We start from the raw sequence: 57,671 nt of genomic DNA on the forward strand, positions 1-57,671 counted from the left end.
GCCCCGAAGCATCCGTGGTCCATTCGGCATATGACCCGTTGGTGTTCTGCCACAGAACCTTGTAGCCACCGCCCGACGCTTCGGCCTGAAGTGCCTGCCAGCCCGGCAGGCTGTCTGGCCCAATTGCATTACCATTATACGACAAGCCGATGGTACCGTTGATCAGATACTCGCCGCGGGTTGACGACGCGAGTGTTACCGATCCGCTGCTCTCGATGTTGGTTGTGACGTGGCCGGTGTGGCCGTCATTGTTCAGATCAACACCATAGAAAACTTCGACATCGACAACATTGGCGATGGTAACGCCGCTTTGGTATTGCCCCGAAGCATCCGTGGTCCATTCGGCATATGACCCGTTGGTGTTCTGCCACAGAACCTTGTAGCCACCGCCCGACGCTTCGGCCTGAAGTGCCTGCCAGCCTGCAAGCGAGTTTTGCCCAATAGACTGGCCACCGTAAATCAAAGCAATGTTCGCACTGCCGCCATCCAGCACATAAAGCCCTTGGCTGGCATGTTGTAGCGTTGTTCCCTGAGTATCGATATCTGAAAGCTGCATTGCAGACTTGATATTCGACCGGGCATACTGCTGTAGCCCGTCAAGAAACTGGACCAACTCTACGTCGTCTGCAATCGTGAATGTTGTGCGTGTGACTACATCCAGAAATTCGTACAAGACACCGTTTTCAAAGAATAAAAAGTTGCTTATCGCGCTAACGAATCTGACAGTGTCGGTGCCGGTTCCACCCGAAAACGTACCTGCGTTGCTCCGCACAACAGCCAGATCATTGCCCTGGTCCCCAAAGACCTGGTCAGCACCAGTACCTTGGGCCACAAAGATGATATCGTCGCCTTGGCCGCCATAGATGGTGTTGTTGTTGCTTCCGTTGGACAGCGAGTGAATGGTGTCGTTTCCGTCGTTCCCGCGCAAAACATTTTGAGCGGTATTGCCGACAATAGTATCGGCACCAGATCCGCCAGACGCGTTTTCAATCACGACGCCATACGCAATTGTGAAACCACCCTTTATGCCCGCTGCATGTGAAACCAACCCACCACCAGAAACGGAATAATCCAAAGTTGCCGCCCGGAGATCTATATATGCGTTCGAGCCACCGTTATGCTGGATCGTGTCAATTCCACCAGTATCCCAAATGGCTTGGTACCCAGTTCCTGCGACGTTTTCAGAGGGGAGTGTGTAGGTGTTGCCCCCGGAGTTGTGCGATGTATTCGCCCCATACATGGCCTGCAACGCGGCGACATCCAAAGCCCCAAGCCCTGTTGAACCACCATATGTGGCATCAGAACGCAGCCACCCGTTTTGTGAAGTCCATCCATCGTTATAGGACATCACGGTGTAAACGCCCTGATTGAGGCTCGCCGCCCCAAACGAGTCGAATGGCGAGGTTACACCGCTCAACACGGTTGTACCCAAACCCGTGTCATGAGGATGGCCCAAACCAAGAGCGTGACCTAATTCATGAACTAGAGTGGTAAAGAAATACCCGCCCGGATCACCGTTTCCGTTGAAAGAAGCAGTCCAGTATGACGTGTTGAATGCACCATAGGACGTCCCGTTCGATGGCGAATAATGAAATCCCAAAGTCCGAGGGTCTCCAAAGAATGAAGAAGGCGCAATAACCTCAACCAAGTCAGCAAAACCGGATGTGACTTCGACAAAATTAATGTTTGCAACGGCTTCTATTGCGGCCAGCGCCGCACGGAACTCCGCCTTATACTCCGATGACCAAGCCTGTGTATCAGAGAAGTGCCCGAAACTGTAGGAAATCACCGTCGTGGTCGACGGATTCCCGTCACCATATGCATAGGTGCCCTGGATAGAGCTGAGCGGAGAACTTACGGACGGTCTGGGGATTGTTGTAACGGTGGCCATTATTCTGTCTTAGAAATTAGGTGTTATTGATTGCGCTGAAACTGCTCGAACAAAGTGTTCTTTTTGGGGCAAACGCGTACTGGAGTGTCTCCTGCAAACTACATTATCAACGGCTATTCAAGAGTTACATTCTAGAGGAACAGACCCATTTTTATTAAGCGCATACATGAATAAGAATATTTCCAAAAAACCGGTCGGATAGCGTGCATAGGCCGACTTAATACACGCAAAATTGATTTTCCTGGCGGTCCATACCAACGACAGTTTTGAGCACCTGTAGTGACAGAAGCAAAGGCGCGCGGATCTTTTCTTTAGTCCCGAGTCGTAATTCTTCTCAGATCCCAAAAGTTTGGTTCGAACAAGGTGCCTTTCGTTCGGGGTTTCGAACCCAAGCGCGCGCCTGCAGAAAGGGCCCAAATACCCGGAGCGTAAGGGACCTTAGCTGTGACGCCCAATACCGCTGCTCATGTGCGAAGCAAAGCCTTACCATGGGTCAGACCATTCACCTTCTCCAGGATAGCGTACGCGTCAATGCAATGGCGCCGATAGAGGTCGCCGATTGTCCCTGTCTGACCAAAATGTTCGACCCCCAATGGGATGGTCTGATGTCCCTGTACGGCACCCAGCCAAGACAATGTCGCGGGGTGTCCGTCAATCACGGTAACCAGCTTGCAGTGGCGCGGCAGACCGGTCATCAAAGTTTCGATGTGGGACCGAGCCTCCTGATTGCCGCGCGATCGCGCCCGTTGCGCTGCCGTCCACCCGGCGTTTAGCCGGTCTGCCGAAGTCACCGCCAACACGCCAATGTCTTTGCGTCCTTCGCCCATTACGCCAGCGGCTTTGATCGCTTCGGGTGCAACGGCCCCCTGATAGGCGATTACGAGCTCGCAATTCGGGCCCGGCTTCCGCAACCAGTATGCGCCATCAATAGCACCTTGACGGAACTCATCGTCCACACGCTTTCCAGGTTGTTCAATCGGGTTTGTCGTCAGGCGCAGATAGACCGAACCGCCTGTTTCGTCCCGCAGCCAGGTGCGTTCGTCCGGTTGTCCTTCGCCGTCACGCTGAAGGTAATCAAAGGCCCATTCCATGATCACTGCCAGTTCATCGGCAAAGGCTGGCTCAAAGGCTGCCAGACCGTCCTGACTCATCCCGATCAACGGTGTGCCAATGGATTGATGCGCGCCGCCTTCCGGGGCCAGAGTTATGCCCGAAGGCGTGCCGACCAGCATAAAGCGCGCATCCTGATAACAAGCGTAATTGAGCGCATCGAGGCCGCGGCTGACAAAGGGGTCATACACCGTACCGATCGGGATGAGCCGCTTGCCAAACAGGGAATGCGAAAGGCCCGCAGCGCCCAATAGCAACATGAGGTTCATCTCGGCGATACCAAGTTCGATATGTTGCCCTTCGGGAGTAAATTCCCATTTTGCCGTCGAAGGGATACGGTGTTCAATGAAAGCGTCGGCTTGCTCGGATCGGGCAAACAGTTTGCGCCGGTTTACCCAAGGGCCAAGGTTTGTTGTGCCTGTGACATCAGGGGACGTCGTCAGGATACGCTCGGCCAATTGGCTGTCGCCCTTCGACAAGTCATCCAAAATCTTGCCGAAAGCCATTTGGGTCGAGATTTCGCGGCTTGTGTCGATGTCAATTGATGGAACATCCAGCTTGCCATCGAAATAGCGTCGCGGACCTTTGGCAAAGAAGGGAACTTTCGACAGAAAGTCTTTCAGCGCCTCCGGGTCCTGCACTGCCGCAAGCGGTTCCCATTCCTCGCCGGCGGGCACGCCCATATGTTCTTGCCACGCGGCGAACTGGCTGTTGTTCATCAGCCCGCCGTGGTTGTCCTTGTGGCCCGCAATTGGCGTGCCCCATCCCTTTACGGTATAGGCAAGGAAACAGGTTGGGCGGTCATGTTCGATGGCGGCAAAAGTTTGGGCCATGGTCTCAACGCAGTTGCCGCCGAGGTTTTCCATCAATGCAGCGAGTTCGGCATCTGTGCGCCGTTCGATCAGCGCCGTCACATCACCCTGATCGCCAAGATCGTCCATGAGGCGCTTTCGCCAAACCTCGCCACCCATGAACGTCAGGGCCGAGTATTCCTGGTTCGAGCAGGCATCAATCCAGTCTCGCAGCCGATCGCCGCCAGGTTCTTTGAAGGCCGCGCGCTGCAACACGCCGTGCTTCACGCGCACAACATCCCATCCGAAGGCATCAAAGATTTTTTCGATCCGTTCGAACAATCCTTCACGAACGATGCCGTCAAGCGACTGCCGATTGTAGTCGATAATCCACCACGTGTTGCGCAGGCCGTTTTTCCAGCCTTCCTGCAATGCTTCGTATACGTTGCCTTCATCCAGTTCAGCGTCGCCTACAAGCGCCACCATGCGCCCCATCGGGGCATCTGCCCCCCAGTTTTTGGCCTTGACATAGTCCTGAATGATCGAAGCAAACGAGGTGATCGCGACACCCAAACCTACCGAACCTGTCGAGAAGTCGACATCATCGATATCCTTTGTCCGGCTGGGATAACTTTGCACGCCGCCAAACCCGCGAAAGTTTACCATCTTTTCGCGGGTCTGGTTGCCCATGAGGTACTGCATCGCGTGGAAAACCGGTGACGCATGCGGTTTGACCGCAACCCGATCTTCCGGACGCAAAGCCGAAAAGTATAGCGCAGTCATGATCGAAACCATCGACGCGGACGACGCTTGGTGACCACCGACCTTTATCCCATCAACCTTGGGCCGGATATGATTGGCATGGTGGATCATCCAATGCGACAACCACAGCAGACGCTGTTCAACGGTTTTCAACTGGTTGGGATCATATGGCATGGTGGTCTCCGAGACTCAGGCGGCACTGCGGGCAGGGTAGGGCAAAGCTTGCTCTAAATCTGCAAGGATATCATCAACGTCTTCCAGCCCGACGGAAAGACGGATCAGACCGTCGCTGATCCCATGTTCTGCCCGTTCTTCCGCAGTATAAGTCGAATGAGTCATAGATGCCGGGTGCTGGATCAGGGTTTCTGCATCTCCCAAGGACACGGCGCGTTGGATCATGTTCAGGTGGTTCATGAACTCGATGCCACCGGACAGGCCAGACTTGATTTCAAAGGCGATCATGGCCCCCGGCTGCGACATCTGGCGTTGTGCGACATCGTGCTGGGCAAAACTCTCAAGCCCCGGGAAATAAACCTCACTGACGGCGGGGTGTGCCTGAAGGTAATCGGCAACCACCTTGGCGGACGCACAGTGACGATCCAATCGCAGGTTCAGTGTCTTCAACCCACGCAGGATCAGCATTGCGTTAAAAGGTGCCATCACTGCGCCTGTCATGTCCTTCATGCCGACCAGCCGGATCTCAGAAATCTGCTCGGCGGTTCCGACCACAAGACCCGCGACCACATCGCCATGCCCGCCCAGATACTTGGTGGCGGAGTGCAGGACGATATCCGCGCCGTGCTCGATCGGGCGGGTCAGATAGGGGCTGGCATATGTATTGTCGACCACAACATGCGCTCCAACAGAATGCGCAATTTCTGAACTGGCAGCGATATCCACCAAGCGCATGTTTGGATTGGCTGGGGTTTCAAAATAGACGACGCGGGTTTTTTCGGAAACAGCGGCTTTCAGGTTTGCAGGGTCCGTCATGTCGACATGGGTAATAATGACACCCCATTTTGCCAGCCCGTGGCGCATGAAAGCGAAAGTGCACCCGTATAGCGTTTTGTCGACAATGACTTCGTCACCTGGTGACAGCAGGGTCCAAAGTACGGCGGTAATTGCGCCCATCCCGCTGGAGAGGGCGAGCCCGGCCTCGGCACCTTCCAGCACGGCAATGCGCTTTTCAAGAAGGTCACATGTCGGGTTCGATATTCGGCTATAGATATGGCCTGCGCGCTCACCGGCAAACATTTCCCCGCCAGCCTCTGCGGATTCGAAGGAGAAAGTTGAGGTCAAGTGGAGGGGCGGGGTCAGCGCACCATCGTTTTCAAACGAGTTGTAGGCATGATGAATGGCGCGAGTGGCAAATCCGGTTGTGCGGGTCACGGTGGGCTCCTGAGCTAAGTTGTTATCACTTTGCGCCTTTACTTTGAGCAATGGGTTGCGAAGAATGCCAAGTTGAGGGCAAATATTGGCATAATATGCTAAGAATGGAGAGAAGATGGACGCCAAAGACAGGCAGATCATTCGAGCGTTGCAACGGGACGGGCGTATGACGAACCAAGATCTTGCTGATGAGGTCAACCTGTCTCCTTCACCGTGTCTGCGGCGGGTCAAAAACCTTGAGGCCAGCGGTGTCATCAAAGGATACAGCGCCGATGTGGACGCTGCCGCATACGGGATGGCGATTACCGTCTTTGTCCGCATCCGGCTTGAGCGGCACAATGAAACAGATGTGCAGAAATTCGAAAAACGCGTTCGGATGATCGATGAAGTTCTAGAATGCCACGTGCTGACCGGCGCAATGGATTACCAGTTGCGGGTATTGGTATCAGACCTCGAAGCATACGAGGACTTTATTCGAAACCGAATTCACCCGATCGGCGGAATAGCTTCGATCGACACCAGTTTTGTCTATGGAACAGTCAAGAAAACAGCGGTGTTTCCAGCCTGAGATGGCTTGAGTTCTCGAAAGTGACCCTTAGCATTGAGTTCCAGATTGTTAGGATGCAAAATAACCGGTTTCGAGGTTCTGAGACTATGGGTATTTGCCGTTAGAAAATTCACCTACTGGATACACCTCCACAAAAGCAACATAATCATCATTACACGCATCTTCTGCAAGGCAACCTGCCCGTACACTCTTCCTAAAATACGCCTTAGTTCGAAATCTCAGGGTCGGGTCACGACAAAATCCGGCACAATCGCTGCTTGTTTGATAGCTTCCTCAACATCATGCCCGGCGAAGAATCCAAAATCCGAGACAAGTGCCGAAGCCACTCCGGCATGACGCGCGCCCAGAATGTCAGTATGCAGACTATCACCCACCATCAGAACGCGGGATTTGTCGACAGGCCCAAGTCGCTTAAAAGCAAGATCATAGATATTGCCGAAAGGCTTTCCATAAAACTGCGGGGTTACGCCCGTCCGGTCGGCCAAACGGTGCGCGAAAAGACCGGGTTCTTTGGAAAAGCCGTACTCGCGTGGGGCAACGATGTCCGGGTTGCCCACCAATACTGGACGGGGTCGGCTTAACAATGCCGCCTCCAACATCGCTTGTCGGGCTTCAGTCCAGGCGGCTGACCCGATCATCAGAAAACCATTAACGGTTTCGTAGGGCTGCGGGTCATCTTCCAGATAGGTTAATTTCAAACGTTCCAAGTCGCGAAGACCGGCGCTGGGTGTCGCCATCAAACCCCAGTGCAGCCCACGTCGGCCATTCAGCCCGGACAGCAACGTAGCCCGACTGGTAATCACATCCTGCGGCGCGAAGTCATATCCCAGCCTGGTGTATTTCTCCAACAGCGTGGCATGAGGAAACCCTGCGGCATTCGAAACCACCAGGACACGTTTGCCCGCATCCGTCAGTGACTTGATCCGTTCAGGCGTTTCGGGGATTGCTGTTTCTCCGATATTGAGAACCCCGAACGCATCCAGAAGAAATACGTCAAACTCATCCATAATTTCGGAAAGGGTCTCGATACGACGATAGCTCACGTCGTTCGGTTCAATATCTGGAAGGCGGTGCCGGACGGCTTCGTATGCCTTAAAAGCCTCCTGCGCTGAGAATCCGGTCAAATGATCGCTCCTCGTACTTTTGCCGAAACCCATTCGCTGATCATGACCGCAAAAAGAATTACAATCAGGATGAGGCTGACTTGCGGCCACGCCAGAACATTAAGCGAGGCCGAGAGCTGCAACCCGATGCCACCGGCACCAACCAGACCAAGCACTGTAGACTCGCGAATATTGATATCCCAACGAAAGACCGCAATTCCGGCAAAAGCTGGCAGGATTTGCGGAACGATCCCATATGCCATGACTTGCCACCGCGAAGCACCGGTGGCTGTGATCGCCTCGACCTGACCGTGATCAATCTCTTCAATCGCTTCATAAAGAAGTTTAGCGCAGAACCCGATTGAACGGATGGCGATTGCTATGACACCGGCGAACACGCCCGGTCCGATGATAGCGATCAATAGCAGCGCCCAGATCAGCGAGTTGATTGAGCGGGTCGAGACAATGACCAACAAGGCAATGGGGCGGATGAACAACGCCGACGGGGTAGTATTGCGGGCCGCCAAAAAGGCAACCGGCACGGCCATGCACAGAGCGATGATCGTCCCCAGTGTAGCGATGTTCAGTGTATCCCAGATCGGGCGACCCAGCTGGGTAATATAATCCCATTTCGGAGGTGTTGCGCGGGTCCAGATATCGTTGGCGATACGGGGTGCGTCCCAGACGAAAAACCAGGTTGTCGATTCCGAAATGAGCTGCCAACAGTAGACAAAAACCGCTACTCCCAGAAGCCATCCAAACCAGCGAACCAGGCTTTGGCCGGTCGTCCGCCTGCGCCAGATTTGTGTATCGTCGCGTTCAAGAACCGGCATTACTGAACCCTCGCTCGGATTATTCCGGAAAGGTATTCAAGGGCCATGACGATCCCGATAATAAGGATCAGAATGGCGGCTGCCGTATCATATTCATATCGATCAAACGCGGTGTTGAGTGTCGCGCCAATGCCGCCTGCCCCCACCAGCCCGAGAATAGCGCTTTCCCGGAAATTGATGTCGATCCGGTACATGGAAAGACCCACAAGCCTAGGCATGATCTGAGGCTGAACCCCGTAGTTGATCCATTGCAGCCATCGTGCACCAGAGGCCTGAATCGCCTCAGCCTGAACTTTGTCCATCGCCTCGATATCTTCGGCCAAAAGCTTGGAAAGAAACCCAATGGTTGCGAAAGACAGCGTCAAAAATCCTGCCAGCGGGCCAAAGCCAAAGATGGCCACAAGCAAAATGGCAACGATAATTTCCTGCAATGCCCGGCTTAACGCGACAATGCCGCGGCACATTATGTAAATTGGCAACGGGGCGATATTACGTGCAGCCCCCAATCCTATCGGGATCGAAATCAGGATACCGACAACCGAAGCGGCCACGGTCATCACAATGCTTTCCAGAAGACCGGCCCAGATATCCGACCACCGTGAAATGAAATCCGGGCTGGTAAAGGCAAGGACGAACGCCCATCCCCTGTCCAGTCCCTCATAGACCCTGCCCCAATCAACATCGATGGTCATGAAAGCCGCAATCAGGTAGGCGAAGAACCCAAGTATCAATGCCCTGCGCAGCAACGTGTTTTTGATAAAGGCCGGTTTGCGCCAACCTTTTCCCAGCATGTCGTCAAGTTCTCGATGGCTCATTCTGCGGCCTCGACATCTTCGTCCTCATCCACTTTTTCGATGGTCGCTTCCCAGTCTTCCTCACCGTAAATCTCGGTCAGCTTTTCCGGGGTAAGCCCTGTTGGAAGGCCATCAAACACGATTTCTCCAAAGCGGAGGCCCACGACACGCGGAACGAACATCTGGGCTAGTGCCACGTCATGGATGTTGATGATAGCCGCCAGCCCGCGCTCCTGACACAGCTCGGTGATCAGCCGCATGATCTGACGACTGGTCTTCGGATCCAGCGACGCGGTCGGTTCATCGACCAGCAACAACTTTGGGTCCTGGATCAGGGCGCGGCAGATGCCGACCCTTTGGCGTTGACCACCCGACAACTCGTCCGCGCGTTTGTCAGCCATATGCAACAGCCCCACCCGGTCCAGCAGGCGGAAAGCCTCGTCCACATCCGACTGCGGATACCGCCGTAGAAAACTGCGCCAGAATCCGACATACCCCAACCGACCGGACAATACGTTTTCCATCACGGTGAGGCGTTCGACCAGAGCATATTCCTGAAAGATCATACCCATTTCGCGGCGTGCTTTCCGCAACGCACCCGACCCGAGTTTGGTCAGGTCCATGTCATCCAGAAGAACACCGCCGCTTGTAGGCTCAACCAAACGGTTGATGCAGCGGATCATCGTCGATTTTCCCGCACCCGAGGGCCCGATCAGTGCAAGCACCTGCCCTTTGGGCACCTCAAGATCGATGGCCTTCAGTGCCTGATCTCCGGTCTTGTAGGTTTTCGTCAGCTTTTGAAGACGCAGCATAAAATGCCCCCGATTAGGGTGGATAGCGGGCCTTCTCAGGCCCGCCTGATTAAGCAAGGCTTATTGGCAGGCGTAGGAGACGCCGTTTGCCGCATCAATTTTCCGAATGACGTCCCAGAATTCCTGGTAAGTCATCTCCAGAAATTGGCCTTCGTTCGACTTGGAAAACTCTGCTTCAAGCGTCGTCCCTTCCCACTCGAAGTTGAAGAAAGCATTGCGAATTTTCTCCTGCAATTCGGGCGTCAGGTTGTAGACAGTGCCAAATCCGGTGGTTGGGAAGGTCTGCGATTTGTAAATCGTAACAACATCTTCCTCCTTGATCACATCCCGCAAAATCATCCGTGCCTTTACCGAATTTGCAATCGATGCCGCTGGATAGTCCTTGTTCGCCACACCAAGGATCGAGTTGTCGTGCTTTCCCGAATAGACGGGTTCGAAGTCGCGATCGGGCAGAAGATCAAAGTCACTTTTCAGGATCGCCGACGGTGCTTTGAAGCCCGAGTTGGACGTGGGTGACGTGAACGCAAGTTGCTTACCTTTGATATCTTCAACCTTTTCGATGCCCGAGCCTGGGTAGGTGATGATCTCCATTTCATAACCGAAGTTACCGTCTTTTGAGGCCATAATCGTAAACGGTCGGAACCCGGCACAGTTTACTGCCAGTGGGTTGGACCCGGTGTTGAAGCCCGCAATATGCAGACGTCCCGACCGCATCGCCTCAATCTGGGCGGCATTGTTTTGGACCGGAAAAAAGACCACGTCCTTGCCTGTCTCAGCCTTCAGATGCTCTAGAAAGTCTGACCACGCGGTTTTGTATACGGCCGGGTCTTCGACCGGTGTATAGGCAAAAATCAGGGTGTCAGGATCAATTAGCTGGGAAGAATCTGTGGGGATATCCGCAATCAAATCCCCATCGACGTCGCAAAACCGCTCGTCCAGATCACCCCTCGGGCAATCTTGCGCCGAAGCTGTCCCGGAAAGCGACATGAGCGCAATTGCCGATGCCCCAACCAATAATCTGATGTCTATCTTCATGTTTTCCTCCCAGTCATGCGCGGTCTTTTTGCAGTCCGCTGTTCGTCATTCATTTCAGTGTTTACGGGGCGACAAGAACATCAACCTCGGCACCGTTGATCGCGTTAAGCAACTCTCCTGTTGGTTTCGTGTCGGAAACTATGGAATCCAGTTTGGTCAGGTCTCCGACCTGAGACAGGCCTTTACGACCAAATTTCCCTGAATCGATTAAAAGATGTCGATTTGCTGCGCGCGTCAGCATCATTCTTTTGACAGCCGCAAAGCCGCGCACGGTTTCTGAAGGGCCTTCGACCGAAAAACCTGACGAGCCGATCATGCATCTGTCGACATTGAACCGAGACAGGAATTCCAGCGTTTCGGTTCCAATCGTCGCAGATTCGGTTGCCAGATATTCTCCTGGACAAAGCAGAACCTCGGCAGCCCCATGGCCGAGGGTCATTGCCACCGGGATTGAATTCGTAATCACTGTGCAAGGAGTGCCGAGATAGGCCAATGCACGGGCCATTTCGATTGTGGTCGAACCGGAATCGATCATGACCGTTTCACCATCACGAACCAGTCCCGCCGCGCTGATACCTATGCGTTCGCGCTCCTCAATCCGCGCGTTGGCTCGCTCGTCCAGACCTGGATAATGCCCTTGTGCCGGGGCAGATGCCCCTCCGTGCGCGCGTGCGATCAGGCCGTCATTCGACAGGGCGTCAAAATCCCTGCGCACCGTCTCGTTGGAGACGTTGAAACGCTGGGCCAATTCATTGATGCGAACGTGCGGGCGAAGCTTCAACTCCAGCAGTATTTGCTGGCGCCGGTCGGATTTTTTTACCCTACCCCGTCCCTTCTCAATCGTTTTGGCACGTATCTTCGTTTTGGACATCCAACAACCCAATCAGGTTTCAAACCCCACTTTTGTGGGATTTCGGGCATAATGCAATAATTTTTGTTGCATAACCCTCAGTAGGTTGTGACAATTCGGAAGAGTCCAAAGCGCAAAGCAAGAATGTGTGAATTGAACCGTTTCATAGTGAAAACCCAAGAACCACCGTTAACGACTGAAGGTTATTCTGGGTGCGCTATTGATACCGTGTCATTGAGGGCAGCATGAGCGACGGCAACATAACAGACCAGATTGCAGCACTTCCGATGCGCTGGGACAGGGATGGAAAACTACGCGTTCTGATGGTGACTTCGCGCGATACTGGGCGGTGGGTCATCCCAAAAGGTTGGTTGATGGAAGGAAAGAAACCTTGGCATGCCGCCGAAATTGAAGCTCTGGAAGAAGCAGGTGCAGTCGGGGCAATCTCGAAACAGCCGATTGGCCAATTTTTCTACGACAAGCGCTTTGAGGGCGCGAATAGCGTTCGCTGCCGCGTTACCCTCTATCCCATGGTCGTTGAAAAACTGAAGCGGCGTTGGAAAGAACGGGAAGAACGGACGCGTCACTGGTTTTCACCGGGGAAAGCGGCAAAGCTGGTGGAAGAAAGAGATCTGTCAAGTTTTCTGAGAAATCTGACGGGCAATCAGAACGCCCAGTCTGTCATTAACAAGCTACGAAAAGCTGGATGAGAAAGCGCCTGACAAAACAAAAGATACTGGTGCACGATAACCAAAGGGAGGAATGATAATGAAAAAACTTACATCCACGGCCGTCGGGTCGCTGATTGCAATAGCCGCATCTGTGTCGGCAGCGCAGGCAGACAAGCTGACACTCTATTGCTCGGCGCAGGAAGACTGGTGCCAACTCATGGCGCGCAGTTTCGAAGATGCAACGGGCATCGACGTCAACATGACGCGTAAGTCGTCAGGCGAAACCTTTGCCCAGATTCGTGCCGAAAGCTCGAACCCGAAAGGAGACGTTTGGTGGGGCGGCACGGGTGATCCGCATTTGCAGGCCGCCGAAGAGGGCCTGACAATGGAATACATGTCGCAAATGCGCGACCAGCTTCATGATTGGGCAATTTCCCAAGCCGAAAGTGCCGGAAACAGAACGATCGGCATTTATTCCGGCGCACTTGGGTATGGCTATAACGCAGACCTGCTGGCGGCCAATAACCTACCCGAACCCGCCTGTTGGAAAGACCTGCTAAAGCCTGAATACAAGGGTCACGTTCAGATGGCCAACCCGAACTCGTCTGGTACGGCCTATACAACGCTGGCCTCGATGGTGCAGATCTTTGGCGAGGATGAAGGTTTTGAGTTCATGAAAGGCCTGCATTCGAATATCAACCAGTATACAAAATCCGGATCTGCACCAATCAAAGCAGCCGGTCGAGGCGAGAACACGATTGGCATCGTCTTCATGCATGATGCGGTAAAGCAGGCTGTATCGGGTTTCCCGATCAAGGTAGTCGCGCCTTGTGAGGGTACGGGATACGAAATTGGCTCGATGTCCATTATTGAAGGCGCCCGCAACGAGGAAGAGGCGAAGAAGTTCTATGACTGGGCGCTGTCGCCCGAGGCGCAGAACCTTGCTCTTCAGGTCAGCGCGTTTCAGGTGCCATCGAACAAGAGCGCAGAAACGTCGGAAAGCGCGCCTGACATGAGTCAGATCAAGCTGATCGACTATGACTTCAAAAAGTATGGTTCCTCAGACGAACGAAAGCGTCTGTTGCAGAAATGGGACGAAGAGGTTTCGGTTCTGCCGCAGTAAATGGCCAACCATATTACAAAAAAGACCCGTCCGGTTCTGATCTTTTGGGTCATCGCCGGGTGGGTCGGGTTTTGCCTGCTGCCGTGGTATATGGTCGACGGCGGCCTGTGGTCATTCGAATGGCTTTTTGACGGTTACCCGTTTGACGAAGATTATGCCCCCGCTGCATTCCTGATCGCACAGGGTGAGAAGCTTTGGCTTGCCCCACTATTGATCGCTCTGACCTTACCCCTTCTGGTGCTGAAGCGAGCCAAGTCTGACCCGCTCTATGCCCGGGTTCTGATCCTTTCCGGTGCGCTCGGCTTCGGCTGGTTGATCGCACAGGGATTCGGGATTGGCATCAGGGGTTTCAATTTCAATTGGTTGGAAGCCTATTTTGGCGAACTTGGTGATCGCCAATTCGGTATGGGCTATGGCGCAATGATTTGCGCTTCAAGCTTTCTGTTCCTGTTGACCCAAGGCATTGCGGCAAGAGGTGCCATCAACGGTGACGTCTTTGTTGTTAGTGCGATTGGCGGTGTGATTACCATCGTCACCGTCTTTGTTTTTTTTCCGATCGCCAAGATGCTGTTCGCTGCCTTCGTCACTGAAGATGGCGCATATTCCATTGCTGTCTTCTTTTCAAAGTTCTTTGATGCCCGGCTTTGGGGGTTGGGGTGTTTTTTTGGTGCCAGGTGTGGCGCGGCATGGAACTCGCTGTTTCTTGCCATCCTGGTTGGCTTCGTCACGACTGCCCTGGGTTTGTGCTTTGCACTGGTCGTGACCCGCTCGGGCTTTCGCTACAAACGCGTGCTGCGGGCTTTGACTGTTCTTCCGATCATTACCCCGCCATTTGTGATTGGCCTCGCGCTGATCCTGCTTTTTGGTCTGTCAGGCTCGGTCACACGGTTCGTCGCCGAGCTGTTCGGCACGCAGCCAACGCGCTGGCTGTACGGAATGCCAGGCATATTCATCGCACAGGCCCTTGCGTTCACACCCATTGCATTCCTCGTTCTTATCGGCGTGGTGGAAGGCGTCTCGCCATCTATGGAGGAAGCGGCCCAGACTCTCCGCGCCAGCAGATGGCAAACGTTCAGGACAGTGTCCCTGCCCCTGATGCGCCCCGGTCTTGCCAATGCATTTCTTTTGGGCTTCATCGAAAGCATGGCAGACTTCGGAAACCCGCTTGTTCTGGGTGGGAATTTCGACGTTCTATCGACCGAGATTTTCTTTGCCATCGTCGGGGCGCAATATGACCAAGGACGGGCCGCCGTTCTGGCCATGGTATTGCTGTTTTTTACTCTTTCGGCCTTTTACGCACAGCGTGTTTGGCTGGGCAAGAAAAGCTATACCACCGTAACAGGCAAAGGCGACGCAGGCGTGCACCCTTTGATGCCTACGGGTCTTACTGTTCCCGTGCTGGTAATCGCTCTTGGCTGGGCGGTGTTCACGATCATTGTCTATGCAATGATCATCTACGGCAGTGTGGTCGAGCTTTGGGGTGTCAATAACTCCCTGACCCTAAAACACTACGTCACGGCATTCTCTGTTCGATTTGAAGAAGAGGGCATTCGTTGGACCGGCGCCGCGTGGGACAGCTTCTGGACCACCATAACCATTGCGGCAATTGCTGCACCTCTGACGGCAGCGGTTGGGTTGGTCACGGCTTACCTGTTGACCCGGCAGAGCTTTGCAGGAAAGAACGCTTTCGAGTTTGGGACCATGCTGTCCTTTGCAATCCCCGGTACGGTGATCGGTGTCAGCTATATTCTTGCCTTCAACGTTCCGCCGATCGAAATAACCGGCACAGGCGTTATCCTTGTTATCAGCTTCATATTCCGCAACATGCCGGTTGGGGTCCGTGCGGGCATCGCCAGCATGTCGCAACTTGACCGCAGTCTCGATGAATCCTCGCTGACCCTTGGTGCAAACTCGTGGCAGACATTTCGTCGTGTCATTCTGCCGCTGCTACGCCCCGCGATACTGGCCGCGCTTGTTTACAGTTTTGTCCGCGCGATGACGGCAATCTCGGCTGTGATTTTTCTGGTCAGTGCCGAATACGACATGGCAACCAGCTATATCATCGGGCGGGTCGAGAATAACGACTATGGTCTCGCCATTGCTTATTCGACGACGCTGATCTTCGTGATGCTGGCAGCGGTCGGTTTATTGCAAATTCTCGTCGGTCGGGTCCAGATCGGTCGGCGCACACAGAACACAACGGAGACACCCTCATGACCGACAACAAAATCGGTTCCAAGGCCGCCCCGGTATTATTTGAGAAAGTGTCGAAAGTGTTCGGCAAAAACGTTGTGGCTGTTGATAACATTAACCTTCATGTCGAAGCGGGAAAACTGGTCACGCTGCTTGGTCCGTCAGGCTGTGGGAAAACAACGACGTTGCGCATGATCGCCGGGTTAGAGATGGCAAGCTCTGGCAAGATTATGATTGGCAACCGGGACGTCACCAAACTGCCCGCAACAGACCGCGACGTATCAATGGTGTTTCAATCATACGCGCTGTTTCCCCACATGAGCGTGCTGGAGAACGTGATGTACGGCCTCACATTCTCGGGCTTTGCCAAGGATGAGGCTCGCAGCCGCGCCTTGCATGGCTTGCAATTGGTAGGGCTCAAGGGGTTCGACAATCGCCTTCCCTCCGAACTCTCGGGTGGTCAGCAACAACGTGTCGCCGTCGCGCGAGCGCTGGTTCTAGAACCACAGGTTCTGCTGTTTGACGAGCCGCTATCCAACCTTGATGCCAAGCTGCGACGCCAGGTGCGCGAGGATATCCGGGCCATTCAGCAAGACCTTGGATTGACGGTTGTCTATGTCACCCACGATCAGGAAGAGGCCCTGGCCGTCTCGGACGAGATCGTTGTGATGCGGAACGCCGCGATCGCTCAGATGGGTACACCTCGCGAGCTTTATGATGCCCCGAATGACCGGTTTGTTGCCGATTTCATAGGCGAGGCAAACCTGCTCAACTGTCAGATCGTTGCAACCGACGGTGATACTGCAACAATCGAGATCGAAGGTTACCGTCACACTCTGCCGCGTCGGGGTTTGACCAATGGGCCCGCGACCATCGCTGTACGACCCTCGCGCCTTGTGATTGGTTCTGATGACGGCATCGCCGCTACAGTGGCCAAGGCAACCTATGTTGGCGTGCGGATGGAATACACACTGACCGGCGCATTTGGTCAGGTTTTTGCGGTCCACGATGATGTTGATGCACCGCTTGCACCGGGTACCGAAATCAGGATGGGGTTTGCGGGCAAAGGGCCGGTACTTCTGCCCAACTAGATGCCGAATTTACTGATCATCACTCACCCCGAGGTCGTTATTGATCCGGATACCCCCATTACGGAATGGGGTCTGAACGCGACAGGTCGCCGGCGCGCCGCATCCTTTGCCGCCAGTGAAGCTATGGCCAATGTCAGCCATATCTGGGCCAGCGGCGAACGAAAGGCTCGTGACACTGGTGAGATTCTGGCCACGCCCTTGGGGTTGCCTCTAAGTATCCACCCGGAACTTGGCGAGAATGATCGGAGTACCACTGGTTTCCTTCCACGGGAAAAGTTCGAGGCGGCCGCGGACGCATTCTTTGCCCAGCCGGATATTAGCTTTCGCGGTTGGGAAACTGCGGCCGACGCGCAGAGGCGCATTCACCGGGCAGTCTTGGAAATCACTCGTGCCCATGGCACCGGAGACCTCGCCATCGTTACACATGGTGCGGTCGGGACATTGTTGTGGTGTGAGCTTTCCGGGATTCCGATTGACCGCCAGTACGATCAACCGTCACAAGGCCATTATTGGCAGACAAGTCTGACAACTTTGCAACCTAATTCCACATGGTTGCCAATGGCCTAGACGTTAAGCCCCCCAAGCGTTCTCTGCGATTTCCAACAAACTTTCAAATACATCTGGTGTACCGACGATCACGCGCCCACCGTCGCGGATCATCGCGTCGGCGTCTTGATCTTCGACAACACCGCCCGCTTCTGTAACCAACAATTGCCCAGCCAGACAATCCCAGGCGTTCATGTGTTCTTCCACATAACCCAGAAGTCGCCCGGCTGCGACATAGGCCAATGACAATGCACCGCTGGCGTTTCTGTGAAACATGGAACCGCGCTCGATCAGTTCTGCAACCACCGGCACGACGTGGCGAGTTTCGATCCGGTTCGAATACCCCACAGAAACCGTCCCATCCCGAAGAGCAACCCCAGAGGCCACGTGTATCGGTGAACCGTTCAGTGTCGCGCCCTCTCCGCGTGTTGCCACAAAGGTTTCATCCATACTCGGATCCCGGATCACACCCACCGCAGTGTGCCCTTCGGTGACACCGGCCAGAACAATCGTCCATACGGGTATGCCATTGACGAAATTCGTAGTTCCATCAATTGGATCAATCACCCAGTCAAAACCGCTCTTGCCTGTGGCAGCGCCGTGTTCTTCGCCAAATATCCCATCCTGCGGCCAAGCATCCATGATCTTTTGGCGAATGAAGGTTTCGACGTTTTTGTCCGCGTCGCTCACCCAGTCCTGAGCACCTTTTTGATCGATAACCAGATTACTCCTGTCCAAGAAGTATTTCTCGGCTATCACCCCAGCTTCTTCACAGACCGCGATGGCAAAATCTCTGCGTTCCGAAAGACGATTCATGGCCTGTCCTTTTGTGTTTGTGTATCTAAGGCCAACATTGCGGTCCAAGCGGAAGGCTTGCAATGACTGAGTTGCAGCACCGTTCAATTCAATTCATGCCGCCTCGAGGTTGCCGAGCAAAATGGACGTCATATCGGCGGTTATCACCCCGTCTATGGCTACAACATCCATTCCAGTCTGATAATCAACGTTGCTTTTTGTAACTCCCGACAAATCCGCATCTGAATCCAAGAAGACCCATTGAGGTTCATGCGCAGTGGTTTTCCCAACAGCCACCTGCAAAATCGCCAGTGCATCCAGGGCATTGATGGTTCCATCTTGATTGATATCCGCTGCGATTAGGTTTTCCGCATCGGCGGGCCCCCATGTCGGATCGAGGCCAACCGAAATGCGCAACACTTGTAAAGCGTCCATTGCGTCGATCTCTTTGCTTGCCGTCGAATAGTGCTTGATGATGTCCAGTCTTCCGGGGAACGTGCCATCCGGAAGGTCCAAGTCAAATTGTCCCTGATCGTCAGCCGTGACAGATACCGTGCCACCGCCGATCGGAGTGAATCTAATCTCCGCATCCGACAATCCGGGATTTACAGATCGGCTGTCCACTGTGATTGGCCCAAGCACGCCATCCGAACTGTCCGGCTTCAAACCGCCGAAATCACCGAATTCAACCGGAATGTGATCGGGGCCTTCAAACCCGGCCCCGAAAATATCGGTACTGGTCAGCGTTCCGCCCGAAGCGGACTGAACCTGCACCACCTCGCCCCGATACTCTATCCGCGCCCCTTGGGTGGTGCTGGTGAATGTCAGTTGCTGAGGGGACCGCAACAGCAGGTAGTCGAACATGTCCAGACGGTCCACACCCGGTTGAAAATCCGTGATCGTGGTCAGACCGCTGCCCGACTGCATCACGAAAATGTCGGCCCCTGCCCCACCTGACATGGTCGTAGCACCTGTTCCTGCTATCAGTATGTCATCGCCATCGCCACCCATCAGGGTGGTATCCAGAATACTGCCGCTCAGCATGTCGTCTAAGGCCGTCCCCGATACTGTTCCAAACCCTTTGTCCACGACCCCAAGATCATCGACAGGAACCGAAATTACAGTGACTCCAGCGTCTTGTTGCGACGTAACCAGAATCTGCAACTCATTGCCGACGTGAGCAAGGCTCAGCGATTCGACATTCTGCAATCCACTACTCAAAGTGTCGGCGAAACTGTCCAGATAGACCAACTGGCCTTCCGGTGTCAGCGTGAACAATGTAAGCCCATCGTCGCCGCCACCCGCCACGACGAATACGCGCCCGTTGATGTTCACGACCTCAAGGTCTTGCACGGATTCAAAGCGGGTCGTGTGCGAATCCAGAATATGGTCTGTGGCGCTCAGGCTGCCGTCAGCTTTCAATTGAAGCACACTGAGCGAGTTGCTGCCTGCGCCCGCCACGATCACCCAGGGCTTGCCATAGGCATCGATCGTTTCGACGGCTGTCGGAGTCGAGATTCCAAGGGTTCCCATGGCTGAACTGTTGTCAATCTCGGTCAACTGACCGGAAATGCTGTCGATCCGATAAGTTGAGACTGTATTGCTGGCCGCATCACTTGAGATCAGGAAGTGGTCTGTTCCTGCGCGCAGCGTCTGCATCGCGTCTCCAGAGCCAGCAACAAGACCAGCAAGGCTCAGCGTTCCATCTGGATTAACAAGATATGTCCCGATTTGACCCGTTTCTTCATGAGCCATTGCCAGAACATCCATGGGTCCGATCGACACTTGAACAATCGCCGAGATATCTCCTCCTCCTGCCAGAGATCCGGTTTCCGTAAGGCTGTCCAGGGTGCCATCCACGTTCAGGTCATATCCGACCAACCCGACCGCCATATTCACATCCAGTACAAGTTGTTCGGATCCCGCCAGCGTTATCGGTGTGCCACTGCGACCAACGTGAAACGTGATTGTGCCGCTGTAATATTCCGTGTCGACCAGTTGCGGTAACGCGCCCTCGACCAGCCTCCAGACCGCGACGCCGCCACCCGGTCCGGTGACGGTATAAAGATACGTGGTTCCGTTAAACGTTTTTAAAGCCGTATCGCCGATACCTGAATCGAGCGCCGCGCTCCCCGTTGCCACCACACCTTCGAATTGAAGCATCACAGCCACACCTCCATCGCCACCCCTGGCCTTGACCAAAAGATGACCTGATGCACGGACCGAAACAAAAGCGGAATTGTGGTGAAAACGAGAAGTTCGGTTTCAGATTAACTCAATTTTTCACTTTCGATCGCAACAGTAACCAGTGGGAAAGACAGATGAGCCAGCCGTTATCAGCGCGATCTGTCTTCCATTTCGGTGATCGCGGAAACCACATGTGAGGGTAAGATGACCAAAGCACCAGAGTTCAACAACCGTCCGGCGGCTGAACCTTCGGAAACGGACCGCAAGCAACACATTCGCCAGTGGATCGATGGAAAACTTGGCCGCTGGGCAGGGCGCGGCGCGGCCGGCGGGTTGATTTCAACTTTGATGGCCTTGCCCGCGTTATCACAAGCCACAATCGAAGAACTGTATGCTTTCCAGTTCGCGGATACCATTCCAGGCGTTCGCTCGGTCAAGTTGATGAAGAATGGCGATGTTCTTCTAAAAATGGCCGATGGCCGGACAATGATCGTGGCAGCTGAAAACGTCCAGATCCTGGACAGCGGTGCCATCATGATCGCTGAGAACGCGGTTCAGGAGATTGCCCAGTTCAGCGCCGTGGAAGCAGGTGTTTCCGCGGGTGCGTCCGCAGGCGGCATCAGTGGTGCCGGCGCGGCGTTGGGCGGATTGGGCCTGGCAGGGGCGGCTGCGGCCGCAGGAGGTGGCGGCGGTGGCGGTGAAGACAGCCCCGTCGTATCCGAACCCACCCCGACTTACACAAGCCTCAACCTCGCCGAGCTGCAATCCACAGCACTGAACAACGTCAGCACCAACGCCATCGCTCCCGAAGGGACTGCGACCATCGAAGTCACAATAGGGTCACTGGTGAAAACCGTGACACCCAACCCCGATGGCAGCTGGAGCATCTCTCTGACAGCAGCCGAAGCCAGCGGGCTTCCACAGGGTGTGTCGACGGTGACCATCAGGAACCTGGATGGGTCGGGGGCCGAGCTGTCGACACAATCCGTTCAGTTTGACATCGATACGGTCCCGCCAAGCCTGTCGATCACCGGGTTTTCTGACGGGCCGGTACTCAACCTGACAGAGCAGGCCACCGATCTGACGGTCACCGGTGTAACTGATGCTGAAGACGGGCAAATCGTAACGGTTTCACTGAACGGGCAAAGCTATTCCGGTACGGTTTCCGGAGGACAGTGGAGCGTAACCGTCCCGGCGGCTGACCTTAGCGCCTTGCCTGACGGCGCAATCGTAAATGTCACCGCAGACGTGACTGACGCGGCTGGAAACCCGGCCGCACAGGCCAGCGGAAGCTTTGATACGGATTTCACCGCGCCAAGTGTTTCTCTGGATCCTGTTGCGGGTGGATCAATTGACCTGATTGATGTGGCTGGTGACTTAACCTTAACGGGTTCCACCACGGCCGAGGACGGGCAAACCATCATCGTCACGTTCGACGGGCAGGTGTACACCGGCACTGCGACAGGCGGAAACTGGACTGTCACGATCCCCAATTCTGACCTCAGCGGTCTGTCCACCGGAACACCTGCTGCAATTGTTGTGGCGGTCGAGGATATCGCAGGCAACCCGGCCGTGCCGATTCTTGTTACTGTACCAGTAGACCTGACCGGCCCCTCAATTTCGATATCTCCGCTTTCCGTCGGCGCAGTTCTCAACGCCGCTGAAGCTGCGGCAAGCTTGGCTATAAGCGGGACAACCGCCAATGTCGAAGATGGCCAGCAAGTCACCATCACACTGGATGGTCAAACATATACCTCGACAGTGACGGGCGGAACATGGACTGTAACTGTCCCAGCCGGTGATCTGGCATCTTTGGCCGACGGAGGCAGCTTTCAGATCACCGCAGATGTCAGCGACGCAAACGGGCTGACAGCCCCTCAGGCTGATGTGACACTTTCGAAAGATGTCACAGGACCGACCCTCAGCATCGACACGTTCTCGACCGGCGCATTCATGAATGCTGCCGAACAAGCGGTGGACCTGACAATATCGGGCGCAACGTCGGCCGAAGATGGCCAAGTTGTGACCGTCACTTTGAGCGGTCAAATTTACACTGCTACAGCCACCGGAGGGTCTTGGAGCACAGTTGTCCCCGCTGCCGACCTTGCGGCCCTCTCTGATGCTGCCACCGTGGCGGTAACGGCGGATGTCTCTGACGCCGCAGGAAATCCGGCGTCACAGGCCAGCAACAGTTTCACGACCGATTTCACACCCCCTACCCTGGGAATAACCAGTATTTCTGACGGCACTGTCATGAACGCTGCTGAGCAAGGTACCGACCTGATTGTCTCGGGAACCTCTGACGCTCAGGATGGAACGGTCATTACTGTGGAGATCGCGCGCGCAGACGGAACTGTAGATGTAAGCGGTACAGCAACGGTAACCGGTGGTGTCTGGACCTACACCGCAACAGTTGCCGAACTTTCAGGCCTCCAGGACGCAAGTACCTATAATGTCACGGCTTCTGTTTCAGACACTGCTGGGAATGGCAACCAAATCTCGACGAGTTTCACAACCGATTTTACAGCGCCAGCAATCACGATCGACAGTTTGCCGGTTGGCTCCGTATTGGATGTAATGGAACAAGCTACAGACCTGACAATTTCAGGCACGACGACCTCGGAAGATGGTCAAATAGTCTCTGTCACGTTTGGCGGGCAAACCTATACAGGTGTTGCATCGGGTGGAACCTGGGCGATAACTGTGCCAGCCAGCGACCTGGGTGCGCTTTCCGATGGAACAAACTACACCATCACCGCAACAGTAGACGATATCGCTGGCAACAGCGCAGTAGCGGCAAGCAGTTCGGTAACAACGGACTTTCGGCCAGTTCTGATGCTGGACGATGTCGGCGTGAACAACGCAGTGGCCCTTGCTGATACCAAGGCGTCAGGCATTACTGTCAGCGGTTCCTCTGCCGGGCTTTCAAACGGCCAGATTGTAGATGTTTTGCTGAACGGCAGTTCCATCGGCAGCGCGATAGTAACCGCGGACGGATCCTGGACACTGGCTGTTGCGTCGTCAGATTTCGCCGCCATAGAAGCTGGGGATGCCTTGACTATATCAGCCCAGGCAACCGTTGCAGGGGGACCAGATCCCTTACCTGTATCGGATCAGGCGGTTGCTCATGAACCAGCTGCCTACGTGGTCTCAGAGGTCGGGCGCAGTGGATCAACCGTTACATTTGCCATTTATGCCGATGCAAATCGTGACATCTCTGGTGGCTTGGCTTTTACAGCGGAGCTTGAGTTCGACTCATCTGTCGCCACATTCGACACCGGGTCTGACTCGGAAAACAGCGCGTTCGATTTGTTCCTTGCAAACCCAGGTACAGGAGACATCATCAACTTCGCTGGGGCGGCGACTGTTTTTTCTGATTTGTCCCAACCTCTTGTCACCTTCACAATGACAATACAGGATGCTGCCCAACCCATTGAGTTGACGATAAAATCACCTGAAGGTGGCCCTGTTGCAGTTCAGTTTGGCACCAATGGCAATGACATCCTCACCGCGGCAAACACGGATACAATCATTCGTGGCGGTGGCGGAGATGACAGCATTGACATCACCGAAGCCGGGCGGGACGTCGTTGTCTTTGAAGCCGACCCGAACAACAATGGCGTAGACAGCATAACCGGTTTCACAATTGGGCCCGCCGCAGATGTGACCGACGCTCTGATGTTCAGCGGACTGAATGTCGCTTCACTTCGCGGTGATGGCACCGGTTTCGAGCTGCTTTCCGTCGGCGGCACATTGGGCACTGACACTGGATTTGTAGGCCTCGATACCGTTCTTGCAGACCTCACTGCCGCGACACTCGAGACGGCTGTTGAGAGCCTTGCCGGAGCATTTGCAGGTGACGAGCTCTATGTGATGGCAACGGACGGAACAGACAGTGTTCTGATCAAAGCTGATTTCTTGACACCTGGCGATGCCAACGTCGAAACCCTCGCCACTTTCCATGGCCTGACCGATCTTAGCGGCTTGACTGCGGACAACATCATACACACCGACCCAACCGGTGCGACGGCTTGACCCAACTCAGGAACAAATTGGCGATCATCAGAAACACGAGGCAGTTATGGCGCAGAATGGCTTAACCCCGGTCACACGATTACGACATGGTCATCGGTTCTGGAAACGTTACACGTCGTTCGAATTCGCGCGCGACATGGTCGACTGCCCGATGGCAGAGGCAGAGGTCCTACAGGCAGCAGCCACTTTTCCGATCGCGTTCCGGAAATCCGAACGGGGATTTTACCCCGTGGCAATCTTATCGATGACACCAGACAAACCGACGCCATTCGTGTCAGCTACAGGGGAATGGCGCGCAAGCTACGTTCCCTCGGCACTACGGTGTGTGCCATTTCAGTTCCGATCACCTGAGCTTCAGGACAAAACCGGAGAGGGGGAGTTTGGTTTGCTTGTCAACGAAAGCTTGGACCTGGTTACCGACAACCCCGAAGATGAGCCGTTCTTTGATAAAACCGGAGAGCTGGGGCCGGAACTGAAAAAAGTCCAAGCGTTCTTTCGCACTCTTACAGCATCACTGGAGAACACATATCAGTTGTGCCGTACGATAGGCGGTATGGGGCTTTTTTCCCCACTCGCCTGCGCACACATGGACGAATGTCTCGGCGGTTACTTCGGCGTCGATCTGGCTGTTTTGCGGCAAGTTCCTTCAGCGCATCTGTCATTGCTCGCCATGAACGGAGGCCTGCGCCTCATACATGCCCACCAAGTTTCCTTGAGCCATTTTTCGTGGCTAACGACAGCGCAATTGCGTGCCGAACAATTGGCTAAAAGGTCGTCGCCAAGCGTACGAGCTGATGCTTCAGGTTTTCTAGAAGCGCTGGCTGCTGCCCAACAAAACGAAAGCCTACTGGACCATCGGTGGCAGGAGGGTTAGTATGCCATTTAATAAGTATTCTCCGCATCTTGCCACGCTCAGTCTGCTTCTGGTTTCGGTTTCCGCCTGCACGCGTCCACCCGATTTGACGCCTGTGACGATGTCCTTCGCAGCCCAAACAGCCGGTGCTGGGGCAACTAAACCATCAAAAACACTCAGTCACAGCGCCTTCGGGCAGCGGGTAAAAAAGGCGGTTGAGAACAGCCCAAACCTGGCGCAAGTCAAATCCAGAATGGGCATCGCGAAGGCCAAACAAGACGCGGCTGAAGGCGCTTTTCTCCCGGAGATTTCGCTGGGGCTAAACGCGCGATCTGAAAGGATTGCATCAGATATTGCGGATGTATCGCCGTATCTGAGGGTCTCACAATTGGTCTATGACGGCGGGGCGGCTTCAGGGGATCTGACCGCTGCGCGGGCACGTGTCTTGGAAAGCAGAGGCGATCAAATTCAAACGGCCTCATCCACTGCGCTCGCAGCTATCGAGACCTATGTACTTGTCCTCGATCAACGAAAGATTCAAAGCATCGCAGCACAGAATGTTTTGACCCATGAAGAGCTTGTTCGCCAGATAACCGACCGAACAGAAAACGGCGTCGGTTCAAGTGCCGACGTCCTGGCAGCCCGGTCACGCATGTCCGATGCACGCACAAAACTGGCTGATGCGTATGCGCGCACAGACCGTGCCGAAGCGCGGTTCCGCGAAGTATTTGGGGATGAACCTGGCACTCTTTCTGCACCAGTTCCGGCACCTGGGCTGGAAAGAAGTGACATGCAGATCATAATGAACAGTCCTCAGGTTCGGCGGTCCGATGCAAGCCTTCTGGCCGCCAAGGCGGAATGGTCCGCAGCGAAAGCGCGCCGCAGCCCTGATGTCAGGGTCGCCGCATTCGCAAACCAGGATAACAATCGTGACGCGAATTTTGGAGTGGATCTTTCTTTCAATTACGAGTTGGACAGCACCGGCCAACGCCGCGCCGCAATAGCAGCGGCGGAATCGTTGGTCAAAGAGACAGAGTTTGCGCGCGAGCAGCTTATCCGAGAAATTACGCGAGAATTGGGTTTTATCCGTTCGGATCAAAAAGCGGGTGCCGATCGGTTACGCGAAGCCCGAATTGCCGTAGAGGCTAACGCGGAAAGTGTCGCTGCATCCCGTGAACAATTTTCAATCGGCCGCCGTAGCCTCATTGAAATTCTGGATGCTCAGCGCGACTACGTAAATGCTCAGGAACGTTTGATCCTTGCGGAACAGAGCTACTTTCTAACCAATTATACAGCCCTAAGCCTGACCGGAGACATACTCGACCTGCTTGGGGTTTCATTGGGCGACTGGGGCACTACACAATGAACGCATCCCACCCTGCCACCGATGCCTCGTTACTTACACCGTTTGAAGCCTGTCTGTTGAATATCTCGTCGGCACTTGAACGGCCATTGAGTCTCGCGGTGCTGCACGCGGCGCAAACTGGCGCAGATGGGGATTTGACAGTACGGGACATTCTCGCCCTCGCGCCAAAGGCGGGCATGCAGGCGGGATATGGGGCAATGCGCCTTTCCGACTTGGATGACAATCTGACACCCACCCTGTTGCTGTTGGCAGAGGGTAAAGCCGTTGTCTTTCACGGACGAACGCAAGCTGGCGCCTTTTTGGTCTTCGACCCAGAGCTTGGCGAAGGTATCGGTGAAGTTTCCGAAGACATGCTGGCAGCCTGTCATACCGGTTACGCAATCCTGTTCCGTCGCCATCACGACGGCGAAACATTGGACGGGCCCGGTTCACATGGCGGTCACTGGTTCTGGAACGCCCTGTCCGCCAGCCGGTGGTCATACGTTCAAGTCGCACTCGCTGCGGCGCTGGCAAACCTCCTTGGTTTGTCTACGTCCGTTTTCATCATGGTGGTCTATGACCGGGTATTGCCCAACGAAGCAACAGAGTCTCTGATCGCTTTGACCCTGGGTGTGGCGTTGGCACTGTGTTTTGACTTTGCCCTCAAGTTGCTGCGGGCGGGATTTATCGACAAGGCTGGGCAAAAAGCCGACTTGTTGATGGGCCGGCGCATTTTCGACCAGTTGCTGAACATCCAGATGAAATCGCGCACTGGGTCTACCGGTGCCATGACCAGCACCATTCGCGAGTTTGAAACTCTGCGAGAATTCTTTACATCCGCGACGCTGGTGGCCGTTGTTGACCTGCCTTTCATTGGGTTGTTCATCCTGGTGATCTATCTGGTTGGGGGACAACTGGCTTTGATCCCTGCACTGGCCGTACCGGTGGTGCTCCTGACAGGTTTGGCGGTGCAGCCAGTTTTATCAAGGATGGCGGAACGAAGCTTGTCCGATGGTCAGTCCAAGCAATCAGTTCTGGTCGAGGCTGTCTCGGGACTTGAAACCATTAAAACAACGGCAGCAGGCAGAAAAATGCGCGCACGATGGGAACAGGCCATCGAACAGCAGTCAGCGCATGGTGCACGAAGCCGAACCGTCACGCAATTTGCCCTGAACCTGACCGGATTCACCCAACAGGCCGCACAAGTGCTTGTCGTATTTCTTGGTGTTTTTCTGATCACAAACGGGCAAGCCAGCATGGGTGCGCTGGTGGCTTCGGTAATGTTGACCGGTCGGGCGCTGGCCCCTCTGGGTCAACTGGCGCAGACTTTGACCCGCATAAATCAGGCCAGGTGCGCCTATCGCAACCTCAATGCGCTAATGCATGCAGAAAGCGAACGCCCGGAGGGGCGCACATGGCTGACCCGATCTGATTTCAAAGGGGCAATTGCCTTCAATAACGTGCATTTCTCGTATTCTGACCAAAGCGAAGATACCCTGCATGGTGTCTCATTCACAATCAAGCCTGGCGAGAAAGTCGCAATTCTCGGTCAAATCGGATGCGGGAAAAGCACGATTGCGCGCCTGCTATTGGGGCTTTACACGCCGCGAGTGGGCTCGGTCATGATTGATGGATTAGACATACGTCAGATCGACCCGGGTGACTTGCGACGCAATATCGGATCCGTTCTGCAGGATGTCTGGCTTTTTTCGGGGTCTGTCAGGGACAATATCGCAAGTGGCGCAGTTCGGCCCAGAGATTGCGACATCGTCGAAGCCGGCCGTATTGCCGGTGTCGAAGAATTCGTGAACAGCCATCCTTCGGGCTATGACCTTCAACTCGCTGAACGCGGTGAGGGGCTTTCCGGTGGGCAACGGCAGGCAATCGCCCTGGCACGGGCACTTATCGGGCGACCTCCGGTTTTGCTTTTTGATGAACCAACCAGTGCGATGGACGTCAAAACCGAAGCCCAACTGGTTCAACGCCTGAGTGCGTCAACCTCCGGGTCAACCTTGGTCATTGTAACGCACAGAACCAGTCTGCTGGAGCTTGTGGACAGGGTTATCGTTCTGGAAAACGGAAAAATCGCAGCTGATGGACCCAAGAGCCTGCTGACGCAGCACATGCACCAGAAAGGGAGGCACCTGAATGTCGCAGCATCCTGATCTGGCGAAGTTGGCGCGCGAAATGCAGGGGCGGTCCCCCGTTCGTGGTTCATTGCTCTTGCTGTTGATCCTGTCGTGTATTGTCTCGGCCGGGTTGTGGGCGCATTTGACCGAATTGGATGACGTAACGCGGGTCGATGGGCGGATCGTGCCTTCGGGAGACATACAGGTGATCGACGCCGCCGAGCCTGGCGTGCTGCGGTCGCTTCATGTGCGCGAAGGCCAGTTGGTCGACAAAGGGGCATTGTTGATGGAATTGGACGCCACACAAATCGACAGCCAACTTAGCCAGGAACAACAGCGCGCTTTCGGGCTGCAAGCCCGTGCACAGCGACTGCAGGCAGAAATTGATGGAACACAATTGAATTTCGGTGCTCAGCTGATCGAAGGTGCGCCCAGTGTCGTGCGTTCGGAAACTGCATTGTATCAGGGTCGGCAAGCAGAGCTGGCAGCAGAAATCGCCATATTGGAACGTCAGCGTGAGCAAAAGCAGCGAGAACACGAAGAAGGTTTAGTGGATCAGGTAACAGCAGAAGAAACTTTAAAGGTGCTTGGGGAGGAGCGTGCAATCATAGCTCCGCTTGTTGAGCGGCAAATGGAACCGGCAACGACATTGCTGGCGTTACGGCGCAGCGAGGCTGAGTGGCGCGGCCGCAAAGTCCGTGCCGAAGCCGTGACCAGCAGGTTGCAAACCGGTTTAAATGAAATAGATGATCGGATTCAAGCTGCTCACAGCCGATTTCGAAGTGCGGCGCTTACTGAATTGGCCATTGCAACTGCGGAACTGGCGACCTTGCAACCCGCCTTGCCTGCCCTACGCGACCGCGCTGCACGAGCGCAGGTTCGCTCTCCGGTTCGCGGTATCGTCAACCGCATCCACCGAACCACCATTGGAGGTTTGGCGCGGAGTGGCGAAGATCTTGTCGAGATTGTTCCCCTGGACGACACACTATTGGTCGAAGCTTACGTAAAGCCCGAAGATATTGCATTCTTGCGTGCTGGACAGCCCGTAAAGGTAAAGATCACGGCTTACGATTTTGCGCGATACGGGGCGCTGGATGGTGAAATCGTACGGATTGGCGCCGATACCGTCACACGATCAGAGCGGAACGACGAAGAGGTGTTCGTTGTGGAAATTCGCACGAGCAACACCATGCTCGATGGAAATGGTGTCGCAGTGGAAATCATACCCGGCATGATCGCAGAGGTTGACATTTTGTCAGGTCGAAAATCCGTATTGGAGTATCTGCTGGAACCTGTCGTGAAGATAAAAGATCAAGCTTTGCGTGAGTGAACGCAAAGACCAAAATATTCGTTCTTGCGACGCTTACTGTGTTTTCTATCTACACTGCCTGACGCAGAGGGGATCGAAAGAAATTCAGGTTCACATTCTGGCCAACATAGCGTCGCTATTTCCAGTCGACATCCCCTAAAAAAATATACCCGGCACCGTAAATCGTTTTGATCAGGCGCGGATTCTTTGGGTCTTCACCAAGTTTCGTACGCAATCTGGAGATTCTGACATCCATAGCACGATCAAAGCTGTCGCCCGCTGCACCGCCCAAGGATTCCTGCATCTGCCCCCTGCTGATCAGCCGCTTGGGGCTTTCCAGAAACAGACGCAAAACCTCGCCTTCTGCATGGCTGAAAGGTGTTTCAGCCCCTGACCCGTCTTCCAGAACATACCGATCAAAATGCGCAATCCAGCCGTTGAATTCCGCCCTGTCCGATTGTGATGTCCGACCGCGCGGCGCGCGCAACCTGGCCCGTACCCGGGCTACGACCTCGGTGGGGTCAAACGGCTTGGTAATATAGTCATCTGCGCCAAGCTCCAGCCCTGTCACACGGTCCTGAACCTGCGCCCGGCCGGAAATAATGATCACTGCTGCACCCTGTTCCAGCGCCAAGCGATGAACAAGCGCCAGCCCGTCGGTATCTGGTAAGGACAGGTCCACAAGGCAGACATCAGGGGTTACTCGATTAAGGGTTGCTTCAAACTCTCTGGCACGGGAAAAACTCTGCGTTCTGAAACCGGCATCCTCCAGCGCATCCGTCAGAATGCGCCGAATTTCGGGTTCGTCGTCGAGAATGGTCACCATTGGTTGCGACATCAGGCGGCCTCGGCTTGGATGAGAGCGGACAATTGGGCCTGTGAGAACGGTTTACGCAAAACAGGTGCCAAAGCAAGGGCCCGTTGATGCAGCGGATCTGAATTTGGCAGAGATGTCATAAGGATAAGCGGCAACCCCGGTTTCAACTGTTCAAGGATATCCAAGCCTGTACCGTGTCCTTCCAAACGGATATCGGACAAGACCAGCGAAATGTCCTTCACACTTGATATCAAGGCTAGTGCTTCATCAACTGAATTTGCTTCAATGACGGTAAAGCCCAAATCCACCAGCATGTCCCGAAACTGCCCGCGCAGGTCTTCGCTGTCTTCAACCAACAGTACCAATCCGTCCTGCGCCGGAGGAGCGGGCCGAAAAGGCAAACGCATGACAACTGAGGCCCCAGATGGCGTATTTCTTAGATTCAGATCGCCACCAGCAAGCTTGACCGTATCATAAACCATCGGCAGCCCCAGACCCGAACCGTCGCTCCCTTTTGTTGTGAAAAACGGGTTCAGCGCTTTTTCAAGCGCCTCGGGTGAAAACCCCGGCCCAGTGTCGGAAACCGTGACTTCGATCCAGATCTCACCAATGGCATGTGCACTGATTGTGATCTGGCCCGTGCTCCCGCAGGCATCCCTGGCATTCAGAACCAAATTCAAAAGCGCATCCTGAACCATACCCGGATCAAGCATCAATGTCTGTTTTGGCAAGGTGTTTACGACGGACAGGCCCACACCGCGAGGCAGCGAGGGCGTCGCCAGAATCCTCAGGTCTTCCAACAATCCCCCGACGTCAGTGGCCTGCGGTTGCGGCGTTCGGTTTCCAGTCATGTCGGCGATCCGGTTCAACAGCTGCCCGCCCCGGCGCGCCGTTTGTTGAGTTGCGGCCACAAGTTCCTGCGCGCCATCCGGCAAATCCATCTTGTCGAGGCGGGACTGCATCCCAAGGATGATAGTGAGCAGATTGGAGAAGTCATGGGCAAGCCCACTGGTCATCTGGGCAGCCATCGCCCGGCGGCGGGTTTGCTGTAATGCAACGCGTGCCTGTGTCTCTTCGGTGATGTCCACCGACATCACGTACACACCCCCTGCCCCATCTGGCGTAAACGAAACCCGAATACGGCGGGAATCCTGATCTTCAGTGAACTCAAAGACCGACGGCTCTCCGCTATAGGCCTTAAGCAAATGGGCCTGAACCCGTTCAAAGGCGGCCGTGCCTAACGCTTCAGAAATATGAAGTCCCAGAATATCGGACGGACGCCCGGGCATGACGGCGCTCAGGCGGCGGTTCGAGTAATCGTAACGGCCGTCGCTGTCCAAATGCGCGATATGAGCCGGCATCATCTCGGTCACCATACGAGTACGCGCTTCGATTTCGGTCAGTTCCCGCTTGGCCTCTTCAAGCGCCGCGATCGTGGCCGCAAGTTTGCGGTTGGTTGCGGACAGTTCTTCCGCGTGGCTAAGCAACTGTTCCGACAGTTCCTCTGACCGCGCCCGCAACAGGTTTTCCGCCCGCCGCGTGCCGGTAATATCCGTGTAGACCGCGACCCACCCACCTTGGGGCAGCGGCGCGCCTTCAATTGAAACAACCTGCCCATTGGGGCGCACGCGCTCCATGTAGTGGGGTTCAAACGCCAAGGCTTGCTGGACGCGCAGATTGACCATTTCCTCGACACTTTCATCGTCGCCATACTCACCGCGGCTGGCAAGAAAGTGGATCGTGTCGCTAAACAGAGCGCCCCTTTGAACCAGCTCATCCGGCAAACCGAACATTTCCTGGAAGCGGCGATTGCTGAGCACCAGTTGCAACTTGTTGTCATAAATGGAAAGCGCCTGACCGATCAGGTTCAGCCCAGCGGTCGTCATCGCCTTGATACGCTTTTCCGTTATGTCCAACTTCGTTTTCTCCACGGCTCATGCCTAGCATCAGAAATCATGCACGGGTAGTGGAATTGAGGGGAGGCGTTTCGGACTCTGCCTTCGTTCAAGTGCTTTTGCCAATCCGCGAATGCGCAAAGAGAAATACGTCGACACACCTGCCCGTGACCGAGTGCCCGGTATAGTTAGAATAGATGAACGTTGACAAAAAACCGCGTTCTAAGATGTGTATCTGGGGCGGGATTTTGCACCCTCAGATGTGATCGAATGCAAGGACAATGTGTGGTCCATATTTTTCATCCGGTGGCGCAACATCTGTCGGCTTAACCGTGCGAGGTCCGTTGCAAAATCTGGATTCTCCGCGACGTTCTCGAATTCGCCCTTACCTTGGTGGTCGAACAGGATCGGGGGCAGATCGGCAGCGAACTCGACCAGTGTGAACCGTTCATCCCGCAATATTCCCAAACACGAGTCGCTGTTACCGGTCCCCAAGTCTTGCTGCCACAGCGTAGGGTTTTCAGGTTCTGAAAAATCAAGTTCACTGAAAGAATAGTCGCGCCAATCGTCTGGGATATTACCCCGCAACAATGGCAGCAAGGACCGACCATCCATAGCGTTCGGAACAGCCTGACCAATCCAGTCCAGTATGGTCGGAGTGACATCCACGGACTCGGTTGGAACGGTGATCTTGCTTCCCGCCATAGCTTCATTCCCGGGCAAACGGATCATCAGCGGTGTGTGATACGCTGCGTCGTAGACCGTCATTTTGCCCCAGCTGTGTCGATCCCCCAGCATTTCACCATGATCGGCGGTGATAACCAGCAATGTATCGTCGTATTGCCCGCTGTCCTTCAGGTACTGGACAACACGACCGATGTGGTGATCAACCTCGGTCGCCAGACCCAGATATATAGCACGCAAGGTGCGAATGTTTTCGTCCGTAGGTTCAACGTCATCGAAACCGTGAACGAATTTTTTCGCGCTAAAGGTATCCAGCTTTGGTCCAAAGAACGGGTGCACTGCTTTTTCTGCTGCTGCGCTTGGCAAGCAGTGCGGCAGAGGGATATCCGCCGGGTCATACATGTCATTGTACGGGGCCGGTGCGACCAAGGGCGGATGCGGGCGGATATAGGTCAAATGGGCGAACCAACCCTTTCCACGATGCGGCGCGATCCCATCAAGAAAGGCATCTGTCAGAAAAGCTGTATCGCTGTCTTCCGCCCGATACAGCGCGGGATCATTCAGCCGCGGGTGTCCACCGTCGGGCGAAACGGGCTTGTAGACATCCCAGTACTTTTCGAACTGGTACCCCTTTTTCATCAGATGCGCTTGCCAAGGATATGATTCTTCAAGGCGCATTTCGACAACTTCAACAAACCCGGTCATCGACTGTTCGTAAGACTTGAGGTCAGGGTCATTGGGATCATGGACGCGCGGGTCGGCGGAGGTATCTGTGTACCCAAACAACATTGGCAAGTAACCAGCTTTGCGCATCTCCGTGGCGATGTTTGGGGTATCGTGCCGTAACGGCGTTCCGTTTCTTACCGACCGATGATTCATCGCATATTGACCGGTCAGAATCGATGCGCGCGAGGGACCACAGGGATTGGTGACCGAAAAATGGCGGGTAAAGGTCACGGCCTCATCCATAAAAGCCCGCAAATTCGGAAGGTTCACATGGTCTGCCAAGGCCCCGGACAGGCAATCCGCTCTAAGTTGGTCGATGATGACAAACAAGACGTTCTTGGTCTGATGCATACCGACTTCTCCGATTCCGCGCCGTAACAAACAACGCGGAATGTGTATTGCTTCCCGCCATAGCGCAACCGATTTGTCGGTCAGGCAAAGGCGTGCTATCCCGACAAAGTTGTTGTGCGACAACCTCTGGCATGCACCTGTTCAGCATAGCTCCAATGCGACGGTCGGCGTGACGTCAAGGCCATCCAGCGCGGCAAAAAGAAGTCCAATGGCACAAAGCCATTGCGGTCACTGAATGTTTCACTTCACATGACCTCATGACGCAGCCTTCGATAATCTCAGAACACGATTCCAGCGGTACTCGTGTACGCATATCCGGAGAGCTGCTCACGCAATCGCTGCAAACCGTTGAACAAGGTTTTGCCTCTGTCCGCCCAACCGGAGACAGGCTTGTTCTCGATCTGTCCGAGGTCGAAGCCCTGGATACCGGCGGTGCCTGGCTGATCGCGGACCTTGGCAAACGCTTCACGTCACAAGGTGCAACACTTGAATTTCAAGGTGTGAAACCGGCACATGCCACTCTGATAGATACTGTAACCCGCAGCATACCCGACGAACCCGGTGAACTTGATAAACCGCGAAGTCTGTTGGATTTGATCGCACAGATGGGTCACATCACCGTAGGTGCCTGGCGGGATACGCTTTCCATCCTCGAATTTCTGGGTCTGACACTGCATCGGCTGTTTCGTACCATTGTCATGCCATGGCGACTTCGCAAGGCAGCGCTGGTCACACACATGGAAGAGACCGGGTTCAAGGCACTGCCAATCGTGGCCCTTATGGGGTTTCTGATCGGTGTCGTACTAGCATTTCAGGGCGCGACCCAACTGAAGCAATTTGGAGCTGAGATATTCGTGGTCGAGCTGATCTCGATCTCGGTTCTGCGTGAATTGGGCATATTGCTGACGGCTATAATCGTTGCCGGGCGCTCGGGTTCTGCATTCACTGCGTCAATCGGCTCGATGAAAGTGCAGGAAGAAATCGACGCAATGCGAACGCTGGGTCTGGACCCGATCGAAGTTCTGGTCATTCCGCGCGTTTTGGCCTTGTTGATCATGCTACCCATATTGGGTTTTGTCGCCGATATGGCAGGCCTGTTTGGCGGTGCCTTGATGAGCTGGATCGACCTGGGTGTAAGCCCCGGAATGTTTCTTACCCGTTTGAAGGAAAACACCGACGTCTGGCAATTGGCAGTCGGTCTTATCAAAGCTCCGTTCTTTGCGCTCGTCATCGGCGTTATCGCCTGCTGGCAGGCAATGCAGGTCAAGGGGTCCGCCCAAAGTGTCGGTCAACGTACGACAGCATCAGTTGTTCAATCCATTTTCATGGTGATCGCAATCGACGCTTTGTTTTCGATCTTCTTCTCAGAGATCGGGATATGACATGACCGGGGATACACCACAGCCATCAGCTGCCGCGACTAAAGGTCGTGAGGCTGTCATTCGTGTACGCGGGCTCCGAACTCAGTTCGGTACCCAGGTGGTACACGAAAACCTGAATCTTGATGTCTGGAAGGGAGAAGTTCTGGGAATCGTTGGCGGGTCGGGCACCGGTAAATCCGTATTACTCAGAACTATCGTAGGGCTGAACAAACCCGCCGCCGGAGAAATCGAGGTGCTGGGCGTCGATGTTCTGAATGGTCCGGAAGATGATCGTCGCAGAATCGAACGCCACTGGGGTGTTGCTTTTCAGGACGGGGCACTGTTTTCGTCGCTGACCGTGCTCCAAAATGTGATGGCTCCTTTGCGGGAACACACAGGTCTCAGCGAAAAACTGATGGAGTCTCTGGGTGCATTGAAGATCAGCCTCGTGGGTCTGCCGCAGCTGAGTTGCGGCAAGTTTCCGTCAGAACTGTCGGGTGGCATGCGCAAACGCGCCGCGCTAGCACGAGCGCTTGCCCTTGACCCCGAGATCGTTTTTCTGGACGAACCGACCGCAGGATTGGACCCGATTGGCGCAGCCGCGTATGATGAGCTGATCGGCGAGTTGCAGCAGGCACTTGGGTTGACTGTTTTCATGGTCACCCATGATCTGGACAGTCTATACGCGATCTGCGACCGCGTTGCAGTGCTTGCAGAAAAGCGTGTGCTGGTTGAAGGTCCGATTGAGGATATGACCAAGGTCGACCATCCTTGGGTACAGGAATACTTCACAGGCCCCCGCGCCCGCGCGGCGCAACAGAAGGGGCAAAACAGGTAAAGGCAATGGAAACCCGGGCGAACTATATTCTGATCGGCGCGTTTACCCTTGCGGGGTTGTTGGGCGCATTCGGCTTTTTCCTGTGGCTCGCCAAGTTTGAGATCACGCGCCAATACGCTTATTACGATGTACTATTTGACAATGTCGCAGGTCTGTCGGCAGCCGGCGGCGTGAACTTCAACGGCCTGCCGGTCGGGCAGGTCGTTTCCTTGCAACTGGATGAAAATGATCCGTCAAAGGTTCGGGTGCGGATCGAAGTGGACGCAGACATTCCGATAACCAATGAGACAATCGCGCAGCTTCAGTCACTTGGCGTGACCGGTGTTGGCTATGTTGAACTGACCGGCGGATCGGCTAACGCTGAACGATTGCCACAAAAGAGTGTTATCAAGAGCAAACGCAGCGCAATTCAATCCCTGTTCGAAGGCGCGCCAAAAGTTCTGGATGAAGCCGTGACACTTTTGGAAAACCTGAACAAAGTCGTCGATGATAAAAACCGGGAAGCTGTGAGCGGTATTCTGGACAATCTTGCTTCGGCTACGGGTAAACTGGACAAGACACTGACAAGTTTTGAATCCGTCGCAAATGACATCGGCAGCGCTGCGCAGGATATTGGCGCGTTTTCAAAGCGGCTGGACCCTCTGATCGAAACCGCTCAAACAACGCTCAAGACCGGCACGGAAACATTGGAAGCCGTCAAAACGGCATCCGGGTCCGCCAAAACGGCGCTGGACGAAGCTAAAACAACCCTTCAGACGGCGGACCGCATTTTGCAGCAGGACGTGAAGCCTTTCATCGAGCGAGGCTCGCAACTGGCTGAACGATTGACCGTTTTATCTGATGAAGGCAGCGTTACCCTTGGAATTGTGAACGAAACCGTGATGAACGCCAATACGACGCTTGGCTCGATTACTACGGCGATGGAGTCCGCCAAGGGGGCGCTGGCTTCGGCAGAATCCGCTTTTGACTCTGCAAATCGTGTCATGGAGGAAGACGTGGCACCTGTTGCGGAAGATGTCCGGAAGGCGGCCAATCAGGTGACCGAAACTGTCGCGGGCATAACGGAAAAGATCGACCAGATCTCGGACGACGTCCTGAGCGCGTCAAATTCCGCGTCCGAATTGCTGGGAACCATCGACGGCATTGTTCAGAGCAACCGCCGACAAGTGTCAGACTTCCTGCGTGTCGGGTTGCCTCAATTTATTCGTTTCATCGAAGAATCCCAGCGCCTTGTCATCGGTCTGGATCGCCTCGTAGACAAAGTTCAACGCGATCCGGCACGTTTCCTGTTGGGCACCCAAGCATCGGAGTTTCGTCAATGATCAAGCCTGCACTTGCAATGTTGATGGTCGCGTTGTTTGGCGGCTGCGCTGGTCTGGGCACGTTGCAACAAGCGGCGAAACCAAATGATTTGTATCTGCTGACCCCAAAAAGCACGTTTTCCTCGGCGCTGCCCAGGATTGAAAAGCAGATCGTCGTTCAGGAACCCACGGCAACTGCCGCAGTAAACACGGACCAGATTGCCATTCAGCCCACCTCGTTGCAGGTTCAATATTTGCCCCGCGCCCGCTGGGTGGATCGCGCGCCCTTGATCGTTCAAACCTTGTTGGTTGAAAGCTTTGAGAACTCGGGCAAAGTCGCAGCTGTTGGACGCTCAACCGTTGGCCTGCGGGCCGATTATGTAATAGCCCCGGACCTTCGAGAGTTTCAGGGGGTCGTGATCGAAAATACCGAGAACGGAGCCAAAATTCGCGTCGAAGTTCGTATTAACATCAAGGTGATCGACGAATACGAAGATAAAATCGTTGCATCCAGCTCGTTCCAGGAAAACGTCGTGGCGGCAAGCGATCAGACGCCGGATCTGATCAACGCGTTTGACCTGGCGTTGGGGCGCGCGATGAGAGATTCTGTTGAATGGAGCATTCGCAAGATCAATACCCACGTGGCAAACAACCCGCGATCCATTCCCAGATAACGAAAGTTGCATAAGACGGCGGAAAAAGCGGGCAATTACGGCCGCGCTTTCACATGACCAATCATCGCGCTACCCAATGTGGTTTTCAGAATTGTGCGGCCGAAGCTCGGTTCCAATCATCTGCAAATTCTTCGGGAATGTCGTCCTTTAACAAGGCACCGTCCTCCAGATAAATATAAAGCTCGGCATAGGTACGCTCATGCTCGTCCGCAGTTCGGCGCAGGATATCACGGGGATGTAACTCGGACGCTTTTTCCTTGCCCATCGCGCCCAAAAGCTCGCGGAAACTTTCCAGTGTGGCATCGTGATAGCGATGAACACGCCGGCGTTTCTGCGGCACATTCACGGCGCGCCCGCGGATGGGATCTTGTGTAGCCACCCCTGACGGACAACGGTTTGTGTTGCAATGCAATGCCTGGATGCAACCCACCGCAAACATCATCGCGCGCGCCGAGTTGCACATGTCGGCACCAAGCGCCAACTTCTCGACCATGTCATAACCGGTCGCCACTTTTCCGGAACAGATGATCCGAATCTTGTCACGCACTCCGACACCGCGCAAACAGTTGCTGACAAAGATCAAGGCTTCGTTCAGGGGCATACCCAAACGGTTGGTGAATTCCACCGGGGCTGCGCCCGTGCCCCCTTCTGCCCCGTCGATTGTGATGAAATCCGGCAAGATACCCGTTTCAAGCATTGATTTACAGATCGCCATGAATTCGGACGGCCTGCCGATGCACAGCTTGAACCCAACAGGTTTGCCACCTGACATTTCTCGCAGGTGCTGGACAAAATGCATCAAACCTGTGGGCCCATCGAAGGCACTATGGGTGGGCGGAGAAATCACATCCTGATGTTCGGGCACTCCCCGTATCTCGGCAATCTCGGCATCGACTTTGGCAGCAGGCAGAACACCGCCATGGGCGGGCTTTGCACCTTGTGACAGCTTGATCTCAATAGCCTTGACCACGTCCCTTCCTGCCTTTTCGGCAAACTTGTCCTTGTCAAATCCACCAGCAGGGGTCCGGCACCCGAAGTAACCCGTCCCGATCTGCCAGATGATGTCCCCGCCTTCGGCCAGATGATGCGGTGACAGCCCACCCTCTCCGGTGTTATGCGCGAACCCCCCATCCTTGGCTCCTCCGTTCAGCGCGCGGATGGCATTGGCGCTGAGCGCGCCAAAGCTCATGGCAGATACATTAAGGCGTGAGGCGCTGTAGGGTTGCGTACATTGCGGACCCCCCAGCATTATGCGTTCTTCACTTTTGTCTACATGTTTGGGGGCTAGTGAGTGGTTGGCGCGATGATACCCGGTTTCGGTAATGTCGTATTGCGTGCCGAACGCCTGTGTGTCCACCTGCCCCTTGGCCCGAGAATAAACCAGCCCTCGGACAATCCTGTTGAAAGGCCGTCCGCTTTCGTTGGTTTCCACAAAGTATTGGCGAATTTCCGGGCTTACAAATTCCAGCATGTACCGGAAATGCCCAAGAACCGGGTAATTGTTCAGGACGTTATGCCTGGTCGTCAGAACATCATAAAGACCGATGATCGCGTACGGCACCAAAATGATCAGAAGCCAAAGCGCAGGCGACCAGAAGAACCCAAGGATCAGAACCAACGGCAGACAGACACAGCTCAGAAAAAAGAAAATTCTGCGTACAATCATGTTCCACACTCCTTGTGTTATTATCGGGCTGATGAGCCATGCTGTCAGAACTCAACGTGAAACAGATTGAAATTTTATTTCAAGTGCCCGCGGAAAAATGTCTGCTGAGGGACGCAAACGTGAAATCATGTTACGAACCGCCCAACTGTTGAACCCGGTGCAACCGGCGGATAAATCACGCTTAACGGACGACAAAGGGCCGATCCTTGGCAAACACACAATCCCACCTCTGGCATGACCGAAAAAGCGTGATGTTTCTGTCCGTCTTCGCAGGCGGTGCACTTGGGTCGTTGTTGCGTGAGGCGTTTACACTAGAGATCCCAGGTCTAAGCTTTCTCACCTCGACTTTTGGCATCAACGTAGTCGCCTGTTTTGTTTTAGGCTGGCTATATTCCGTGCGCAATAAGGTGCACGCGCATGTTCTGCATCTTGGCGCCGTCGGGTTTTGCGGTGGATTGTCGACCTTTTCGTCTTTTGTTGCAGATCTTGAACGAATAGCCGACGGCGGCCTATGGGTAACGTCCCTGGCAATCGGGCTGGAAGTTTCATTTGGCCTTGCTGCCGCGCTGTTTGGTGAAAGACTTGGACGGCATTTTCATTCCGAAAAGACGCCGTCATGAGCGAAGTGTATCTTCATTCCATGTTCGCGTTGGGCGGAGGTCTGGGGGCCGTGATGCGCCATTGGCTGGCGCTGAAGATTCGGCACGACTTGCCACTAGCAACCTTGCTCGTAAATGTGTTGGGTAGCTTTCTGCTGGGGATCTGGGTTGGGTTTTTAGGAGGTCCAGTAGACATTCCCGAGGACCAAAAACGCCTTGTTTTCGGATTTTGCGGTGGTTTTACAACCTTCTCCAGCTTTGCCTACCAATCGCTCGAACTTCACCGCGAGCGCACATTGCTTTTGGCAGCAGGTAATATTCTGATCAGCCTTGCTCTGTGCTGGTTTTCTTTCTGGCTTGGCCTGTTGCTAACGAGCTAAAGTGCATCAAGCTGGGCAACAAGTTTGAACGCTGACCTGCTTTTCTTTCCGGCCAATGTTGGGTCCCAAGCCACACCAATAGTTCGACAAATAAAGAGTTTGAAAAGACTTATCGCAGTAAGCTGAACTGCATCGAGTGTTCTGGTGTGTGAGCAATGGCCTGTGTCCCTGATCCGGATATGGGCCATTTCTTTCTTGGATCAGACCCCATACCGGGCAAGAAACATGTCCACGGCTTGTGTCGCTACTTCAGCGATTTCTTCTTTGCTGAATGAATTCTGAATTCCAAATGCAGCCCGGGTCCAGATCCGTACTTTGCAAAGCTCGGAAAACTGCTCAGCCGCTATTTGGACATTTTCAACTGCTAACTCACCTTTAGCCACGGCTTTTTCAAGGTATTCTGCCATTTGACGCTGGCCGTTTTGCGGCCCCGCTTCGTAAAATGCGCGGCCAAGTTCCGGAAACCGGTCTCGTTCGGCAACACAAATGCGGAAAACCTGCTGCGCGAAATCTGAAACCAGAAACGCCGTCAACTGTGTGGCCGCGATCATCAAAACTTCTCGTGCGGGTTTGGTCTCGTCGATCATCGCGACGACCCGTTCGGCCATAAGACAGCATTCCGTTTGTGCAACTTCCATGAACAAAAGGCGCTTGTCCGGAAAATAGCTGTACAAGGTTGCTTTTGACACTCCAGCCGCGCGGGCAATGTCATCCACGCTTGCGCCCTCGAATCCGTCCGCCATGAAAACCTCTCGGGCCCCGCGCAAAACCTGATCAAACTTTCGGCCTGTGCGCAGGATGGTGGCGGTCTGGGTCATGTCATCTCCTCGATCAATACCTGTCACAGTTTATAAACCGTTCGGTTCAGGTACAAGGATTCTCGTATCCCCCTTAACTCTGACCTCGCCCAATTTGGGGTGTTGAGCTCTTGCGACGGTTCTAAACCGTGCTAGGACTTGGCCCATGGCCGATATCTTTTTGCGTACACTGCCCTTTTTTGCAATCATCGGCCTTGGCTTTTGGGCTGGGCGCACACGGTTCTTTACGGCCGAAGCAACCGCATATCTGACCAAGTTCGTCTTCTTCTTCGCGCTGTCGGCAATGTTGTTTCGATTTGCAGCGACCCTGCCCTTTGCAGAGATTTTCAACGCAAGACTGATCTTCGGTTATCTCGTAGGAACCGCTGCTGTTTATGGCATAGCAACTTGCATAGCGTGGATACGCGGCCTTGACGTGCCTACTTCGGCGGTTGAGGCACAATGCGCTGCTATTGGGAACGTTGGCTTTCTTGGCCTGCCAATGCTCGCGCTGCTGTTCACCGAAGCCGCTATTGGCCCGGTCATGCTGGTCCTGACCGTAGATCTGGTTGTATTCTCGTCTCTGATCGTGATCCTGATCAACGGTGGGCGTGACGGAAGGCTGACGCCAGCCACTTTCAAACTGATTGGAATGGGTCTGCTCAAGAACCCGATGATTGTCTCGATCTCTGCCGGGCTCGTCTGGTCATCCCTGCAAGTCCCGGTTCCCGATCCGCTGAACAACTTTCTGACCATCCTCGGTGGTGCCGCAACCCCCGGAGCGCTTTTTGCAATCGGTGCGTCCCTTGCTGGCAAATCCGCGGAAAGATTTCAGATCGCAGCCTGGTTGAGTTTCTGCAAACTAGTGCTCCACCCGCTTTTCGTAGCAATCGCCCTGATCTGGCTGATCCCGATCGAAACATTCCCGGCAAGCGTTGCAATTGCAGCAGCAGCTCTGCCCGTAGCAGGAAATGTCTATATGCTGGCCGCGCATTACGGCATTGCCCCACAGCGCGCCTCGGCTGCTATTTTACTGTCGACGCTCGTCAGCATTGTCACCATACCACTTGTTATTGCGGCTCTAGGTACCCCCTGACCTTCACCCTTTCAAAAATACTCACTCCAAAGGCACTCGGACTTTACGCCGGGTCCGTGGATCGTTAGCCATGTTGCGACTCTAGAATAAGGACGATGCCTAATGGAAACCCTTTCGGAAAATGCCTGTTTCGGCGGAGTGCAAGGCGTGTATCGCCATGCTTCGTCGACATGCCAATGCGACATGACGTTTGGCCTTTTTCTTCCGGCCGAGGCGAAAGATGGCCCGGTTCCGATCTTGTGGTATCTGTCTGGTCTGACCTGCACCCATGAAAACGCGATGACAAAAGCCGGCGCACAAGCTTGGGCTGCGGAACAAGGCATTGCAGTGGTATTTCCCGACACTTCGCCACGCGGTAAAAGTGTTGCGGATCATGACGACTACGATTTGGGTCAGGGCGCTGGGTTCTACGTGAACGCCACGCAGGAGCCCTGGGCACCGCATTTCCGGATGTGGGACTACATTGCCGACGAATTGCCCACACTGCTGTTCGAAAACTTTGCCATCGATAGCGAACGTCAGGCCATTACGGGTCATTCCATGGGCGGGCATGGTGCATTGACGTTGGCCATGAACCTTCCAGGACGGTACCGCTCGGTTTCGGCCTTCGCACCCATCGCGAACCCGACGGGCGCAGACTGGGGGCGCAAACAGCTGGGCGCGTATCTGGGGGATGATGAATCCCTTTGGGCCAAACACGATGCCTCCCTGTTGATGAAAGAAACCGGTTTCGACGGCCCCATCCTGATCGATACGGGCACCAATGATCAGTTTATGGACCTGCTGCGCCCAGAAGCGCTTGCCCAAGCCATCGCTGAGCGTCGCCAGCAAGCAACCTTCCGCCTCCAGCCCGGGTATGACCATTCGTATTTCTTCGTATCTACCTTCATGGAAGATCACATCGTTTTCCACGCCGAAGCGCTGTACGGAGACTGAGATATGAGCAAATACGACTATGATCTGGTCATCATCGGGTCCGGGCCTTCGGGGCGTTCTGCGGCCATTCAGGCTGGCAAGCTCAAGCGACGGGTTCTGGTGATTGACCGAAAAGACCGTTTTGGTGGGGTGTCCGTTCACACCGGAACTATCCCATCCAAGACATTGCGCGAAACGGTTCTGAACCTGTCGGGCTGGCGCGAGCGCAGCTTTTATGGCCGTTCCTATCGGGTCAAGGACCAGATCCGCGCCGATGATCTGAAAGCGCGCCTGCATATGACGCTCGATCACGAAGTCGACGTGCTGGAACATCAGTTCAACCGGAACCACGTCGATACTCTCGACGGTTTAGCCAAGTTTGTCGGACCACATGAAGTGGAAGTCGCCACTGATGCCGGAGAGACCACACGTGTAACGGCCGCCAAGTTTCTGATTGCAACGGGGACCAAGACCTATCGCCCCGACTATGTTCCATTCAACGGCAAGACCGTGGTCGATGGCGACGAGTTTCTGGAAATGGCAGAAATCCCGCGTTCACTGGTTGTTATCGGTGCCGGGGTCATTGGGGTCGAATACGCCACGATGTTCTCCGCACTGGACGTTCGGGTGACGCTGATCGAGCCGCGGGATACGTTTCTGGACTTCATCGATAGCCGCTTGATCCATGATTTCACCCATCAAATTCGCGAAAACGGTGTTGATCTGCGGTTGGGATCGTCTGTCGAAAAGATTGAAGATGCGGGCGAGCATGTGGAAGTGACCCTTGAAAACGGGCGTCACGTGCGGGCCGAAATGCTGCTGTTTGCAGCCGGGCGCATGGGCGCAACATCGAAACTCAATCTGGACTCAGTCGGACTGGAAACCGATCACCGCAATCGGATCAAGGTAGACCGCAAGACATATCAGACCGCGGTTCCGCATATCTACGCGACCGGGGATGTAATCGGCCACCCTTCGCTGGCCTCGACTTCATTGCAGCAAGGACGTGTGGCTGCCTGCCATGCGCTTGAGACACCTACGCTGCCGGAAAGCCCATGGTACCCCTATGGCATCTACTCGGTTCCCGAAATTTCCACCTGCGGTATGTCCGAGGAAGAACTTCAGGAGCGTGGCATTCCCTATGAGGTTGGCGTGGCCCGATTCCGCGAAACCTCGCGCGGGCATATCATGGGTCTGGAACACGGTATGCTGAAGATGCTGTTTTCGCTTAAAACCCGCCGTGTCTTGGGCGTGCAGATTGTGGGCGAAGGTGCGACCGAACTGATCCACATCGCTCAGGCGGTGCTGAACCTGAAGGGCACTGTCGATTACTTCGTTCAAAACACGTTCAACTATCCAACTCTGGCCGAGGCTTACAAGATCGCCGGGCTGGATGCTTTCAACCGGATGCCGATCCCGGACGAATTCAAGGTGCGGAAGAAACCTGCTCAACCAGAGAAAAAAGAGGCCAAAAAGGCGTGACAACGCTGTATGTCGATGGCGATGCCTGCCCTGTAAAGGCCGAGGCCGAACGGGTTGCAACACGACACAAGGTGCCTATGGCACTGGTGTCGAATGGCGGTCTTCGACCGTCAGCAAACCCGCTTGTACAGGTCATCGTGGTTTCGGAAGGTGCTGATGAAGCGGACAAATGGATTGCAGAACGCTGCGGCGCAGGGGATGTAGTTGTGACCTCCGATATCCCTCTGGCCGCAAAATGCGTCGAAGCGGGTGCCCGAGTTTTGCGCCCCAACGGCGAGGCCTTTACGGCAGCCAACATTGGCCAGCAATTGGCGATACGTGATTTGATGGCTGACCTGCGGGCCGCCAATCCATTGGGGGCCGGAGGCGGCGGCCGACCGTTCAGCAAAGCAGATCGTTCGAGGTTTCTGGATGCGTTAGAGCGGGAACTTCGCGCAGCGACCCGAGGGTAAGTGCAGTCACCGGCAAGCTAAAATGCCAGACGGTAACCAGAAACGCCCGTTTACAAGCCCGCCGAAAGAACGCAGGCTGCGAAAGACTTCTGATCAGGCTATTCGCAAACGGAGACCGAATTATGAAAGTACAGGGTGCTCATTACCGGTCGATTTGGTGGGACAAATCGGCAGGTGAGGTTCGGATTATCGACCAGCGTTGGCTGCCCCATGACTTTCGGGTGGTTACCCTGAAAACGCTGGATGAATTTGCGACAGCGATCCGCGACATGTGGGTCAGGGGTGCGCCACTGATTGGTGCAACAGCCGCGTTTGGAATTGCCGAACAGATGTCCCATGACAGCTCTGACGCTTCGTTCGACGCCGCGTATGACGTATTGCACGCGACCCGCCCAACGGCAATAAACCTGCGATGGGCCTTGGACAGATGCCGCGACTCGCTGATGCCACTTGCCCCAAGTGATCGTGCTGAACGGGCCTGGGCACTGGCACAAGAGGTTGCAGACGAAGATGTTGAGATCAATGCCTCGATAGGTCGCCACGGGCTGCAACTGATCAAAGAAATTGCAGCCCGAAAGCCCGCAGGTGAACCGGTGCGGCTATTGACGCATTGCAATGCCGGTTGGCTGGCAACGGTGGATTGGGGAACGGCGACAAGCCCGATGTATCACGCGCATGACGCGGGCATTCCGCTTCATGTCTGGGTGGATGAGACCCGACCACGAAATCAGGGGGCGCTGACATCCTGGGAACTTGGCGAACACGGCATTCCCCATCGTTACATCGTGGACAATGCAGGCGGTCACCTGATGCAACATGGTTTGGTTGACGCCGTCATCACCGGTACAGACCGGACCACGGCACAAGGCGACGTCTGCAATAAAATCGGCACCTACCTGAAGGCCTTGGCGGCGCGGGACAACGGGGTTCCGTTTTATGTCGCCCTGCCCTCGCCCACGATTGACTGGACGGTTCGGGATGGAGTGTCGGAAATCCCGATCGAAGAACGCGATACAAAAGAAGTGACCCATGTCATGGGCGTGGATGGACAGGGGGATATTGCCGATGTTCGCGTCACCCCGAACGGGACGGAAGGTGGCAATCCTGCCTTTGATGTCACACCCAACCGGCTGGTGACGGGGCTTATCACCGAACGCGGCGTCTGTGCCGCCTCGGCCGAAGGCCTTGCAGGATTGTTTCCGGACCGAGTCGGCTAGATTAACACCCCACACGGCTTTACCCTTGGCACGCGCACGTAGGTCGAGCGCGAAACGTCACGTCAGGCGGGGACTGCCAGACGGTTCTCTCGGATAGGTAGATGAACGATGGCGCTGAAGGCCCCTATTGCCACACCGATCCACCAGACCAGGGCATAGTCACCATACTGGTCATACATACGCCCCCCCCAGCCAGACGCCCAGGAAGCTGCCAACCTGATGGCTGAAGAAGATTATGCCATAGAGTGTTCCCATGTAACGCAAACCATAGAGGTGCGCGACAAGACCCGACGTGAGCGGAACGGTGGCCAACCAAAGCGATCCCATCACCAGCGAGAATGTAATGACGGACAGCGGCGTTATCGGGAAAACGATGAACAATGCCGCAGCAAGTGTCCGACCGGCATAGACCGAGGCCAGCAGGTATTTCTTAGGGAAATGATTACCTGCCCAACCCGCCAATAGAGTCCCGGCGATATTGGCCAAACCAATCAGTGAAATCGATACCGCGCCAAGTGCGGACGTGGATGTGATGCCGATGGAATACAGCACGCTGCCGGGTTCGATCGGGCCGCACATTTCGGTTACGAATGCCGGAAAATGAGCGGTGATAAATCCAAGCTGGTAACCGCAGCTGAAAAACCCAATAAATATCAAAGCATAAGAAGGATCTCGGAACGCCTTCCCCAGAATTTCTCCCATGCTTTCTTGCAACTCTGCCTTTGAAGCTGGTTGAGGCGCCCGCATGAAAGGCAAGGTCAATACAAGCGCAAGAATGGCAGCGGCAAACACGACGAAGACTTGTTGCCAGGGCAAGAATGACAGCAACCACTCAGCCGTCGGCGCGCCCAGAACCTGCCCGAAACTGCCCGCAGCAGTAACGATGGCCAGCGACATGGACCGGTTTTTATCAGAGGACGCGCGACCGACCACAGCCAAAACCACACCGAACCCGGTGCCAGCAATGCCAAACCCAACCAGCCACGCATAAACCTGATGCTCGAGCGGTGTGACGGACCAAGCCGACAGAACCAGACCAGCAGCATAGGTCAAGGCACCGAGGACAATGGCCTTTCGGTCTCCTACTTTCTCAGCGATAGCTGCAAAGATCGGTTGACCGATGCCCCAAGCCAGATTCTGGATGGCGATCGCCAATGAGAAATCCGTGCGCAGCCAGCCAAATTCGCTGGCAATCGGAATCTGAAACACGCCGAAAGACGCGCGCACGGCAAAACTGACCGTTATGATGATGCATCCAACGATCAGGATCGGGTTCAACATGCGGGTGGATTGCGGCATAGCGACCTCGGGTAGTTTGGTCCGACGGACCGGACTGCATTTACGGATCGCGTCAATTCAACAGATTTGCGGTCACGAATAAGCAATTTTGATACGTCAGGGAAATGGCATCTTTTCAACGCGCTGGGTCACGGGTAAGGCTCTGGGTCATGACGGATCTGATTTCGCTTTACGAAGCCCGCGTTGCGGATGGAACTCTGACGCGCGACGACGCTCAAGAAGCCGTTTTGCCCCAGTTTGATCGCATCCGCGCGGCACTGGCCGAGCCGGTAAAACGAGGGTTTTTCCGCAAGGCTCCGCCAACGCCCAAAGGCCTGTACCTATGGGGCGGCGTCGGACGTGGTAAATCGATGCTGATGGACATGTTCGTCGACACGCTGGGTGAAGTCCCCGCACGGCGCGTTCACTTTCATGCCTTCATGCAGGAAATCCATGCCGGAATGCACAAGGCCCGAAAAGAGAACGTCGAAGATGCTCTGGCACCTGTGGCGAGAGAGGTTGTGAAATCCGTCCGCCTGCTGGCCTTCGACGAGATGCAGATCACTGACATTACGGATGCGATGATCGTTGGCCGCTTGTTTGACCTGCTGCACGAGGGTGGCGTTGTTGTTGTGACCACGTCGAACAGGCATCCGGACGAGCTGTATAAGGATGGGTTGAACCGGCAATTATTCTTGCCTTTTATTGCCCATATCAAAGACCAGTTGCAGGTATGGGAACTGGTATCGCCCACGGATTACCGTCAGAACAGACTAGAGGGTGCTCCGGTCTATTTTACACCCATCGGGCCCGAAGCGCGGCAGAAAATACGGGATGTCTGGAAAGATCTTGCAGGCGGTCCTGCCGATCCGTTGATATTGCAGGTCAAAGGCCGCGCTGTCGGACTGCCCGCATTTCGCAATGGTGTTGCACGGGCTTCGTTCTATGACCTGTGCGGCCGGATGCTGGGACCGGCAGACTATCTGGCTATCGCAGAAGCAATTAAAGTGCTGGTGCTTGAGGACATCCCCCGTCTGTCGAGAAATAACTTCAACGAAGCCAAGCGCTTTGTCATCCTGATTGATGCGCTCTACGAGGCAAAAGTTCGGTTGATCTGCTCGGCTGCGGCAGAGCCCGAGATGTTGTATGTCGAAGGTGAAGGCACCTTTGAGTTTGAGCGTACTGCGTCGCGCCTGCGGGAAATGCAGGACCAGAACTGGGGGAAGTAGGGGGCTCTGCCCCCGTCGCGCTGCGCGCGCCTCCCCCGGAGTATTTGCGAAAAGATGAAGCTTAACCGTTTTCGCGCAGGATGTTTCCGGCAAGATAAAGGGAGCCGCAGATCAGGACACGCGCCTGTGGGTCTTTGTCCGTGATTGTCTTCAACGCTTCCGAAACACTTGCAGCGACTGAAGAAGGCAGGCCAACTTTGGTGGCAGCGGCGGCGGTTTCTTCGGCGCTGAGCGTGGCCGCCTCGCCCGGTATGGAGACGGCGGTCAGGCTTGCAACCTGTCTTGACAGTGGCGCGAGGTACCCAGTCACGTCTTTCGTGTTGAGCATACCGCAGATTATGTGCGTAGGGCGTTGCGGCATCTTTGCCAGCACATCGGCAAGCGCGATGCCTGCGGCCGCGTTATGCCCTCCATCCAGCCACAGTTCGACCTGGGGGGCTTGCTCGGTCAGCGGGCCGGTTTTGAGACGTTGCATACGCGCGGGCCAATTGGCATTGGACACGGCAGCCTCGTAGGCAGTGTCACCCATTGAAAGATGACGCAGAACCGCCAAGGCAGCACCGGCATTTTGGAACTGATGTGCACCCAGCAGGTTGGGGAGCGGCAGATCACGCAACCCGGTTTCGTCCTGATAGATCAAGCACCCGTTTTCTTCATGAACGTGCCAATGCTGGCCATGTATAAGCAGCGGTGCGCCCAACCGGGCGGCTGTGTACTCGATCACCTCCAGTGCCTCGTCTTCCTGCGGGCCGACGATGCATGGCACACCGGGTTTGATAATTCCCGCCTTTTCGGCGGCAATCTTTCCCAAAGTGTCGCCCAGATACTGTTCATGATCGATTGAAACAGGCGTAATGACTGTCACCGCCGGTTCATCAATCACATTTGTTGCGTCCAGCCGTCCGCCGAGACCGACTTCAAGCAGAGTGTAATCTGCTTTGCAGCGAGAGAAGGCCAGCAAGGCAGCGCAGGTTGTGATCTCGAAATACGTGATGTTTTCGCCGCCATTCGCCGCGTAGCACTCATCCAGAACCGCAGTCAGGTCGGGTTCTGAAATCAGTTCGCCCGCCAACCGGATACGTTCGTGAAATCGCGCCAGATGGGGCGAGGTGTAGGCATGAACGGAACGCCCTGCCCCTTCCAAGCCCGCCCGGATCATGGCCTGGGTCGAGCCTTTGCCATTGGTCCCGGCAATATGGATAACCGGTGGCAGCTTGAGCTGCGGATTGTCCAAGGCGGCCAGCAATCGCCAGACGCGATCCAAGGTCAAATCAATGATCTTGGGGTGTAGCGCCATCATCCGGTCGAGGATGGCGTCAGATGTCTTGGTGTTCATTTTTTCCCGGTCTCTTCGGCCTGAGCGACCTTGGCCGTTTCATCCGGTGCCGGTGCTGGCAGATCACCTTTGATCGCCGGTGGTTGGTTCATCAGCATCCGGGTGATGGTGATCAGCTCATCACGCATCTCGGTGCGTTTGGTGACACGGTCCAGCATCCCGTGATCCAGCAGGTACTCGGCGCGCTGGAAGCCGTCGGGCAGCTTTTCGCGAATCGTCTGCTCGATAACTCGGGGACCGGCAAAGCAGATCAACGCGTTTGGTTCCGAGATGTGGACATCGCCCAACATCGCATATGACGCCGTCACACCACCGGTGGTGGGATGGGTCAGCACAACGATATAGGGCAAATTCGCTTCTTTCAGCATTTCGACGGCTACAGTTGTGCGCGGCATTTGCATCAAGCTGAGAATGCCTTCCTGCATCCGCGCTCCACCCGCTGCCGAGAACAGGATCAGTGGGCGCTTTAGCTTAACCGCTTCTTGAGCGGCTGCGATGATCGCGTTGCCCACATACATGCCCATTGATCCGCCCATGAAGGAGAAATCCTGCGCTGCTGCAACGATAGGCGTGCGTCCGATTTCGCCTTTGGCAACCAGCATCGCCTCTTTTTCGCCGGTCTTTTTCTGCGCCGCTCGCATACGCTCGGGGTATTTCTTCTGGTCGCGGAAATGCAAGGGATCTTCTTTTGGCGCTGGCACTGCAACCTCAGTGAAAATTCCGCCGTCGAACAGGTGATTAAACCGCTCGCGTGGGGTAATCGCCATGTGATGGTCACATTGGGTACAGACGTTCTGATTTTCCGCTAGTTCACGATGAAACAGCATCGTTCCGCACTCGTCACATTTCTGCCAGAGGTTTTCGGGCACTTCGCGGCGAGAGAAGATCGAGTTGATCCGGGGGCGGACGTAGTTTGTGATCCAGTTCATGTCGGAACCTTGGCTTGTGCGGTGTTGACGTCAAATAAGACGCCACGGGAAGAAATGCAATCAACGCCTGATCGCAAGCCGCGCCGCCAGCCAGCATACGAACATCACAGCCAAATCCACCACCAGCCAGGGACGAAGCTGTTCGGCGTCAGATGCATCGAACGGAAGCGAGAAAAGCGCCAGCCCGCTCAGGTTGTCCGGCAAGGAAACGAACAATAGTGCGATGATGTTATTGAAGAAATGCAAGGCGATAGCTGGCCCCAATGTCCCTGATCGCGCTGTGAGATCGGATGCAAGCATCCCAAACATTAAGGCCCACAGCACAAACAGAATTGCATTTTCTCCTGCCAGTTCCGGTGTGTAATGGCCAGCAGCAAACACAACAGACGGAACCCCCATCCAAATGACGGGCGATTGAAACCTGGCGGCAAGGGCTTGCTGAATGTACCCTCGAAACAGAACTTCTTCGGCGCTGGTCTGAATCAGGACAACCAATACCGAGACCGGAAGCAACAAGAGCCATGTTAAAAATGGCAGATTCTTTGACAGAGATCCCCCCAAACCGTAGGGCGGTAGCAAGACACCGACAGCGCCCAAGATGAGTAGGGCTTTCAGCACTTTCAGAAATTGGGCCGCAACCAGACCCCGCTGGCCGAAAATTGATCCTAAGGATCGGTGCTGCAGCTGACGTGCGGCCACTGCCACGCCAAGAATGATAAACCCGAAACTGGCCAGCAACAAAAGCAGCGCCAAAGGTGTGCTGCCTTGCAAAAGTTCCTGAGCCCACTTCGCTGAGCCCAACCCCGCGACCACGGTAAAAAACACCAGGTTCAAAACGCTGACCAACACGGCGATCAATGCCAGCCCCAGCAATAGACGCCAGAGTTCGTGTTTGGCGCGGGCTGTTTCGATCAAACGCGCATGAGCTGAATACGCACTAGGCATCCTTACCAATACCTTCCTGCACCGTTTCATCTGTCACGGGTGGAAACATGTCTTCGGCGTTCTGGGCCACGCTGATTCTGTTCGAAAGCGTCGTCAGATACCCTGCAACCGTCTGTAGCAACTGCATAGCGACCGAAGAATCGCTTTCAACAACGGCACGCAGCTCTTCCGCGCCAATACGCAAAAAGCTGCTATCTTCCGTCGCGACCAGATCCAGCTGCCTAAGTTCCCCTGTAATAATAGACAGGTCTCCGATAAGCCGACCGGGTTCTATGATCGAGATTGTACGTTTCGTTTCATCCTCGTTGGACCAATCCAGTTTGGCCTGTCCTGAAATGCACAAATAGGCCGCATCCGGCGCCTGACCGCGGGAAAAGATGACTTGCCCGGCGCTGGCTTCGTACCATTGCGCCGAAAACGCCAGCAGCCTCTGGTTTCTGCCATCCAGGCCTGAAAACAACTGCGTTGCTGACAGGATCTCGAGTTTCCGGCTCAGATCGTCCGACGTGCTGTCCTCATGCGCTGGTCTGCTTCGCGAGACGCCGTCGATCCGTCCATCCTTGATTTCCACAAACAAGTCATAGGCTTCGGGATGTGCAAAATGATCCTCCATGAATATCATGATGGAATCGGGCAGCAGTTCCCGCAGTTTCAGGCGCGTGCGCAACCGGCTTTCCGAGTCGTGGCTGGCTAGGGCTTTGTCCAGGATCAGGATGTCGGGGCGTTTGATGCCTGCGCGCGAAAAAGCGGCACGCTCCTGAAACACAGTTGGAAGGTTGTTGCCGCCCAGCCCGGACGGAAGGTCATAAATAATGGCCGCTGCCCGACGGCGCAGACCGGCTTCGTTCATGGCCTCTGCAACGATGTCTTCGATATCTTCGGCATGGGCACCCGCCATCAACGATATCCGGCCATAGATCGCGTTCTCCATCACGGTCAAGCGCGGCACATAGATGTCAGGCGCCACAGACATGAACAAACCGTCCATGGCACCACGCAACCGTTCAGCCTGGGTCTTGCGGATAGCTAGGATTTTTTCCTTGTATTCCTCTGGGAAATCCGGGCCGATCTGTTCTGCGGTCAGAAGGAAAGGCACTGTCAATAGCAAGGCGCGCTCCTGATCGCTCAGCGCGGCATTCCCTTTGGCTTTGCGCCGGTCCTGGATGTCGAGCAGCCGATGATACATGTCCTTTGACATGCCAAGCCGCAGAAACAGAGGATGGTCGGCCCCGTCCCGCCCAAATGTCTTGCCAAGAGTATCCATGACAGCATTCGATATGCTGATCGCGTCATCTGCCAGATCATGGGTGCTGAGCAATTGCACGAACCGCGCGTCTCCGGCCAGAATGTCTGGAGATATGTCTCGCGACGGTGCCGCGAACAACAGGTTGCCCCCAAGCGGGACGGCCGGGTTAAACTGGTTTGGATCGAACCTATAGACATAACGATCCAATCCTTTTTCTTTCAGCCGTTCTGCGATGGTTTCTCTCAGCCTGACTATTTCCTGTGCCAGTACAGGGTGTATTTCTGGATCAAACTGGGAGCGCAGAGTGCGCCGGAACATGAACTCGTCTATCCCCATAGCTTCCACCAGCTGGAACCACCAGTCACGTATTCCATCAATATCGTCCAGACCGGCAAGCCCCGGATCGATCCACTCATCTTCCAGCGAATCCGGTGGGTTACCCGCCCGAACAGACTCGATCTGACGACGGGACGGGGTTCTTATGGCATCTGCCTCGTGCTGCGGATGTGTGCGCAACGGCATCATGAGGTTATCGCCCAAAGTCCCATCAAACAGATAGGGGCGTGAATAGGCATACCCGATCCGGGCCGCGATAACTGATTGGTGCAATTCGTCCAGCTTGTGGCCAGCTATGACCACATCCCCCTGAACAGGCAGAACCTCGCGGGTCAGCAACTGGCCCAACGCACTACGTTCCGACGCATGGGTGGATTGAATTGCCACACGCGCGCCCTGCGGGATGGTCAGATCAATGTCTTCCAGAATGGTTTTGCCGTCGCCATCGCGAACGGTCACATTGCGCAATTCGATATCACCGGTCAGATGTGGGATGGTTTCCGGCTCTCCGATGAACAGCTCTTCGGGGATCATGTTGTCCGGGGCAAATCTTTCGGTGACCACCTCCCACCGCAGGGACATGTCCTGTACCTGGTTGTAGTAGGTCAGAAGGTCTTTCCAGGGCCCGCTTAGGTCTTTGTACGCGCCCAACGCGGCAACCAGTGCACCTACTGTCACCTCGCCCGTGATCGCCAGGTATCCGCCCACCGAATAAAACAGGAATGGCGTCATCTGAGTGATCAAATTGTTCAGGAACTTCATAAAGAATTTCTTGTTGTAGATCTTGAACCGGATCTCGAACAAGGTCCCCAGCCTGTGACTGAACTGCGCCAGACGATACCGCCAACCGCCATTCGTGCGCAGGTCACTGATGCCCGCCGCACTTTCCCCGATTTCCGAGCTCAGACGCCGAACCTCCTGAATACGATCCTTGTTCAGCAAGTTGATCTGACGTTGTAGCTTGGGAATTAACCAGGCCTGAAGCGGGATCAGCGCGATGCTTGCCAGACCGAACCAGATGCTTTGCATGAACAGAAAGGTGACGATTGTCATCATCTGACCAAACTGAAACACCGGTTGCGCGATCGCATCCCCCATAAGGCCGCCCATCGGCTCGGCCTCGGATGTGATCATCGAGACCAGCTCTCCTTGGCTGGTGGTAGCAAAATAGGATCTCGGGAACCGCATCGTGCGTTGAATCAGGGTATAGCGAAGACGGCGCAGCATGCGTTCGGACAAGATGCCTTTCATCGTATTGATGCGCATCTTCATCAACCCGCTGGCAATTACAGTAGCCAGAAATGCAAAGCATAATATCATCAGGTACTGAACCTGAGACACTGTGATGCCCCAGATTGTCACCGTATCGCCTGGCGCACCGATGGCATCGTTGATTATTTGTTTAGGCAGCTCCAGCGACGCATATAGAAACGGGAAAGACAGGACCGTTAACAGCAGCAGGACAAGTTGCTGTTTTTTTGAATGCTTCCAAATAAAAGAAAATAATGTGGGCTCCATAGCCTGGCCTTATCGATAGCTGAACTGATGTTTGGCTGTTCAGGGGTAACCCATTTTTAGGAAACAGACGGTAAGCATTGACCCGACGTATTGCAAGAATTGACGGGGTCAGGCTCCAAATCCGGCACCTATCTTTTTTACGCTTAGCCACCAACCGGAAAACGTAGCGCTCAAGTAGTGTTTTTGTGATTGCGGGTTTATTCCTACTCATTTCTTTGACTAAAGAAGGACATTGTCGGACGAAGAGACCATGCGCAAGATTCTGGATCGCTATATTCATCGCCGGACGCTCGGCCGCTGGCGCCGGGCCGTGCGGCAGGCGCCAGATTCGGCGCAGGCCGAGTTGCGGGTGAAACGCGATCAGGCGCGCAGTCTGCGTGGACAACTGGATCGCCTGATCCAACTGGCGGATGCGCGCTTGCTCCGCCCGAAAATAGGATCAACTCAGTTTCACCGGCCTGTCGGCACCGACTGGAGCTGGCGACCCGACCTGTGGCGCGCGCCGTTGTTGCAATCCGGCATGGCCTCTGTTCCCCGTAAAACGGTAATGGACGATCAGGTCAGCTTATTTCACGACTGCCCATTGACCGAAATCGCTGTGCGGCAAATCCGCAACCGGGGGGCAAGTGATCTGGCCCCGTTCAGTCTGGAGGTCGAGGTTTTTGGCTTCGAGGGGTCGTTCCTGTCGGTATCTATCGATTTGCCGCGTGAGGTTGCCCGCGACCTGACACGCGAGCATCTGATCCGGTTGGAAACCCTGATTGACTGCGAGAAACCGTCTGGCGTGTTTGCACGTCTCAATGTTCAGCACGGGCCCAACATGGAGCAGGTTTTGCGGCAGCTAGACCCTTCTGACACCGTGAACGCAGTTGATTTCGACCTGGCTCACCTGCCTCTGAATGAACGTCGGATCGAAAAGATCTGGCTGGATCTTATTTTTGAGAAACCGCAGATGAACCGTATGAGTGTGCGAGACCTTACGTTTTGCCGCTTCCATCGCGCGGACTTGTGAGACGATCAAAGATGACACAACCATCCCTGACTTTCATTCGGTTCGAAAACGGTATTTGGCACGGCCATGTTGAGGCCGAACGGCAACCAGAGTTGGAGGTTCGATATCTGGGCAAAGCTCTGGAGGGTGTTGAGCTTTCACCTACAGACAACGGATGGAATCTGTATGTTCCGGTACCCGTCACAGCCCTGTCCGAAGGCGTGCACAGCTTCGTCATAGTCGACGCAGGCAGTGTCGATAAACTTGGGAGTTTCTCCATAATAGCAGGAGAGCCCGCCGCCGATGATCTCAGGGCGGAAGTGGACCTTTTGCGCGCGGAGTTGGATATGCTGAAACGCGCTTTCCGACGGGTAAGCCGCGGAGACGGCTGAAACGC

At 54.9% G+C, this 57,671-nt stretch carries 45 protein-coding genes and 1 pseudogene; 25 read left to right on the forward strand and 21 right to left on the reverse strand.

Translation table 11 applies throughout. From position 1 onward, the window contains the following. The 3 genes from ACR0DS_RS16145 to ACR0DS_RS16155 form a co-directional block, all read right to left on the reverse strand. The coding region (locus tag ACR0DS_RS16145) for a M10 family metallopeptidase C-terminal domain-containing protein (protein ID WP_480616850.1) at window positions 1-1,891 on the reverse strand (1,891 nt) is incomplete at its 3' end. A gap of 464 nt (window positions 1,892-2,355) precedes the next feature. Beyond that, complete coding sequence (locus ACR0DS_RS16150; protein WP_480616852.1) at window positions 2,356-4,728, reverse strand: 1-deoxy-D-xylulose-5-phosphate synthase N-terminal domain-containing protein; 2,373 nt, start codon at window positions 4,726-4,728, stop codon at window positions 2,356-2,358. 15 nt (window positions 4,729-4,743) lie between these two features. Continuing rightward, on the reverse strand, window positions 4,744-5,943 hold the full coding sequence (locus tag ACR0DS_RS16155) for a methionine gamma-lyase (RefSeq protein WP_480616854.1): 1,200 nt from the start codon (window positions 5,941-5,943) through the stop codon (window positions 4,744-4,746). Between the two features lie 115 nt (window positions 5,944-6,058). Between ACR0DS_RS16155 and ACR0DS_RS16160 the strand changes: the two genes are divergently transcribed. Beyond that, window positions 6,059-6,511, forward strand: coding sequence for an Lrp/AsnC family transcriptional regulator (locus ACR0DS_RS16160; RefSeq protein ID WP_209507088.1), 453 nt, complete (start codon window positions 6,059-6,061; stop codon window positions 6,509-6,511). A gap of 218 nt (window positions 6,512-6,729) precedes the next feature. On the opposite strand, the gene ACR0DS_RS16165 is transcribed toward ACR0DS_RS16160, so the two are convergent. The 6 genes from ACR0DS_RS16165 to ACR0DS_RS16190 form a co-directional block, all read right to left on the reverse strand. Beyond that, window positions 6,730-7,668: an HAD-IIA family hydrolase gene (locus ACR0DS_RS16165; RefSeq protein ID WP_480616856.1), complete on the reverse strand. Its 939-nt coding sequence runs from the start codon at window positions 7,666-7,668 to the stop codon at window positions 6,730-6,732. Continuing rightward, a complete protein-coding gene (gene phnE, locus ACR0DS_RS16170) occupies window positions 7,632-8,447 on the reverse strand; it encodes a phosphonate ABC transporter, permease protein PhnE (protein WP_267366604.1) in 816 nt (271 codons plus the stop codon). The genes ACR0DS_RS16165 and phnE (ACR0DS_RS16170) overlap by 37 nt, the downstream gene beginning before the upstream one ends. Beyond that, window positions 8,447-9,262 (reverse strand): phosphonate ABC transporter, permease protein PhnE, encoded by an 816-nt coding sequence (gene phnE, locus ACR0DS_RS16175; protein ID WP_209507091.1) that lies wholly within the window; start codon window positions 9,260-9,262, stop codon window positions 8,447-8,449. Before phnE (ACR0DS_RS16175) ends, phnE (ACR0DS_RS16170) begins: the two co-directional genes overlap by 1 nt. Further along, complete coding sequence (gene phnC / locus ACR0DS_RS16180) at window positions 9,259-10,053, reverse strand: phosphonate ABC transporter ATP-binding protein (protein ID WP_480487503.1); 795 nt, start codon at window positions 10,051-10,053, stop codon at window positions 9,259-9,261. Before phnC ends, phnE (ACR0DS_RS16175) begins: the two co-directional genes overlap by 4 nt. Window positions 10,054-10,113: 60 nt before the next feature. Continuing rightward, a complete protein-coding gene (gene phnD / locus ACR0DS_RS16185; RefSeq protein WP_480483730.1) occupies window positions 10,114-11,088 on the reverse strand; it encodes a phosphate/phosphite/phosphonate ABC transporter substrate-binding protein in 975 nt (324 codons plus the stop codon). 61 nt (window positions 11,089-11,149) lie between these two features. Next, on the reverse strand, window positions 11,150-11,959 hold the full coding sequence (locus ACR0DS_RS16190) for a DeoR/GlpR family DNA-binding transcription regulator (protein WP_480487502.1): 810 nt from the start codon (window positions 11,957-11,959) through the stop codon (window positions 11,150-11,152). Window positions 11,960-12,183: 224 nt separating this feature from the next. On the opposite strand from ACR0DS_RS16190, the gene ACR0DS_RS16195 reads away from it, so the two are divergent. From ACR0DS_RS16195 to ACR0DS_RS16215, 5 genes are read left to right on the forward strand one after another with little or no spacing between them, the layout of a single operon-like run. Next, window positions 12,184-12,648 (forward strand): NUDIX hydrolase, encoded by a 465-nt coding sequence (locus ACR0DS_RS16195; protein ID WP_480483728.1) that lies wholly within the window; start codon window positions 12,184-12,186, stop codon window positions 12,646-12,648. Between the two features lie 58 nt (window positions 12,649-12,706). Next, entirely contained in the window at window positions 12,707-13,732 is a 1,026-nt protein-coding gene (locus ACR0DS_RS16200) for an ABC transporter substrate-binding protein (RefSeq protein WP_480483727.1), read from the forward strand. After that, window positions 13,733-15,949 (forward strand): ABC transporter permease, encoded by a 2,217-nt coding sequence (locus ACR0DS_RS16205; RefSeq protein ID WP_480559900.1) that lies wholly within the window; start codon window positions 13,733-13,735, stop codon window positions 15,947-15,949. Then, window positions 15,946-17,016 carry an ABC transporter ATP-binding protein gene (locus ACR0DS_RS16210; RefSeq protein ID WP_480559898.1) on the forward strand — a complete coding sequence of 357 codons (1,071 nt, stop codon included), beginning with the start codon at window positions 15,946-15,948 and terminating at the stop codon, window positions 17,014-17,016. Before ACR0DS_RS16205 ends, ACR0DS_RS16210 begins: the two co-directional genes overlap by 4 nt. Further along, a complete protein-coding gene (locus tag ACR0DS_RS16215; RefSeq protein ID WP_480559896.1) occupies window positions 17,017-17,583 on the forward strand; it encodes a histidine phosphatase family protein in 567 nt (188 codons plus the stop codon). It abuts the gene before it with no gap. Between the two features lie 3 nt (window positions 17,584-17,586). Here the strand turns inward: ACR0DS_RS16215 and ACR0DS_RS16220 are convergent, their stop codons facing one another. Together ACR0DS_RS16220 and ACR0DS_RS16225 are read right to left on the reverse strand one after the other, a co-directional pair. Next, window positions 17,587-18,378 carry an inositol monophosphatase family protein gene (locus ACR0DS_RS16220; RefSeq protein ID WP_480559894.1) on the reverse strand — a complete coding sequence of 264 codons (792 nt, stop codon included), beginning with the start codon at window positions 18,376-18,378 and terminating at the stop codon, window positions 17,587-17,589. A gap of 93 nt (window positions 18,379-18,471) precedes the next feature. Further along, the gene (locus ACR0DS_RS16225) at window positions 18,472-20,520 is read right to left on the reverse strand and encodes a dockerin type I domain-containing protein (RefSeq protein ID WP_480559892.1); all 2,049 of its coding nucleotides are present in this window, start codon (window positions 20,518-20,520) and stop codon (window positions 18,472-18,474) included. A gap of 228 nt (window positions 20,521-20,748) precedes the next feature. On the opposite strand from ACR0DS_RS16225, the gene ACR0DS_RS16230 reads away from it, so the two are divergent. The 5 genes from ACR0DS_RS16230 to ACR0DS_RS16250 are packed head-to-tail and all read left to right on the forward strand — an operon-like array spanning window position 20,749 to window position 30,236. After that, window positions 20,749-24,579, forward strand: a complete 3,831-nt coding sequence (locus ACR0DS_RS16230; RefSeq protein ID WP_480559890.1) for a beta strand repeat-containing protein — start codon at window positions 20,749-20,751, stop codon at window positions 24,577-24,579. Window positions 24,580-24,625: 46 nt separating this feature from the next. Next, window positions 24,626-25,453: a SapC family protein gene (locus tag ACR0DS_RS16235; protein WP_480559888.1), complete on the forward strand. Its 828-nt coding sequence runs from the start codon at window positions 24,626-24,628 to the stop codon at window positions 25,451-25,453. Between the two features lies 1 nt (window position 25,454). Beyond that, window positions 25,455-26,798 carry a TolC family protein gene (locus tag ACR0DS_RS16240; protein ID WP_480559886.1) on the forward strand — a complete coding sequence of 448 codons (1,344 nt, stop codon included), beginning with the start codon at window positions 25,455-25,457 and terminating at the stop codon, window positions 26,796-26,798. Further along, window positions 26,795-28,942: a type I secretion system permease/ATPase gene (locus tag ACR0DS_RS16245; protein ID WP_480559884.1), complete on the forward strand. Its 2,148-nt coding sequence runs from the start codon at window positions 26,795-26,797 to the stop codon at window positions 28,940-28,942. The genes ACR0DS_RS16240 and ACR0DS_RS16245 overlap by 4 nt, the downstream gene beginning before the upstream one ends. Then, window positions 28,926-30,236, forward strand: coding sequence for an HlyD family type I secretion periplasmic adaptor subunit (locus tag ACR0DS_RS16250; RefSeq protein WP_480487484.1), 1,311 nt, complete (start codon window positions 28,926-28,928; stop codon window positions 30,234-30,236). Before ACR0DS_RS16245 ends, ACR0DS_RS16250 begins: the two co-directional genes overlap by 17 nt. A 115-nt stretch (window positions 30,237-30,351) precedes the next feature. Here ACR0DS_RS16250 and ACR0DS_RS16255 read toward each other — a convergent pair whose 3' ends face one another. The 3 genes from ACR0DS_RS16255 to ACR0DS_RS16265 all read right to left on the reverse strand — a co-directional run bounded on the left by ACR0DS_RS16255 (window position 30,352) and on the right by ACR0DS_RS16265 (window position 34,688). Then, window positions 30,352-31,053, reverse strand: a complete 702-nt coding sequence (locus ACR0DS_RS16255) for a response regulator transcription factor (protein ID WP_480559882.1) — start codon at window positions 31,051-31,053, stop codon at window positions 30,352-30,354. Further along, the gene (locus ACR0DS_RS16260) at window positions 31,053-32,918 is read right to left on the reverse strand and encodes a PAS-domain containing protein (RefSeq protein ID WP_480616859.1); all 1,866 of its coding nucleotides are present in this window, start codon (window positions 32,916-32,918) and stop codon (window positions 31,053-31,055) included. Before ACR0DS_RS16260 ends, ACR0DS_RS16255 begins: the two co-directional genes overlap by 1 nt. 231 nt (window positions 32,919-33,149) lie before the next feature. Further along, on the reverse strand, window positions 33,150-34,688 hold the full coding sequence (locus ACR0DS_RS16265) for an alkaline phosphatase family protein (RefSeq protein WP_480487480.1): 1,539 nt from the start codon (window positions 34,686-34,688) through the stop codon (window positions 33,150-33,152). Window positions 34,689-34,945: 257 nt separating this feature from the next. On the opposite strand from ACR0DS_RS16265, the gene ACR0DS_RS16270 reads away from it, so the two are divergent. The 4 genes from ACR0DS_RS16270 to ACR0DS_RS16285 are packed head-to-tail and all read left to right on the forward strand — an operon-like array spanning window position 34,946 to window position 38,862. Continuing rightward, complete coding sequence (locus ACR0DS_RS16270; RefSeq protein ID WP_480483714.1) at window positions 34,946-36,070, forward strand: ABC transporter permease; 1,125 nt, start codon at window positions 34,946-34,948, stop codon at window positions 36,068-36,070. Between the two features lies 1 nt (window position 36,071). Then, window positions 36,072-36,887: an ABC transporter ATP-binding protein gene (locus tag ACR0DS_RS16275; protein ID WP_480483713.1), complete on the forward strand. Its 816-nt coding sequence runs from the start codon at window positions 36,072-36,074 to the stop codon at window positions 36,885-36,887. A gap of 5 nt (window positions 36,888-36,892) precedes the next feature. Then, window positions 36,893-38,209 (forward strand): MlaD family protein, encoded by a 1,317-nt coding sequence (locus ACR0DS_RS16280; protein ID WP_480559880.1) that lies wholly within the window; start codon window positions 36,893-36,895, stop codon window positions 38,207-38,209. Further along, on the forward strand, window positions 38,206-38,862 hold the full coding sequence (locus ACR0DS_RS16285; protein WP_267366949.1) for an ABC-type transport auxiliary lipoprotein family protein: 657 nt from the start codon (window positions 38,206-38,208) through the stop codon (window positions 38,860-38,862). Before ACR0DS_RS16280 ends, ACR0DS_RS16285 begins: the two co-directional genes overlap by 4 nt. A gap of 85 nt (window positions 38,863-38,947) precedes the next feature. Here the strand turns inward: ACR0DS_RS16285 and ACR0DS_RS16290 are convergent, their stop codons facing one another. Beyond that, on the reverse strand, window positions 38,948-40,528 hold the full coding sequence (locus ACR0DS_RS16290) for an FMN-binding glutamate synthase family protein (protein ID WP_480559878.1): 1,581 nt from the start codon (window positions 40,526-40,528) through the stop codon (window positions 38,948-38,950). A gap of 251 nt (window positions 40,529-40,779) precedes the next feature. On the opposite strand from ACR0DS_RS16290, the gene ACR0DS_RS16295 reads away from it, so the two are divergent. After that, window positions 40,780-41,148, forward strand: coding sequence for a fluoride efflux transporter FluC (locus ACR0DS_RS16295; protein ID WP_480506967.1), 369 nt, complete (start codon window positions 40,780-40,782; stop codon window positions 41,146-41,148). Then, window positions 41,145-41,507: a fluoride efflux transporter CrcB gene (crcB, locus tag ACR0DS_RS16300; RefSeq protein WP_480559876.1), complete on the forward strand. Its 363-nt coding sequence runs from the start codon at window positions 41,145-41,147 to the stop codon at window positions 41,505-41,507. Before ACR0DS_RS16295 ends, crcB begins: the two co-directional genes overlap by 4 nt. A gap of 200 nt (window positions 41,508-41,707) precedes the next feature. Here the strand turns inward: crcB and ACR0DS_RS16305 are convergent, their stop codons facing one another. Continuing rightward, complete coding sequence (locus tag ACR0DS_RS16305; protein WP_480483707.1) at window positions 41,708-42,325, reverse strand: TetR/AcrR family transcriptional regulator; 618 nt, start codon at window positions 42,323-42,325, stop codon at window positions 41,708-41,710. Between the two features lie 145 nt (window positions 42,326-42,470). Here ACR0DS_RS16305 and ACR0DS_RS16310 point away from each other — a divergent pair, with 145 nt between their 5' ends. From ACR0DS_RS16310 to mtnA, 5 genes are all read left to right on the forward strand, one after another. Further along, entirely contained in the window at window positions 42,471-43,400 is a 930-nt protein-coding gene (locus ACR0DS_RS16310) for an AEC family transporter (RefSeq protein ID WP_480559874.1), read from the forward strand. 102 nt (window positions 43,401-43,502) lie between these two features. Beyond that, complete coding sequence (gene fghA, locus ACR0DS_RS16315) at window positions 43,503-44,336, forward strand: S-formylglutathione hydrolase (protein WP_480559872.1); 834 nt, start codon at window positions 43,503-43,505, stop codon at window positions 44,334-44,336. A gap of 3 nt (window positions 44,337-44,339) precedes the next feature. Then, a complete protein-coding gene (gene sthA, locus ACR0DS_RS16320; RefSeq protein ID WP_480559870.1) occupies window positions 44,340-45,797 on the forward strand; it encodes a Si-specific NAD(P)(+) transhydrogenase in 1,458 nt (485 codons plus the stop codon). Then, window positions 45,794-46,249: a YaiI/YqxD family protein gene (locus ACR0DS_RS16325; RefSeq protein WP_480483703.1), complete on the forward strand. Its 456-nt coding sequence runs from the start codon at window positions 45,794-45,796 to the stop codon at window positions 46,247-46,249. Before sthA ends, ACR0DS_RS16325 begins: the two co-directional genes overlap by 4 nt. Before the next feature lie 122 nt (window positions 46,250-46,371). Next, window positions 46,372-47,466, forward strand: coding sequence for an S-methyl-5-thioribose-1-phosphate isomerase (gene mtnA, locus ACR0DS_RS16330; protein ID WP_480559868.1), 1,095 nt, complete (start codon window positions 46,372-46,374; stop codon window positions 47,464-47,466). A 62-nt stretch (window positions 47,467-47,528) separates the two neighbouring features. Here mtnA and ACR0DS_RS16335 read toward each other — a convergent pair. Then, window positions 47,529-48,765 (reverse strand): annotated as a pseudogene (locus ACR0DS_RS16335) (MFS transporter). A gap of 149 nt (window positions 48,766-48,914) precedes the next feature. Between ACR0DS_RS16335 and zapE the strand changes: the two are divergent. Next, on the forward strand, window positions 48,915-49,973 hold the full coding sequence (zapE, locus tag ACR0DS_RS16340) for a cell division protein ZapE (RefSeq protein ID WP_480559865.1): 1,059 nt from the start codon (window positions 48,915-48,917) through the stop codon (window positions 49,971-49,973). Window positions 49,974-50,034: 61 nt separating this feature from the next. On the opposite strand, the gene ACR0DS_RS16345 is transcribed toward zapE, so the two are convergent. The 4 genes from ACR0DS_RS16345 to ACR0DS_RS16360 are packed head-to-tail and all read right to left on the reverse strand — an operon-like array spanning window position 50,035 to window position 56,283. Next, window positions 50,035-51,309: a bifunctional folylpolyglutamate synthase/dihydrofolate synthase gene (locus tag ACR0DS_RS16345; protein WP_480483699.1), complete on the reverse strand. Its 1,275-nt coding sequence runs from the start codon at window positions 51,307-51,309 to the stop codon at window positions 50,035-50,037. Next, window positions 51,306-52,238: an acetyl-CoA carboxylase, carboxyltransferase subunit beta gene (accD, locus tag ACR0DS_RS16350; protein ID WP_480559863.1), complete on the reverse strand. Its 933-nt coding sequence runs from the start codon at window positions 52,236-52,238 to the stop codon at window positions 51,306-51,308. The genes ACR0DS_RS16345 and accD overlap by 4 nt, the downstream gene beginning before the upstream one ends. Before the next feature lie 60 nt (window positions 52,239-52,298). Then, window positions 52,299-53,183 carry a CPBP family intramembrane glutamic endopeptidase gene (locus ACR0DS_RS16355; RefSeq protein ID WP_480559862.1) on the reverse strand — a complete coding sequence of 295 codons (885 nt, stop codon included), beginning with the start codon at window positions 53,181-53,183 and terminating at the stop codon, window positions 52,299-52,301. After that, window positions 53,176-56,283, reverse strand: a complete 3,108-nt coding sequence (locus ACR0DS_RS16360) for an ABC transporter transmembrane domain-containing protein (protein ID WP_480559860.1) — start codon at window positions 56,281-56,283, stop codon at window positions 53,176-53,178. The genes ACR0DS_RS16355 and ACR0DS_RS16360 overlap by 8 nt, the downstream gene beginning before the upstream one ends. A 250-nt stretch (window positions 56,284-56,533) precedes the next feature. On the opposite strand from ACR0DS_RS16360, the gene ACR0DS_RS16365 reads away from it, so the two are divergent. Next, the gene (locus ACR0DS_RS16365; protein ID WP_480483696.1) at window positions 56,534-57,295 is read left to right on the forward strand and encodes a DUF6478 family protein; all 762 of its coding nucleotides are present in this window, start codon (window positions 56,534-56,536) and stop codon (window positions 57,293-57,295) included. Window positions 57,296-57,306: 11 nt separating this feature from the next. Continuing rightward, window positions 57,307-57,666 carry a hypothetical protein gene (locus ACR0DS_RS16370; RefSeq protein ID WP_480487460.1) on the forward strand — a complete coding sequence of 120 codons (360 nt, stop codon included), beginning with the start codon at window positions 57,307-57,309 and terminating at the stop codon, window positions 57,664-57,666. The last annotated feature ends 5 nt before the right edge of the window (window positions 57,667-57,671 follow it).

It is taken from the genome of Ruegeria sp. AF5, assembly GCF_056541905.1.

Bases quoted from the DNA above. Each gene is read 5' to 3' on its own strand.
- ACR0DS_RS16150 (WP_480616852.1), bottom strand. From the start codon at position 4,728: ATGCCATATGATCCCAACCAGTTGAAAACCGTTGAACAGCGTCTGCTG.
- ACR0DS_RS16160 (WP_209507088.1), top strand. From the start codon at position 6,059: ATGGACGCCAAAGACAGGCAGATCATTCGAGCGTTGCAACGGGACGGG.
- ACR0DS_RS16165 (WP_480616856.1), bottom strand. From the start codon at position 7,668: ATGGGTTTCGGCAAAAGTACGAGGAGCGATCATTTGACCGGATTCTCA.
- phnE (WP_267366604.1), bottom strand. From the start codon at position 8,447: ATGCCGGTTCTTGAACGCGACGATACACAAATCTGGCGCAGGCGGACG.
- phnE (WP_209507091.1), bottom strand. From the start codon at position 9,262: ATGAGCCATCGAGAACTTGACGACATGCTGGGAAAAGGTTGGCGCAAA.
- phnC (WP_480487503.1), bottom strand. From the start codon at position 10,053: ATGCTGCGTCTTCAAAAGCTGACGAAAACCTACAAGACCGGAGATCAG.
- phnD (WP_480483730.1), bottom strand. From the start codon at position 11,088: ATGAAGATAGACATCAGATTATTGGTTGGGGCATCGGCAATTGCGCTC.
- ACR0DS_RS16190 (WP_480487502.1), bottom strand. From the start codon at position 11,959: ATGTCCAAAACGAAGATACGTGCCAAAACGATTGAGAAGGGACGGGGT.
- ACR0DS_RS16195 (WP_480483728.1), top strand. From the start codon at position 12,184: ATGAGCGACGGCAACATAACAGACCAGATTGCAGCACTTCCGATGCGC.
- ACR0DS_RS16200 (WP_480483727.1), top strand. From the start codon at position 12,707: ATGAAAAAACTTACATCCACGGCCGTCGGGTCGCTGATTGCAATAGCC.
- ACR0DS_RS16205 (WP_480559900.1), top strand. From the start codon at position 13,733: ATGGCCAACCATATTACAAAAAAGACCCGTCCGGTTCTGATCTTTTGG.
- ACR0DS_RS16210 (WP_480559898.1), top strand. From the start codon at position 15,946: ATGACCGACAACAAAATCGGTTCCAAGGCCGCCCCGGTATTATTTGAG.
- ACR0DS_RS16215 (WP_480559896.1), top strand. From the start codon at position 17,017: ATGCCGAATTTACTGATCATCACTCACCCCGAGGTCGTTATTGATCCG.
- ACR0DS_RS16220 (WP_480559894.1), bottom strand. From the start codon at position 18,378: ATGAATCGTCTTTCGGAACGCAGAGATTTTGCCATCGCGGTCTGTGAA.
- ACR0DS_RS16225 (WP_480559892.1), bottom strand. From the start codon at position 20,520: ATGCTTCAATTCGAAGGTGTGGTGGCAACGGGGAGCGCGGCGCTCGAT.
- ACR0DS_RS16230 (WP_480559890.1), top strand. From the start codon at position 20,749: ATGACCAAAGCACCAGAGTTCAACAACCGTCCGGCGGCTGAACCTTCG.
- ACR0DS_RS16235 (WP_480559888.1), top strand. From the start codon at position 24,626: ATGGCGCAGAATGGCTTAACCCCGGTCACACGATTACGACATGGTCAT.
- ACR0DS_RS16240 (WP_480559886.1), top strand. From the start codon at position 25,455: ATGCCATTTAATAAGTATTCTCCGCATCTTGCCACGCTCAGTCTGCTT.
- ACR0DS_RS16245 (WP_480559884.1), top strand. From the start codon at position 26,795: ATGAACGCATCCCACCCTGCCACCGATGCCTCGTTACTTACACCGTTT.
- ACR0DS_RS16250 (WP_480487484.1), top strand. From the start codon at position 28,926: ATGTCGCAGCATCCTGATCTGGCGAAGTTGGCGCGCGAAATGCAGGGG.
- ACR0DS_RS16255 (WP_480559882.1), bottom strand. From the start codon at position 31,053: ATGTCGCAACCAATGGTGACCATTCTCGACGACGAACCCGAAATTCGG.
- ACR0DS_RS16260 (WP_480616859.1), bottom strand. From the start codon at position 32,918: ATGACGACCGCTGGGCTGAACCTGATCGGTCAGGCGCTTTCCATTTAT.
- ACR0DS_RS16265 (WP_480487480.1), bottom strand. From the start codon at position 34,688: ATGCATCAGACCAAGAACGTCTTGTTTGTCATCATCGACCAACTTAGA.
- ACR0DS_RS16270 (WP_480483714.1), top strand. From the start codon at position 34,946: ATGACGCAGCCTTCGATAATCTCAGAACACGATTCCAGCGGTACTCGT.
- ACR0DS_RS16275 (WP_480483713.1), top strand. From the start codon at position 36,072: ATGACCGGGGATACACCACAGCCATCAGCTGCCGCGACTAAAGGTCGT.
- ACR0DS_RS16280 (WP_480559880.1), top strand. From the start codon at position 36,893: ATGGAAACCCGGGCGAACTATATTCTGATCGGCGCGTTTACCCTTGCG.
- ACR0DS_RS16285 (WP_267366949.1), top strand. From the start codon at position 38,206: ATGATCAAGCCTGCACTTGCAATGTTGATGGTCGCGTTGTTTGGCGGC.
- ACR0DS_RS16290 (WP_480559878.1), bottom strand. From the start codon at position 40,528: ATGATTGTACGCAGAATTTTCTTTTTTCTGAGCTGTGTCTGTCTGCCG.
- ACR0DS_RS16295 (WP_480506967.1), top strand. From the start codon at position 40,780: ATGTTTCTGTCCGTCTTCGCAGGCGGTGCACTTGGGTCGTTGTTGCGT.
- crcB (WP_480559876.1), top strand. From the start codon at position 41,145: ATGAGCGAAGTGTATCTTCATTCCATGTTCGCGTTGGGCGGAGGTCTG.
- ACR0DS_RS16305 (WP_480483707.1), bottom strand. From the start codon at position 42,325: ATGACCCAGACCGCCACCATCCTGCGCACAGGCCGAAAGTTTGATCAG.
- ACR0DS_RS16310 (WP_480559874.1), top strand. From the start codon at position 42,471: ATGGCCGATATCTTTTTGCGTACACTGCCCTTTTTTGCAATCATCGGC.
- fghA (WP_480559872.1), top strand. From the start codon at position 43,503: ATGGAAACCCTTTCGGAAAATGCCTGTTTCGGCGGAGTGCAAGGCGTG.
- sthA (WP_480559870.1), top strand. From the start codon at position 44,340: ATGAGCAAATACGACTATGATCTGGTCATCATCGGGTCCGGGCCTTCG.
- mtnA (WP_480559868.1), top strand. From the start codon at position 46,372: ATGAAAGTACAGGGTGCTCATTACCGGTCGATTTGGTGGGACAAATCG.
- zapE (WP_480559865.1), top strand. From the start codon at position 48,915: ATGACGGATCTGATTTCGCTTTACGAAGCCCGCGTTGCGGATGGAACT.
- ACR0DS_RS16345 (WP_480483699.1), bottom strand. From the start codon at position 51,309: ATGAACACCAAGACATCTGACGCCATCCTCGACCGGATGATGGCGCTA.
- accD (WP_480559863.1), bottom strand. From the start codon at position 52,238: ATGAACTGGATCACAAACTACGTCCGCCCCCGGATCAACTCGATCTTC.
- ACR0DS_RS16355 (WP_480559862.1), bottom strand. From the start codon at position 53,183: ATGCCTAGTGCGTATTCAGCTCATGCGCGTTTGATCGAAACAGCCCGC.
- ACR0DS_RS16360 (WP_480559860.1), bottom strand. From the start codon at position 56,283: ATGGAGCCCACATTATTTTCTTTTATTTGGAAGCATTCAAAAAAACAG.
- ACR0DS_RS16365 (WP_480483696.1), top strand. From the start codon at position 56,534: ATGCGCAAGATTCTGGATCGCTATATTCATCGCCGGACGCTCGGCCGC.
- ACR0DS_RS16370 (WP_480487460.1), top strand. From the start codon at position 57,307: ATGACACAACCATCCCTGACTTTCATTCGGTTCGAAAACGGTATTTGG.